This is a genomic window from Thomasclavelia saccharogumia DSM 17460, from assembly GCF_000686665.1.
GTDB classification, from domain to species: Bacteria; Bacillota_I; Bacilli_A; order Erysipelotrichales; family Coprobacillaceae; genus Thomasclavelia; species Thomasclavelia saccharogumia.
In genome coordinates, this window is the sequence record NZ_JMLH01000005.1 from 1 (window position 1) to 57,671 (window position 57,671).

A 57,671-nucleotide genomic window follows, 5' to 3' on the forward strand; every position below is an offset into this window, starting at 1 on the left:
AGAGATTTCAAATTCATTATCATATTCAATGAAGTCAAAAAAGCGAGCTATACCATCCATATAGTTGATGATAGTTCTTTGAGAAAGATTTCTGATAAGAAGTTCATTTTTAACATCGGTTAAAATAGGATATTGTGCAATTTTGTCATTTATAGATTTAGTATTCATAGTTAATCAGTCCTTTCTGTATAAAATGACAACTAAATTATAAATAAAAAAAGCCATCATAAGAAAGATGGCAAACAAAAAAATATAGAAAATATAAAGAAAGAATTGAACTAACGCGTAGCGTTTTAGTACAATGAGTATAAGAAAAGTAATAAAATTTAATAATATAAATAAAAAAATTTTTAGAGGAGGAGCGGTTATGAAAAAGAATAATATTTTAAAATTTGATAATTTTTTTTCAAAAATAGCCTTTATTTATATTATATTAATTCCTTTTTTCTTTCAGGAAAGAAATAGAATAATATTTATTTGTTTTGGCTTATTATTTTTTGTAGAAAAATTGTTTTATGTATGGTATATGAAAGATGATTTTTCAAAGGGAAAAAAGATAATTTATTTATTAGTTGCTATACTTTATATTATTTGCTCAATATATGGAATTATTCAGTTATTTGGTTTGATTTAAAAGAAAAATTAATATAAAAATAAAAGCAGATATTTTATGAAGCTCTTATTCGATAATGGGTAACTAAAAATAAGGGAGAATTAAAATTACAGAATTTATCTATGATTTTAATTCTTCCTTTTATATTTTTACCCTAAAATTAGAAAAGAACTTTTATGATTATCTGCTCTATTTTTATTAATATATTATTTTATATCCTTTTCACAGCCAAAGATAATATTTGCACTTTCACGGGCTTTGGTTAGTACGTCCATTACAATTCTAGAATGTTCAAGCATCTTATGACATATATCATAATTTTTATTATCTATGTAACCAGCCATTTCTTTAAACTCTTCATACATACGATGATATTTACTTGAATCAATAATTTTTCTTTCACCATTATTTTTGATTATTTGAACATCACTTAAAGTACTTGTGGGACCTTCTATTTTAATGCATCCTAAATCACCTTGAATTGTTGAAGTAATAGGAGCACCACAATCTTTAGCACCAATACAAATTGCTTTAAAAGTTGGATATTCTAAACATACAATACCTGATGTATCAATGCCCTTTTCAATATTAGCTAAATATTGGACTCTATCTGGTTTTCCAAATAAACCAATTGTAAAATGAATGTTATAAACATTTAAATCCATTAAAGCTCCACCAGATTGATTAATGTCAAATACAGGTAAAATTTCACCACGTTTAAAAGCATCATAGCGTGAAGAATATTGCGAATAATTACATGAAATAATACTAATTTTTCCGATTTCATTTAATCTTTCTTTAATTTCTTTATAAGCTGGTAAATATTGATTAGTAATTGCTTCAAAGAGAAGACAATTTTGCTTTTTAGATAATTCAATTAATTCATCAAGCTCTTTTACATTTGAAGTAAAAGCCTTTTCACAAATAACGTGTTTATTACATAATAATGCTTTTTTAGTATATTCATAATGAAGATGATTTGGTAAAGCAATATAAATTGTATCAATTTCTTCATCCTTCAATAATTCATCATAATCGTAATAAGATTTTTTAATATGATATTTATTAACTAATGCTTCTATTTTTTTCTTTGATTCTTTACGCCCTAAAATAGCAGTTAATTCAATTTCATCAATAATCTCAATAAAAGATAATAAATCATGGACAATCATGCCACTACCAATAATTCCAAGTTTCATTTAAAATATCCTCCTTATCTAATAGTATTATAACATTGTTTGGGTATATTAATTAATAATAATTTATGATAAAATACAAAAGATAAAGGAAGTGATATTTTGAATGAGGATATAATTGTTGCTGTTGCAACAAGTCGTTTAGAAGCTGCTATTTCAATAATTAGAATAAGTGGGCCTGATTGTATTGCGTTTGTTCAAAATTTTTTTACTGGTAAAATACTTGAAAAACCAAGTCATACAATTAATTATGGTTATATAATTGATGAAGGAAAAAAAATTGATGAAGTGTTAGTCAATATTTATCGTGGAAAGAAAACTTTTACTGGCGAAGAAATGGTGGAGATAAATTGTCATGGTGGTGTATATATTACGTCACGAGTTTTGGAAGTATGTATAAAACAAGGTGCTCGAATGGCAGAGCGTGGTGAGTTTAGTAAAAGAGCTTTTTTAAATGGAAGAATAGATTTATCACAAGCAGAAGCAATTAGTGATATTATTACTGCTAAAAATAGTTATGCTACAGATTTAGCATTAAAAGGAATTACTGGAAATATTAGTAATTTTATTGAAGATTTAAAAGAAGATTTGATTAAAATCATTACACAAATAGAAGTTAACATTGATTATCCTGAATATGATGATGTTGAAGAATTAACTGCGACATCTTTATTACCATTAAGTGAAAATCTTTTAAATAAAATGAATAAAATATTAGATGATTCTAAAAATATTAGTTTGATTAAAGATGGTATTAAAACAGTTATAATTGGTCGACCAAATGTTGGAAAAAGTAGTTTATTAAATGCATTGTTACAAGAAGATAAAGCAATTGTAACTAATATAGCAGGAACAACTCGAGATATTGTTGAAGGAAGTATTAGTATTGATGGAATTGTTTTAAATATGATTGATACAGCTGGTATTCGTGAAACTGATGATCTTATTGAAAGTATGGGTGTAGAAAAATCTAAAGAATTGATTCATCAGGCTGATTTGGTATTATTAGTTATTGATGGGTCTATGGCATTAACTGATGATGATTATAAATTATTAGATTTGACAGAAAAAGAAAATAGAATTGTTGTTATTAATAAAACTGACCAAGAAATCAAGGTTGATATAGAAGGAGTAGCTATTAGTGCTAAGAATAATGATATCAATAAACTAATAATGCAAATAAAAAAGATGTTTGAACTAGGAAAAATCATTGATAATAATGATCATATCTTAACTAATGCTCGTCAAACAATGCTATTACAAAGAGCTAGTCAAGCATTGAAACAAGCTGTAGAAGCAATGAATTTGCTGGTTCCAACTGATTTGATCGTAACAGATTTATATGAATGCTGGAATAATTTAAAAGAAATATTAGGAGAAAAAGCGAAAGAAGATTTATTAGATGAATTATTTAAACGCTTTTGTATAGGTAAATAAAATGGATAAAAATCAAATAATATCAACAAAATTTTTAAATATTTCTAAATATTTTGGAATCATAGCAGCAATAGCATTTGTTATATTTTTAGTTGTTAATGCATTTAATATAGGTAATAAAATATTATTCTGGTTTAGTTATATATTATTAATAATTGCAATAATTGGAGCAATACAATCGATATGTTTATATTTTATTGGAAAATATTTTAAATCAAAATCTAAGTAGGTGATGAGATGGAAAAAATTTATAAACAGATAGATAGTTTATTTGTTAATGGATTAATTAATAGTGTTATTAGTATTTTATTATTAATAGTTGCTGTTGTAATTATTAATAAGATCATAAATAAAATTATGAAAAAGAAAATAACTGATCCTTTAAAATTAGTTTTTCCAATGCGTGTAAAAAAAGTTATTTTAGTGACAATTGTTGTAGCAACGATCATGAGTGAAATTACAGCAATGCAGTCAATTATCAGGGCTCTTCTTGCTAGTGGAGGAATAATAGCAGTTGTTGTTGGATTAGCATCACAAGAAGCTGCTAGTAATATGATCAATGGTTTTATGATCCTTACATATAAGCCTTATAAAATAGGTGATTTTGTAAATGTTCAAGAATATAATGTTAAGGGAACAGTAATTGATATATCAATGAGACAAAGTATTATTGAAACAATTGAAAGAACTCAGGTTATTATACCTAATACAATTATGAATAAAGCAATTATTGAAAATATTTCAAATGTAAAAGCCCAAAAAGCCAATCATTTATTTATTGAAGTATCGTATGAATGTGATTTACAAAGAGCAATTGCTATAATTCAAGAAGAAGGTGCTAAACATCCTTTATGTTTAGATGGAAGAACAAAAGCGCAAAAGAAAAAACATGAGCCAATTGTTAATGTACATTGTGTTGAATTCAATGAAAGTGGAATTCAGTTAAGAGCAACATTATTATCAAAAGATAATATTTCCGGCTTTCAGTTATTATCAGATCTAAGATTAAGTATTAAAGCTCGTTTTGATGAAGAAGGAATTGAGATTCCATATCCTCATCGAGTATTTATAATGGAAAATAATAATCAATTGACAAATGAAAAAGATGGAGAAGAAAAAACCGGAGACTAATCATCTTGATTAGCTTCCGGTACTTTTTTATCTATCAATAACTTAATTTTTGTAATACGATTATTTTTTACACCAGTAATCTTAAATGTAAGATTTTTATATGTTACAGTACGTTCTTGATTATCACTAGGTATTTCACCTAATAAATGAATAACAAAACCACTGATTGTATCATGATTAATATTATTTAATTTTAAATCTAATTGATCATCAAGATCTTCAATCAAATAATTACCATCTATAATATAATTATAATCATCAATTTTTTGTAATTTAGGTTCATCATCAAGATCATACTCATCTTCAATTTCTCCCATAATTTCTTCAATTAAATCCTCAACTGTAACAATTCCAGAAAAGCCTCCATATTCATCAACTAAAATAGCAATATGCTGATGATCCTCTTGTAATTCTTTAAATAAATCATCAGTATTTTTTGTTTCTAAAACAAAATATGGTTTTCTTAATATTTTTTTAATATCAACATTATCAAATCCAGCTTTTCGAGCTTCTATTGAAAAATCTTTCATATTTAAAATTCCAATAATATTATCAATCGAATCATCATAAACAGGAATTCGTGTATACTGCATTGTCATCATTTGATCGATATTCTCACTTAAAGGATCGTTAATATCAATACAATATACTTCAGTACGTGGTGTCATTATATTTAAAGCAAGACTTTCATCAAATTCAAAAATATTATTAATCATATCAGTTTCAATTTCATTAATAACACCAGTTTCTTGACCACTTTCAACCATTGAACGAATTTCTTCACGTGATAATGATTCTTCAACATTTTCATCACTCATACCAAATAATTTTAGAATAAATTTAGTAGACCATGATAATATTTTGATAAATGGACTAGCAATTTTACTAATAATTAAAATTGGTTTAGCACAAAACATTGAATACCATTCAGCCTTTTGTAAAGCAATTCTTTTTGGTACTAATTCACCAAAAATTAAAGTAATAAAAGAAATTAAAATAGTTATTAAAACTACTGCAATAGTATCAGAATAAGGAATTGACCAATTTTTTAAAATATTCGCTAGACTGACAGAAATACCAGTAGCAGCACTTGCTGAATTAAAAAATCCTGCTAATGTAATTGCTACTTGAATGGTTGATAAAAAATTAGTCGGTTGATCAAGCAATTTTTCAACTAACTTGGCCTTTTTATTTCCTTCTTCACTTAAACGACGAATTTTATTTTTGTTTACTGAAACAATAGCCATTTCACCAGCAGCAAAAAAAGCATTAATTAAAGTAAGTAAAACGATTAAAACTACTTGTAATGTGATTGAAGACTCGGGGCCTGCATCCATAATTTAAAACACTCCTTTATTAATTAAAATTTTATAGAAGATATTCTATCAAATACATATTAACTTGTAAATATAGACTAATTGTTAAGATTGTTAAGATTTGATTAATAAATGATAAAATGTTGATATAATTTATAATATTATATTTTGTCTTGTTTAAATTAATTAGATGGCCTAGAAATTTAAGCCTGAAAATAAAATCTAACACCATTTTCAATATTTTCGACACCGTATTTAAAATGATGTAAATCTAAAATAGCTTTACATATAGCTAAACCTAAGCCGGTACCATCTCGATCATCTTTAATAAAGCTAAGCCAAATATTTTCTAATTTATCTTCACTAATGTGTTTACCCATATTTTCGACATACAATGTTTTATTTTTAATAATAACTTTAATAATTCCATGATTATTTGTATGTTTAATGGCATTAGTTAGATAATTTTTTACAACCATCTCAATTTTAAATTTATCAGCTGTTATTGTAGAATCATCACTATAAAAATCAACTTTAATATTTTTGATTTTCAATAAATATGTTAGATTATCTATAATTGTAGTAACTAACTCATTTAAATTAAATTCTTCTAAGTCTAATTTGATATGATTTGACTCCAATTTTGATAGTTCCAGCATTGCGAGAACTAGCTGATTTATTTTTTCCGTTTGTTCATTTATAATAGATAGATATCGTTCTTTTTTCGTATTATCATCACAGTCTTCGATTAATTCACTATAGCCATTAATAATTGATAATGGTGTTTTTATTTCATGGGTGAAATTAGCAATAAATTCTTTTCGAATATTTTCTAATTTTTTTATTTTAATAATATTTTTATTTAGATCATCAATGTTATTTTTTATTGTATTATTCATTATATTTATATTATGAGCTAATGAGCCTAGTTCATCTTTTGAATTAATCTTTAAATAATGATCAAAATTCCCTTTAGTTATTTCTTTAGTAGACTGTTCAATTAACTTGATTGGTTTAGTAATAATTTTTGAAGCAACGACACTTATCAAAATTACAAATAAAACAGATAATAAGTAACTATAGATATTATCGTTTAAATAGTCTATAAATACATTTTTATTTAAATCAGGATACAGACCAACTTTTAAGATATAACCAAAAGGTTGATAATTGTTATCTTCGATTGCTGCATATGAATAGACAACAGTTGTATTATCTTGTTCATAACTTCCTTCTTCATAAGTATTAGTAACTTTTGAAGCTACCTTTTTTTCAAAAAAAGGATATGAGTAAAGAAAATAATTATCAATAGGCTTATTTTTTTCCAATTTATAGAAAAATGAACTAATATGATCAATAAAAATAGTTTCGATATCTTTATACGCACCATCAATAATTACTTCATTACCTATTTTCAAATAAGCTGGATTATCAATAATTCTTATATTATCATTTGTCATTTCAAAATTAGTAGTAGATACTTTTACATTTAATCCATTATCCCAATTATCACTGATCGTCTTAACAATTCTAGGAATATCTTTAGCATTAATATTGACATAAATATCATTATTATCATTTAAAAGACCAATATAATCAAGATCATGAATAAAGAAAATATCAGACATTCCAGAAGCATTAATTAAATTGCCATCTTTATCAGCAATTAAAATATACTGTTCTTTAGTATTATTACGATATTCCTCTAATTCATCTTCATCATAATCTTTATAAAGAGCATAAAAACTTTTTGATTCTTCATTAGTATCATTTATGATTTCGTTTTTTAATTGATCAATCGTAAGATCTTTATGATCAATAGCTGCATTATAAATAGCATTTTTAATAACATCAACATATTCATTGTCAATTAATTTTTCTTTAATAGCAGCATTTTTATAACGATTATAACCCTGGTATGCTTCAAAACTTAAAATTACTAAAAAACTGATTAGAACAATAGCAGTAATTTTAAATGTTAAACTAAATTTTTTCATATCTTTCACCTACTTTCGTTTATAATTATAGCTTTAATATGTGTAGGTCAAGTGTTGTTTATGTGTAATTTAGGTGAAACTTTAAATAGTATTAATAATTATTTGATAATTATTAATATCTAATTTTTTCTGATAATTAAAATCATGGGCTTCAAGTATTTCAAATATATCATCTAATTCTTCCAACTCTTTATTTGTAATAGAGTGATCGTTATTGATAAAATAAATAGTTTTATTTTCAATTTTAATTGTTAAAGTATCATTTGGATGACTGTGATTAATAATAAAATAATATGTATCATTGATTACTTTAGTCAATTCATTTTTATTACCAAGAACAACTAAATCATTAGGTAAATAATTTAGATTTAATTTTTTAAACACTAATAAATTTTTGCTATTATTATATAATTGTGTAAGTTGTTTTTCTAAGTCAACAGATTCTTTATTAAAAACTTCTCTTTTAGGCTTAGAAGGAATAATATTTTCTTCTTTTTCCACGATAATCGTATTATTTTCATGATTGATTTTTTTAATAACAAAATAACTAACAATTATAATTAATAAAGAGATAAGATAATTAAAATAATGATCTGATAAATAATTTACAAATGTATAACTATTACCATCCCTTTCATAATCATACCATACTATATATCCACTATCAGGATGATAGGAACCATAAAGTTTCTCTTCTGTTTGTTCATCTGTATAATAAGCACCATATTTATAATCTAATATTTGAAAACAAATTTTTACATCAGCTTTAATATGCTGATCATTTTCATCATAATAATCGATAGGATGAATATAATCATTAACTGGATTTATAACTTCATAATAGCCATTATCATCAAATTTTTTTGATGCTACTACATCATTTAAACTATCGGCCAAATAATTATAAATATTATAATCATAATCATTTATATAAATATTATCATTTTCGTCAATACCATAATCACCAAATGGGGTACTTAAAAAAGTAATTTCTTTACTGATTAAATTATCAAAGTTTCCATTATAAAAAACAGTTCCATTTATTTCAAAATAAAGTATTTCCTTTATAACGATCGTACCATCATCTTTAATTGCATCATAATTGAATGTAGCAACAACTTTTTCTTTTTTATCAACAGAATCATGCAGTAAAGTATAAATATTTTTTAATGTTTGTAGATCAAAATGTTTTAAACTAATCAAATTTTCAGATATATTTTCTGTTTTATAAGAAAAACCAATATCATTAAAATTATTATTATAAATCAAGTTAAGTGAATCATCAAAAGCCATAAAGTTTAAAAAATAATTTCGATTAATATTATTTTTTACAATATCCTCAAAAGATCCAAATCTTAAACTTAAATCATCATTTATATTTTTTACAATATTTAAAGAAGAAGAAATATGCTCAGGTTTATTTTTTTCATTTTGATAATCTTGATAAGTATATAGAGCATTAATGGTAATGATACTTAAAATACAAAAAAGTAATAATTTTACATTTTTATTAAATTTTATTTTTTTCATTCTAACTATCCACCTTTGAAAAAATATAACCACTTTTACGAATAGTCTTTATATAATTTAATGGAGATATTAATTTACGAACTTTTTTTACATAAGTATCGACAGCTCTACCATCACCATAATAATCATATCCCCATAGATCATTTAGCAACTGTTCTCTAGTTAATAAACGATCATGATGTTTAATAAAATAAGCCAGCATAGCATATTCTTTTGGCGCAAATTTTATTTTTTGATTTGCAATCATAACTTGATGAAAATTACAATCAAGAGTGATTTCACCAAATTTAATGATATCATCAGTATCTTTATGATAAGTACGTTTAATTATCGCTAAACATTTAGCATATAAAATGGATGGTTTAAAAGGTTTAGTAATATAATCATCTGCTCCTAACTCATAGGCTAATAGCTGATTGTCATCTAATGACAAAGCACTGATAAAAATAATTGGGAGATTTGAAGAATTTCTAATTTGCTTACAAACCTCATAACCATCTATACCAGGCATCATGATGTCTAATAAAATTAAACTAATATCTTCATTAATTAAATTCAATGCTTCATAACCATTTGTTGCTTCAATAACTTTAATTTCACGTTTATTAAAATATTCTGATATAAAATCACGAACTAGTTTTTCATCTTCTACTAATAAAATTTGATACATAATATTTCCCTCCTGTTATTATTGTACCATTAATTAGTGTAAATAAAGTGAATGATAGTAAATTAATTAATATAAAAACCCCGATAGGGGTTATTTATAATTTACATTAAATCTTTTAGATAAAGAATTATTGTTTTTAAGAGCGTCAATGAAATCATATATGCTTGTTATCGATTCATCAATACTTTTATTAAATAAGTCTTCAAGATAATTAATATAAGGAATAATTTTTTTATTAGCTCGATAATTAACAATAAATCCTTGAAATCTTTTATAAGTAAAAGAAATAAGCAAAACAAAATAAATCAAACCTCTTTTATATAGTTGCGGAGCAACTAATAGACGATCATAAAATTTCATTCCTTTAAGAGACTTTTTTAAATCTTTTTTTGAAGCTTCAAAAAAAGGTTCAATCGTATCAAGAATACGATCATTGATTAAAATATGATCAGTAAGATGGGTTCTTAAAGGATCGAGACCATCTTTTAACATAAAATCACGATCTAGTTCTGTTTCAATTTCAAAATGAGTTAATTTTGTTTCCTCCATAACTATATTGATATAACCATGGCAATTGCTATCCAAAATAAAATGACAAATAAAACCGCACAAATACGCAAATTGGGCTTCATTTTGTGATTTCTTTAATATTGATAGAGCGCGATTAAAAAAAATATAAGCTTTTTCTTGGTGCATAGCACTTCCTAAGCGATTTATTTTACTATGAATGTAGGGTCGATTGTAAAAAAGAATATCAGGACCATGTAAGCCTAAATCAAATAAATCACGATTATCAAGAATAATTTTTTTTAAAGGATATTTTAATTGGCTAATAACTTTTTTACCTAAACGATAATGACTATAAGCAGCTGGCATTATTTCAACATATCATATTCAGCCGGTTTAAAACCAACTAAAACTTTATCTGAAGATTCAACGATTGGTCTTTTAACTAACATACCGTCACTTGCTAGTAAAGAAAGCTGCTCATCTTCACTCATTTTTGATAATTTATCTTTTAAATTCAATTCTCGATATTTTAGACCAGATGTATTAAAAAAACGTTTAAGCGGTAAACCGCTTTTTTTATATAATGCTAAAAGTTCGTCTTTACTTAATTTCTCTTCAACAATATGACGATCAGTATGTGCTAAGTTAAGATTATCAAGATATTTTTTTGCTTTTTTGCAAGTACTGCATTTTGGATATTCTATAAATTTTAACATTTTATCACCTCATTTATAGTTTAACTCATTTAACTATATGATAACAACAATTAAGCTAAATTAATTCTTGATTTATCATAGATAATGAAAAAAATTTGTCAAGTTGCATAGTTTAGAAATAGATGATAACATATAAATACGTTTTTTGTTTAAAAGATATTAATAAATTCTAATGTTTAAATAAAAAGAGGAGGTAATTATATGTGGGGAATTATTGCCACATGGAAAATGGCACTGGATGGAGTCGAAAAAGCAACGGAAATGTTAAAGAATAGTGGTGATGCTGGCGATGCAATAGAAACTGCTGTTAAAGAAGTAGAAGATTTTCCATATTATAAATCAGTAGGTTTTGGCGGTTTGCCAAACGAAGAAATGGAAGTTGAATTAGATGCTGCTTATATGGATGGAGATACGTTAGATATTGGAGCCGTAGCAGCTATTAAAGATTATGCCAATCCAGTTGCTATTGCAAGACGTTTATCAAAAGAAAAAGTAAATAATCTATTAGTTGGTCAAGGAGGCGAAAAATATGCTCATAAAGCCGGTTTTGAACGAAAAAACATGTTAACTGAGCGAGCTAAAATTCATTATCATAATCGTATCAAAGAAGTTCGAGAGCAAGAAATAAAGCCTTATACAGGTCATGATACAGTGGGAATGGTATGTTTAGATATGCAAGGGAAAATGACCTCAGCTACTTCAACAAGTGGTTTGTTTATGAAAAAGGCGGGACGCGTTGGAGATTCTCCGCTTGCAGGGTCTGGTTTTTACGTTGATAGTAAAGTTGGCGGAGCAAGTGCTACTGGCTTAGGTGAAGATATTATGAAAGGTTGTATGTCATATGAAATTGTTCGCTTAATGAAAGAAGGGATGCATCCCCAAGAAGCCTGTGAAAAAGCAGTTGATATGTTTGATCAAGAGTTAAGAGAACGTCGCGGTCAAGCAGGTGATATTTCAGTGATTGCCATGAATAATCAAGGACAATGGGGTGCTGCAACTAATATTGAAGGTTTTTCGTTTGTTGTTGCAACAGCAAAACAAAAACCGATAGTTTACTTAACTAAGAAAATTGATGGTAAATATATTCACGAAGCTGCCAGTCAAGAATGGTTAGATAATTATATGACAGCGAGAATGGCACCATTAGTTAAAAAATAATGAGATGTAAGAAAAGATATAACTTGATTTATATCTTTTTTTATATTTCGTAGATTTAATAAAAATTACGCTATTAATATAAAATATATGATAAAATGACAAAAAGAAGTAATAAAAGCATTTAATTATTCCTAAAATGGAGGAAACATATGAATAATAAAATAAATAAAGAAGAGTTAAAGAAAATCTTATTAAGTGACGATATTGAAAAAATAAAGAAAATAATTGCTAATATTCATCCTGCAGATATTTTAGATATTCTTCATGAAGATGAAAATAGTATAAAAAAGTTAATGGATAATTTACCTAATAGTGTTGTAGCTAGTGTTATTGAAGAAGAAGATGATGAAGATGATCAATATGAATTACTAAAATTATTTTCAGATTTCAAACAACGTAAAATATTAGACGAAATGGCTAATGATGAAATTACTGATTTAGTTGGCGAGTTAGAAGAAAAAGAAAAGCAGGATATTTTAAACAAAATGGATAAAGACGATAAAGAAGATGTTGAACGTCTATTGACATTTGAACCAGATACTGCTGGTGGTATAATGACTACGGAATATATAAGTATTCGAGCTTTAAATACAGTTGAAAAAACTCTTAAATATTTACAAGAAAATATAGAACAAGATGCGGCTTATTATTTATATGTAGTTGATTTCCAAAATATCTTAAAAGGAGTTGTTTCACTTCGAGATATCGTTACTAACTCTTTTGATACTAAAATAATCGATATTACTAATCCTAATGTGAAAACGATCATGTATAATGAAGATCAAGAAGAAGTAGCGAAAAAATTTCAAAAATATGGCTTTATTTTAATGCCGGTAGTTGATGAAATGGATCATTTATTAGGAGTAATTGAATTTGATGATATTATCGATGTAATTCAAGAAGAAAATACAGAAGATATTAATTTATTAGGTGGTGTTGATTCTGAAGAACGTTTAGATTCAACTGTTAGTGAATCATTTAAAAGTCGGATACCGTGGTTAATAGTTAATTTATTTACAGCTGTTTTAGCAGCTTCGGTAGTTAGCTTTTTTGAAGGAACAATTGCTCAAGTAGTTACGTTGGCAACTGTTATGCCTATTGTTACGGGAATGGGCGGTAATGCAGGAACTCAATCTTTAACAATTGTTGTTAGAGGATTATCATTAGGTGAACTAACAAAAGAAAATGCAATTAAAATCATGCTTAAAGAAATTGCAGTTGGATTTATTAGTGGGATAGTTATTGGAATTTTAGTTGCTTTAGGCTCAATGGTTTTTGAAGGTAATCCTATATTTGGTGTTGTTACTGGATTAGCGATGTTTTTAAATATGATTTTAGCAAATATCGCAGGTTATTTTATTCCTGTAATTTTAGAAAAATTACATATTGATCCCGCTCTTGCAAGTGGGGTCTTTGTAACAACAGTTACCGATGTCCTTGGTTTTTTCTTTTTTCTTGGGCTAGCAACAATATTTTTACCTTATTTAATTTAATATGAAGAGGAGAAAAACTACTATGGAAGAAAAATTAGATGAAATAATAGTATTATTAAAGAATATCGATTCTAAATTAGATGTTTTAGTTAGTGATAAACAGGCACAAATGTTAAAACCTAGTAATGAGGCTATCTTAAAACAATTTGAAGAAACAGAAAAACTGTTTAATAAAGTTATGAATAAAGGAAAATAATATTTTAATTCTTTCAATTTTGTAAGTTTACAATAATATTGAATAAAATATAGTACAATATATATGGGTGATTTAATGAAAATATTAATAATTGAAGATGATTTAGAATTACGGGAAGAATTAAAAATATTATTAGATAATAATGGTTATCATGGAATAATTTTACAAAGACTCGATAATGCTTTAGAAGAAATAATTAAAATAGCTCCTGATTTAATTTTATTGGACATTAAGTTACCATATTTAAATGGACAACAACTGTTAAAGCAGTTAAGAAAAAAATCTAGTATTCCTGTAATCATGGTTACAAGTAAAGATAGTGAGATGGATGAAATTTTAGCGATGAGTTATGGAGCAGATGATTATATTACAAAACCGTATAATCCAACGATTTTATTATTGCATATCGAAGCTGTTTTTAAGAGATTGCAAAATAAAGAAACTAAATTATATTATCAAGGTGTTAATGTTGATTTGTCAAAAAGCGTTTTAGAGAAGAATGATCACGAATTATTACTGAGTAAAAATGAAATGAGTATTTTTTATTTTTTGTTAGTTAATCAAGGAAAAATCGTAAGTCGCGATGAAATTATGAATTATTTATGGGGAACTAATAAATTTATTGATGATAACACTTTGACAGTTAATATGACAAGATTGAAGAAAAAACTTGTAAAGATTGGCTTAATTGATGTAATTGAAACAAGAAGAGACCAAGGATATATTTTAATATGAAAATACGAAGTTATATAAAAGATAAATTTGTTGATTTTATTTTATGGTTTTTGATGATTTTAATAATTGAATTATTTTTGATTATGTTTAAAGTGGTAAATAGTTTGATTATTGTTATTTCAATAACTTTGATAATATTTATGGTCATTATTTATAGTTATGATTATTATCGAAAAAAAGAGTTTTATCAGGACTTTAATACTAAATTAAAACAGTTAGATAATAAATGTTTGATTACTGAATTAATCAAAAAACCAGATTTTTTAGAAGGACAAATATTATGTGATTCATTATATGAAATTGATAAATCAATGTATGAAGAAATTGAAACTTATTTTCAAAATATAAAAGATTTTAAAGAATATATCGAATTATGGATTCATGAAGTAAAACTGCCTATTGCTAGTAGTAAGTTAATGATTCATAATCATGAAACTAATGAAAGAAAATTAAAAGAACAAATTAATAGAATTGAAAATTATGTTGAACAAGTATTATACTATACGCGATTAGAAAATAGTGAACAAGATTATTTATTAAAAAAATGTAATTTAAAAGATATTATAAATAATGTAATAAAAAGAAATCAAGATAGTTTTTTGTATCAAAAAATTAGGATAAAAATAGGTGATATTAATAAAACTGTTTTAAGTGATAGTAAGTGGCTTGAATTTATTATTAATCAGATCGTTAGTAATAGTATTAAATATCGTGGAAAAGAGAATTGTAAAATTAGTTTTAATGTAATCAAAAAAGAAAATATTATTTTAGAAATCATTGATAATGGAATAGGTATTGATCAAACAGATATAAAATATATCTTTGATAAATCTTTTACGGGGAATAATGGTCGTTTAGTATCTAGTTCAACAGGTATGGGCCTTTATATTTCAAAATCATTATGCGATAAATTAGGACATAAGATCATGATCGAATCAAAGGTTCAACAATATACCAAAGTGAGTATTTGTTTTGAAGATGAAGAGTATTACAGAATCGTAAGGTAATTGTAAGATACATCGATGTTACTACAATTACTTTTTTTCTATAATAAAAGCAAGGAGGATGAAATATGGAAAATGTATTAGTAATTGAAAATATTAGTAAATATTATGGTAATAAAAGTAATCTTACCAAAGCTTTAAGTAATATTTCATTGAATATTGCTAAAGGTGATTTTATTGCGATTATGGGAGCGAGTGGTTCTGGCAAAACGACTTTACTTAATGTGATTTCTACAATTGATAGAGTAACAGCTGGCCATATATATCTTGAAAAAAAGGATATTACAAGATTGAAAGGAAATGAACTAGATAAATTTAGAAGAGAAGAACTAGGATTTATTTTTCAAGATTTTAATTTATTAGATACTTTGACGGCATATGAAAATATTGCTCTAGCTTTACAGATTCTAAAAGTTAAAGCAAAAGAAATAGATATTAGAGTCAATGATGCTGCAAAAAAACTAAATATTAGTGATATCTTAAACAAATATCCCTATGAAATATCAGGTGGACAAAAGCAAAGAGTTGCGTGTGCTAGAGCAATAGTGACTAATCCTAAACTAATTTTAGCAGATGAACCAACAGGAGCATTAGATTCGAAAAGTTCTAAAATGTTATTAGAAAGTTTTCAACAATTAAATAATGATTATCATACAACTATTTTGATGGTAACTCATGATGTTTTTAGTGCTAGTTATGCTTCTAGAGTTATTTTTATAAAAGATGGAAAAATTTTTAATGAGCTTGATCGGGGAAATGATGAGCGAAAGATATTTTTTGAAAGAATTATTGATGTTGTCTCAATTTTAGGAGGCGATGTAAACGATGTTATTTAATTTGGTTTTAAAAAATATTAGAAAAAGTTTTAAAGATTATGCAATATATTTTTTTACATTAGTATTAGGAGTAGCAATTTTTTATATTTTTAATTCACTTGAAAGCCAAACTGTAATGTTATCTTTAACTAAATCTACAAAAGATATAATTGAATTAATGACAAAAATAATATCTGGACTTAGTGTTTTTGTATCATTTGTATTAGGTTTTTTAATTATTTATGCTAATCAATTTTTAATCAAACGACGAAAAAAAGAATTTGGTATATATATGACATTAGGAATGTCAAAAAGACAAATCTCTAAAATATTATTAGGGGAAACAATTTGTATTGGTCTTATTTCTCTTATTATTGGATTATTTATCGGAATTATCTTATCGCAGGTAATGTCGATTATCGTAGGTGGTATGTTTGATGCTGATATGGATAAATTTGTATTTGTTTTTTCAAATAGTACATGTATTAAAACAATTATATATTTTGGAATAATGTATCTGCTGGTAATGCTTTTTAATACTATTCAAATTAGTAAATGCAAATTAATCGATTTATTAGCTGCAGACAAAAAAAGTGAAGAAATAAAATTAAAAAATACGTTTTTTTGCAGTCTAGTTTTTATCTTTTCAATATGTTTATTGATTTATGCATATTATAATGTAACAGCTGGTGCCAGTAATTTAGATACAACATTTTCAGTTTTGTTACAAATGTTGTATGGTTTTATAGCAACGTTTTTAATTTTTTGGTCGTTATCAGGACTATTAATAAAAGTAGTAACTTCATTAAAAGGAGTATATTTTAAGAATCTTAATAGTTTTACACTAAAAGAAATCAGTAGTAAAATAAATACTACAGTATTTTCTACAACGATTATTTGTTTAATGCTATTTGTTACAATTTGTATTTTTTCCACGGCTTTTACTTTGAATAATAATACTAAAAATGTGATGAATGAATTAGTACCTGCTGATATACAAATTAGTACAAATACCCATAATTCAATTAAACAAGAACTATTGAATAATAAAATAAATGTAACAGAAGATTTTAAAGAAGTTCTAGAATTTAATGTTTATCAAAGTAATCAATTAACACTGAGAGATACCTATGGTAATGAATTTACAGATGCAACAGAAAAATATTTAAATACTTCTGAAGAAATTGTAAAATTGAGTGATTATAATAAATTAGCAAAACTCTATAATCTTCCAACATATAATTTAAAAGATGAATATGTGGTTGTTTGTAATTATGAAAATACCGAATATGTTAGAAATAATCTTTTACAAAATAAACCAGATATTTATCTGAATGGAAAACAGTATCGTAGTAAATTTAATCAATGTCAAGATGGTTTTTTAATAATGTCATCTAGTCATATGAATGGTGGTTTTTATGTAGTACCAGATGAAGCTGTTGAAAATATGGAAGTAAGCAGCAGCTATTTAGTGGCTAATTATAATGTCAGTAGTAAAAAAGAATATGATAAAATTATTGTCAATAAAATTCCTAAACTTAGTGATAATGGCTTATTAGTAAATACACGCTTAGATATTTATAGTACAACAATTGGTATGGGAGCAATGGTTATTTTTGTTGGTTTATATCTTGGAATAGTTTTCTTGATTTCCAGTGCTGCAATTATCGCTTTGAAAGAATTATCACAAAGTATTGATAACAAAAGGAAATATCAAACGCTTAAAAAAATAGGAGTTAGTAATAAAATGATGAATAAATCATTATTTAGACAGATAGCTGTTTATTTCAGTTTTCCATTGATTTTGGCTATTATTCACTCTATTTTTGGGATTCAAGTATGTAGAATAATGATTAGTTCTACTACAGTATCGTTTGATAGTTTGATTAATAGTATTCTAATAACAGCATTTATATTAATTTTAATTTATGGTGGCTATTTTTTAGTTACATATTGGTGTAGTAAAAATATTATTAATGATGAATAAATTTTTAGTCTTAAAAATATTCGAAAAAGAAAATAGAAAAGACAGGAGACTATTAATTGTATTAATTGAATCTAAAGAGTAGTGGTAACACTGCTCTTTAATTTTTGAAAAATATTAAAAAGGATTAAATAGTTATATAATATTTTAAGTAAAATTATAAACTAAATTATATATAACTTGACAAATTTTTTAATATATTATAATCTATTAACATACTATTAATATAGGAAAAGAGGTAAAAGTTATGAACTTTGTGTTAGAACTACAATTACGAAATAATTTTAGAATAGGACGATGTTGTTGCTGTTTTTTTAATAAAGAGTAACAATTTAATTATATTGTGCTCTTTATTCTAATATACATTAAAGAGAAAAGGGGACAATTAAATGAATAAAAATATTTTAGAATTAGGAGCTTTAGTGCTTGCTGTTATATTTTTTATATTAATTTATTTTCTTAAAAAGAAAAAAGTTGATTTTAGTGTGCTAACTATTTTAGCAGTAGGTTTAGGAATAATAGTTGGTTTAATTTTTAAGGAAAATTATCTTTATTTAGAAGCTATAGGAACGATATATGCTAATCTTATTTCTGCAATCGTTGTACCACTGTTATTATTCAGTATTATTTCCAGTATTACTAATTTACAAGCTTCTATTAAATTAAAAAAAGTAAGTTTGAAAACAATAATTTACTTATTATTAAATACATTTACTGCTAGTTTAATTACATTGATTCTTGCAGTAATAACAAGAATAGGTAGTGGATTTAATTATGAACTTTCTACAAATTATAAGGCAACGGAAGTTCCTTCATTTGTAGATACAATTATTGGGTTATTTCCCAAAAATCTTATTAATAGCTGGTTAAATGGGGAAGTAGTACCAATAGTAATTTTTGCTATTATTGTAGCTATTGCATATAATAGAATAGTTAATAAAGATCCTAAGAAAGTAAAACCATTTAAACAATTTATTGATGCAGGTAATCGAGTATTAGGTGAAGTAGTTAATTTTGTAATAGGTTTTACACCATATGCAGTCTTAGCTTTGATTGCCCGAGCAGTAAGTAAAAGTACTATTGATGATATTATTCCATTACTAAGTATTTTGGGATTAGCATACTTATTGAGCATAATTCAAATATTTGGGGTTGAAAGCATATTGTTAAAAGTAATTGGAAAACTAGATCCTATTAATTTTTTTAAAGGAATATGGCCAGCTGGAGTAGTAGCTTTTACATCTCAAAGCAGTATTGGTACGATTCCGGTAACGATTCGTCAATTAGTCAATAAAATTGGTGTAAATGAAGATATTGCATCATTTACAGCTAGTTTAGGGGCTAATTTAGGTATGCCAGGATGTGCAGGTATATGGCCAACATTATTAGCAGTGTTTGCAATTAATGTTTTAAATATAGATTATACAATAGGACAATATCTATTTTTAGTAGTCTTGGCAGTAGTTGTATCTATAGGAACAGTTGGAGTTCCTGGAACAGCAACGATTACTGCAACAGCAGTATTTGCAGCAGCTGGTTTACCAATTGAAATAATTGTATTGTTGGCACCAATTTCAAGTATTGTAGATATGGCTAGAACTGCAACAAATGTTATTGGAGCAGCAACAGTAGCTACATTAGTAGCAAAATCTGAAAAAGAGTTAAATATGGATATTTATAATGGAATATAATATATTAATTAGTTCGTAGCTAAGATTTAATAGTTACGAATTTTTAATATATAAGAAATAAATCATAATAAAATAGAGATATTCATATATTAAGATATAAAGCCAAAATATATATATAAACATTGCATAATGCGGTATAATTGGTCTTGTAATATAATATCTATTGTGATATATTGTAAGAAAGTTATAGGATAGAGGCGCGAATAGTTATGAAGTTTTTATTGGATGATGCAAACTAGATAAAAATAGGGGAGCTTTCGCCGAAGGGGTAAATGATTGCATGCATTTATACTCTGGTCTTATAGAGAATATCTATAAGACTGTCATTATCGAATGATAATGGTGAGCTATCATTGTTCATACGCGTTTATGTTGCAATGATACTCATTGCAATTTTTTTGTAAAGGAGAGCAATGATGGAAAAAATTATTGAAGCGGTAAGTTATGAAGAAAATATTATTCAGTTAAAATTGACAAATGTACCGAAACATCCAATGGTAATTGCCAAAATTTTTACGATTTTAAGTGATTGTGATGTTAATATTGATATGATTTCTCAAGTAATGATTGAAGATGCAATGCAGATAGAAATAACATTAGATGAAAAATATCAAAAAAATTTAAATGAAGCAATAATGTGTTTAAAAAAAGAAGTCAAACAATTAGAGATTGCGACTAATCGAAAATATTTTAAAATTGCTGTTGGTGGAAAGTTGATTGAAGTCACACCAGGAGCCGCGGCAAAAGTATTTACTATTTTAGGTGAAAATAATATACATTTTTATCAAGTAACTACGTCAAAACGAACAATTTCATTTATTGTTGATAAAAAAGACAAAGATTTAGCAATGAAAAAATTAGATGAAGCATTTGGCTTAAATATATAGGAGGAAATTATGGCTATTTTTGAAGGAAGTGCAGTTGCACTAGTATTACCAATGCATGAAGATGGAAGTATTGATTATGATGGATTTAAAAGACAAGTACAAAGAATGATCGATGGAGGTGTTAAAGCTTTATTAGTTAATGGAACAACTGGTGAAACAGCGACAATTCATATTGATGATGAATTTAAATTACTAGATATTACATTAGAAATGGCTCAAGGAACTGGTATAAAAGTTATTGCCGGAGCAGGATCTAATGATACAGCAACAGCATTAAAAAAAGCAAAATACGCTAAAGAAAAAGGTGCTGATGCTATTTTAGTTGTTACACCATACTATAATAAAACAAGTCAACGAGGATTGATTGCTCATTATACTACTATTGCTGATGCTGTTGATATTCCAATGATTCTTTATAATGTTCCAGGAAGAACAGGTGTAAAAATAAAGGTAGAGACAGTTGTAGAATTAGCAAAACACAAAAATATTGTTGCTATGAAAGACGCAACTGATGATATAGCTTATGCAATGGAAGTTCTAGCAAAAACTCAAGGTATGGATTTTGATATGTATTCAGGATGTGATGATAATATTCTGCCATTTATTTGTGCTGGGGGAAAAGGGGTAATTTCAGTATTATCAAACATCTATCCTCGCCAAACAGAATTATTAACACAGTTAGCACTAAAAGGCGATTTACCAAGAGCTCAAGAGCTTGCATATGCATTAGAACCAGTTAGTCGTTACTTATTTGCTGATATTAATCCAATTATGCCTAAAGCAGCATTAGCTAAAATGGGTGTTTGTAATGCAACATTAAGATTACCATTAATTGAAACAACAGAAGAAAATAAAAAACTATTATTTGATGCTATGGATGCATTTGAAAAATTGGGGTTTTAAAATGAAAGTAATAGTATATGGTTATGGATTAATGGGTAAAAAAGTTGCTAATAAAGTAAGAAGTCAAAATGATATGGATCTAGTGGCTGTTGTAAGTTATGAGTTTGATGAAAAAGTTCCTGAAAAAAGCTACAATTCTTTAAAACAGTGTGAAGAAAAAGCCGATGTCATCATCGACTTTTCTCACCCTAATAATTTAGATGACATATTATCTTATGCTTTGACAAATAAAACAAAGTTAGTGCTTGCAACAACGGGCTATAATGATGAACAGCTAACAAAAATTAAAGAAGCTGCAAAACAGATCCCGATTTTTCAATCATATAACACATCATATGGAGTACAAATGGTAACCAAAATATTACGTCAAGTAGCTAAAGAATTTTATCAGGCAGGATATGATATTGAAATTCTTGAAAAACATCATAATCAAAAAATAGATGCACCATCAGGAACAGCTAAGTTACTATATGAGGTGATGGAAGAAGAAATTGGTGAAACTACTGCTGTGACTGATCGAAGTTCTTTGCATGAAAAAAGAAAGCATGAACAAATCGGTATTCAAGCAATGCGTGGGGGAACGATTTTTGGTGAGCATACAGTAATGTTTGCTGGAATCGATGAAATAATTGAAATAAAGCACACAGCCTTATCAAAAGAAGTATTTGTCCAAGGAGCAATCAGTGCTGCCTATGCATTAATTGATAAAGATAGCGGTCTTTATACATTAAAGTCATTGTATTAATTAGGGGGATAGTATGGTATTACAAACAAAGTTTGCACAAATAAAAAATAATAATCTATACATAGACGATGTTAAAGCAACTGATTTAGTTAATAAATATGGAACACCACTTTATGTCATGAGTGAGGGACATATTAGACATCAATTTAATGAACTTAAAACAAAAATGATAGATAAATATGAAAATACTTTACCGCTATTTGCTTCAAAATCATTTTCGTGTTTAGCTATTTATAAAGTTGCAAAAGAATATGGGGTAGGTATTGATTGTGTTTCAGCTGGTGAAATATCTGTTGCTTTAAAAGCAGGATTTGATCCAAAGAAAATCTATTTTCATGGAAATAATAAACTTCCTTCAGAAATAGAGTACGCTTTAAGTAATGGGGTAGAAAATTTAATTATAGATAATTTTCACGAAATTGAAATTGTACAAGAAATAGCACAAAGACTAAATGTTGTTGTTAATGGTGTTGTAAGAATAACGCCAGGAGTATACGCAGGAGGTCATGACTATATTCGAGTTGGTGCAAAAGATACTAAATTTGGATTTAGTAGTCATGACAATACATATTTAAAAGCTATAAAAAAAGTTATTGATGCTCCAAATATTAATTTTGATGGCATCCATTGCCATGTTGGAAGCCAAATCGAGGATATTCAAGCTTATATATTAGCGATGAATAAATTTGTTGACATTTCATATGAAATTTATGATATATTTGGAATAGTTATAAATAAATTAAATGCCGGTGGAGGTTTTGGGATAGCTTATACAAAGGCAGACAAACCTTTAGAATTTGAAACGGTTGTTGATACGATCATGGATATTATAACTAAAGGGTTTGAGGCTCGAGGATTAAAAAGACCAATGGTTTTAGTAGAACCAGGACGGTATTGTGTTGGAAACGCAGGAATAACTTTGTATACTGTTGGTTCATCTAAGTATATAAAAGATATTCGAGATTATATTAGTGTAGATGGTGGAATGAATGATAATATTCGCTCTAGTTTATATGCGGCAAAATATGATGCAATTATTGCAAATAAAGCAGAGATGCCCGCAAATCACTTAATTACAGTTGCAGGAAAAAATTGTGAATCTGGAGATATTTTAATTAAGGATATTATGTTGCAAGATCCAGAACCAGGAGATATTCTGGCGATGTTTTCTACGGGAGCTTATCATTATTCAATGTCATCTAATTATAATCAGTTGCCAAAACCAGCTGTAGTATTTACATACAAAGGTAAATCTCGAGAAGTGATCCGTCGACAAACCTTCGATGATTTAGTATATTATGATGTTGATTCAACATACTAATAAAGCGGCATGGGCCGCTTTTAATGCTTAATGGAAAAGTGTGCATGATATAGAATAAATATTTCAATGTTATTAAAAGGAGGGGAATAATATGAAAGTATTAATTATAGATGATGATCTTATTTTTGGTAAAATGTTAGGAGATCTTATTAATGAAAAGTTTAGTAATGAGAAAAATGAAATCGTAATTAAGATCAAAGTATCTAACATAGATATAAAGCAAAAATTTGATTATTATTTTATAGATATTATGCTGGCAGGTGAAAATGGTATTAATTGTGGTAAAATGATTCTTGATAAGAATTATTTTGCTAAAATAATATATATGTCTTCTGAAGAAAGTTTAGTTTATGACACGTTTGCAAGTAAAGTTTATTTTTTCTTAAGAAAAGAAAATTTAAAACATGATCTAGAAAGATTATGGATAAAAATAAATCAAGATAAAGTAAAGAATACTGATTATATTGAAATTATCTCTGATCGTAAAAGACAAATGATTTTAAAGAAAGAGATTATTTATATTGAATCTAATAGAAATAAATGTCAGATTTATATGATAAAAGATCAATATGAAGTATATAGAACATTAAAATCATTTTTAAATGAATTAGATTCCAATCAATATTTTCGATTAAATAGTTATACAATTATAAATTTAGAACATGTAAAAAGTGTAAGTGGTAAAGAAGTAATTTTAATAAATGGCGAATCATTTATTTTAAAAAGAAATTATAATGATTTTATTAATGCATATCATAATAATTATATGAAGAGGTTTAAAGAATGATAATAAATATTATAGAATCGTTAATAGCTGCCTATTTCTTTACTAATTATTTCGATTTAAAAATAAATAAGCAAATTTACTATATATTAAATTTTTTAACAATTACTACTATAATCAATATTTTTGATTATTTTGGTGATTTTAGTATAACTTTGCCATTAGTTGTTGTCTTGGTTGCTACATTAATAGCTTATTTTGGAACAAATAACAATCTTTGGGAAATACTATTTATTACATTTTTTGATGAATTAATAGTAGGGTTATCAATAACAATTTCATTACTTGCAGAGGATTTTATCAATTCTGAATTAAGAGCTTTTATTGCAAAGATATTATATTTTTTAATGGTATATCTTGTTATATATGTATGTAAATTAAAAGAGATAAAATTAAATTCTATATATTGGAAATTATTATCGATTGTAGCTATTGTATTTTACATTGGATATAATGTTATTCTACAATTTTATTTAGGAATGAAATTAAGTGATGCAATGATATTTACCACTTTAATATCTTTTGGTTTATCTGTAATAGGAATAGCTGTAATCGTTTATTATATTTCTAAATTAGAATGTGAAAAGCAGGAAACTCAGTTTTCATTACAAAAGTTAGAAATGGAACAGAGTAATTATAAACAGTTAAATGAAGTTTCAAAAGAAATAAAGATAATGCGCCATGATTTAAAACATGATTATTTATTGATTGAAAATTATTTAGAAGAAAATAAATATTCTGAAATAAAAGAAATGATAGACTCAAGAATATATGATTTAGAAGATGTAACGCATACGGTCAACAGTGAAAATAAATTGATAAATACAATTATTAATTACAAAAAGATGATAGCACAAAGTAAAAATATCAAAATAAACTATAAAATAAATGTCAGTGATCAACTGTATATGAAAGATTATCATTTAAATGAATTATTATCTAATTTATTAGATAATGCGATTGAGAATTGTTCTAAAAATGATCCTCTAATTGATATCGTTATTGAAGAAGATGTAGTTTTATATATAGAAGTTGTTAATCAGATAGATAAATCAGTTTTAGAAAATAATCCTAATTTACATACTAATAAAGTCAGCAAGGACCATGGTCATGGAATTCGAAGTATTCGAAGAATTGTAAATGAATATGGTGGTAGTATTAAATTTTTTGAAAAAGACTTAGAATTTCATGTTTCAATAATAATTCCGATAAATCGTACTCGTTAAAATGCGTTTCGTCCCATGTTTATTTAAATTTGTCGAAAAATGGTTTATTATGGTTGTCGAGGAGGTGAAATGATTGGTACAAGGTATATCAAAATGGTTGTTGAAGATATATAAAAATAAAGCTGTTTTGAATTATGATGATGAGATATTTTTATATGGGATTGAAGTAATCGCTGCATCTTTACTTAATGTATTATTGTTGTTATTTATTGGGATAATAAGTGGGACATTTTATCAAGCTTTGGTTTATTTCGTGTCCTATGCGACTCTACGAAAATTTATTGGTGGATATCATTGCAATACTAATTTTAAATGCATTACGTTTAATGTTTCCAAATATATATTCTTTATATGGCTTTACCCACATGTAGAGATTAATAAACTACTGATGATATCTATAATTATAATAACACTGATATTAATAATATGGGGAGCGCCTTTTGAACACAAAAATAGACCAATAAGCGAAAGCGAACGTTTTAAGTATAAAAAATATTCTTTTATTATTACTTCAATTTATGTGGTGTTTATTTTATTGTCTAGTGAATTTTATCATGTTCTATTATATGTTTTAATCGTAATTGACTTGTCATCAATACCTTGTATTATAGAAAGTAATGGAAAAAGTTTTAAAAATGTTTAGTAAACTAGTTCTAGTGGCTTCTACTGGTGCCGTAAGTGGTGCATCTCGGTGGGGAGATTATCAACCAAAAGAATCAGAAGCTTTAAAGAAATTAAAGAAATTTTAAAAATTTAAATTGGGAGAACTTTCTAAAATCATTTGTTTTCTCAAATGTAATGTTAAAAACTAAAATTATTGAATATTTATAATAAACAGTATAAGATGTAGCGCAATGATTTTGGTTATGAAGTAAAGAAGTTAGATGCATACTTGTTTAATCTAGTTAATAAGTGCAGCTAACTTTTTTATTATATTATTTTATAAATCAAGGAAGATTAAAAATCTTCCTTTTTATGTATTGTATCTTTTTTTGGTTTATTAAGTTCCTCATGAATTCCCTGCATTTTATAATCTAAATGGGATATCGTTTTAGCACAATCAATCAACTCATCACGTACGCCATCAGGAACCTCATTATCAGATTTGTATCGTAGGTGATGTTCTAAACTAGCCCAAAAGTCCATCGCAATAGTTCTGATCTGAATTTCTACAGGAATAGGTTGAACTTTTTCAGCTAAAAATATTGGTACTTCAACAACTAAATGTAAACTTCGATAACCATTTTCTTTGGGGTGTTTTATATAATCCTTTTTCTTAATAAGTTTAATATCATTTTGCTTAATAAGTAAATCAGCAATTTTATAAACATCACTAACATAATTACAAATTACTCTAACACCAGCTATATCTGTTAAATTAATTACAATTGATTCTAGAGAAATTTCTAGCCCTCTTTTTTCTAGTTTACCAAGAATGCTTTTTACCGATTTTAATCGATATTCCATATGATGAATAGGATTATGATCATGTTTGACTCTAAATTCATCATCAAGAATTTCCAATTTAGTTCTTATCTCTTTAATACCAGCATCATAAATCTGTTGTAATGATAAAAAACCTTCAAGTGTACCTGTTATTTCTTCATCAATACTTATCGATGAAAAAGGATCACTAATTATTTCTTTTTGCATGATTCTTTCTGTCATAAAAATACCTCTTATAAATTATTTTTTGTATACTTTAATCATAATTGGTAATAATGAACTTGAGGTGAACTGATATGAAAAAAATAATTATCACAGTATTAATTTTAATGAATGTAGTAACTGTCAATGCTTCAAGTAATGATCCCAAATATAAAATAATAGCTAATAGTAATAGTGAAAGAGATATTAAAGAAATGTATAAAATAAAAGATAGTTTAATAAGTGATTATCGTAGGTGGATCAAAGGCGTAGATGATATTGACCAGGTATTAGCTGATCATCAAAAAGATTATGAAGCTAGTTATTATAATGGTGAATATAAAATCATTATTGGTAAAGGCAAAGGAAAATCTCTTACTGGTACATTAAAAGCAAGTTATTGTACTAGCAGCAAAGAGATAAAAAAGAAATCTTTTTTTGCAGAACTTTTTTCATGAGAGACAGCTTATTGTCTCTTTTATTATATGTAAATATAAATCATCTTATATGAGATGGTTTTATGTTTAAAATAAAGTGATTCGTTAATAATTTAAAGTGTTAAACATATAATAAAATTAGAGGTGAACCATGTTAACAAAATTTGATGAACAAGCCCAAAAAGCAATTGTTGTAGGTGAAAGTATTGCTTTTGATTTAGGTCATAATAATGTTGGAAGTGAGCATTTATTATTGTCATTATTAAAAATCAGTGATTCAAAATTAAAGGATCTGGTAAAGAAATATAATGTTGATGATAAAAGTATATATGAGGATATAAAAAGGTTGTTTGGGACAAATAATGATCAACCTTTTTATATGGAATATAGTGATGCTGTTAAAAATATTTTAGAAACAGCAGTCAACATTACAAATGAACAAAATAAAAGTAAAGTCACTTTAAATATTTTAACTATAGCATTATTGAAAAGTGAAGAAAGCGTTGCTTACGAACTGTTAAAAAAATATAAAGTGGATTTTGAAGATATTATTTATCAATTAAATGAAAGTGGTGAATTAGAAACAAAATTAGATCAAATTCAATCATTGATCAACCTCAACAAAAAGGTAAAGAAGGGCGAAAATTTAGTTGTTGGAAGACAAAAAGAATTAGAAAAACTTTGTATGATTTTAAGTAAAAGGGAAAAAAATAATGCTCTTATTATTGGTGAAGCAGGGGTCGGGAAATCAGCATTAGTTGAAAAATTAGCGTATTTGATTAATGAAAAACAAGTAAATGACGGATTAAAGAAAAAAATTATTTATGAACTAAGTTTATCTAGTATTGTTGCTGGAACTAAATATCGTGGTGAATTTGAAGAAAAATTAAGAAAAATAATTGATAAAGTAAAAGAAATGGATAATGTTATTATTTTTATAGATGAAATTCATAACATAATTGGTGCCGGTGGAGCTGAGGGGGCAATAGATGCAGCTAATATTTTAAAACCATATTTAGCTAGAAAAGATCTAACGATTATTGGCGCAACTACTACAGAAGAATATTATCAGCACTTTGAAAAAGACCAGGCAATGAATCGACGCTTTAGTATAATTACATTAAAAGAAAACACTAAAGAAGAAACATTTGATATTTTAAAAGAAACAAAATTATTTTATGAACAGTTTCATAAAATTGAAATTGATGATGAAGTTTTAAGATATTTAGTTGACAATGTCGATCACTATATTAAAAACAGAACATTTCCTGATAAAGCAATTGATATTTTTGATTTAGCATGTGTAAAAACAAGATTTAGACAACAGCATATTATTACAAAACAAATAGTAAAAGATGTAATAGAGGAATATACCTCTATTAAAATTAGTGATAATTATGATTATGATGAAATTAAAGTAAAATTAAATAATCAGGTAATTGGTCAAAATGAAGCAATTGAGCAAATAATCAGTCAACTAAAAATCAATAAACCTTCAAATCAGCCTACAGCTATAATGCTATTTACTGGTAGTAGTGGGGTAGGTAAAAGTGAAATGGCTAAACAGCTGGCAAAATATTTATCACGAAATTTAATTCGTTTAGATATGAGCGAATATAAAGACAGTTCAAGCGTTCAAAAAATCATAGGTGCTGCACCAGGATATGTTGGTTATGATAAACCTAGTTTATTATTAGGACAATTACAAACATATCCCAAGAGTATAATTTTATTAGACGAAATTGATAAAGCATGTCAGGATGTTATTAATTTGTTTATGCAAGTATTTGATGAAGGTTATTTAGAAGACAGTCATAAAAGAAAAGTCTATTTTAATAACACGATCATTATTATGACTTCAAATCAAGGTAGTACTAAAAATAAATTAGGATTTAAAAAGAATATAGTAGATAAAAAATGTAATTATGGATTTAGTGATGAATTATTGAGTAGGATAGATGAAATAATTAATTTCAAAAACCTCACAAAAACAGATTTAAAGATGATCATTAGAAAAAATATGCCACATGAAGTTAAAGAAGAAGATATTCAAAATATATTGAAAGATTATGATATGAAGCTACAAGGTCGTGGAATTATAAAGAAAGCAAATAAATATTTTCAAAGTAAAGCTAAAGCATAAAAACTTAGACATCTGCCTAAGTTTTTTTATCTTTTACTTTCTTAAAAACGATAATAATTAAAAATAGGATACTAATAATCAAAGCATACTGCTTAATATATTCATGAATATTGATCCAGTTATTTCCTAATAGTATTCCTAAATATACTAGGATACTATTCCAAATAATTATTCCTAGTAAAGTATAAAAAGAGAAACAAAAAAAGTTCATTTTTGTTATTCCTGCTGGTAATGATATTATAGAACGGACAATGGGAATTAAACGTCCCGCAAAAATGGAAAGTTTGCCATATCGTTTAAACCATCTTAGGGAGTTTTCGAGAGAATTAGGCTTAAAATGAAAATAAACTAAGATTTGTTCTAGTTTGTTGACTTTAATTAAATAACCCATAAAATATAAGATAACAGATCCTAAATACGAACCTAAAGTAGCAACAATTACAACACCAGCGGGTTGTAATGAGGTTATTGTAGTTAAAAAGCCTCCAAAGGTTAAAATTATTTCACAAGGAATGGGTGGAAAGATGTTTTCTAAAGTGATTAAAATAAAAATAGCTTTATAGCCATAACTGTTAATTAAGGCGAGAATACTTGCCAGCATTATATGTCTCCTTTCTAGATAAAGGAAGTATTTTGTAAGCTAAATGAATTAACATATTATCAAATGGTAATAAGATAATAGTTGAAATTATATTAAAAAATGTATGCATATATGCTATTTGCATCATATGATTTGGAGTTAATGAGTGTATGAAGTCAATAAATGGAATAAAATATGATGCCATAAAGAAAATAATCGTTCCAATTATATTTATTAATATATGAATAATAGTAAGACGTTTAGAATTAGGATCACCATTTATAGAAGCTAATAAAGCAGTTATACAAGTGCCAATATTTTGTCCGTAAATAACATTTGTTGCCATAGTAAAATTAATTAGACCCTTTTGATATATTGTTTGTAAGACCCCTACAGATGCAGTTGAACTCTGAATAATTGCAGTAAAAATAGTTCCCACGATTATAGCTGTAATAGGATTATTTAATTTTGCAAACAGCTCAATAAAATAAGATGAACTTTGAAGCGGAATAAGGGCAACTGCCATTGTTTCCATAGCCAAAAAAATCAATCCTAAAGCCATGATCACCCGTCCTATATACATTAGTTTATTTTTAAATAGCATCAAAATTAAACCTATAACACAAAAATAAATTGCTGATTGTCCTAGATCTAATGCAATCAACAGTCCTGTAACAGTAGTACCAATATTTGCTCCAAGAATGATCCAGGTGGCTTGATTCAAAGTAATAAGATGACTATTTAATAAGCCAATCAAAACCACAGTAGTAGCTGAGGAACTGTGAATAACGGCGGTAATCGCAGTTCCAATCAATACACCAAGATATTTATTAGAAGTAGATTTATAAAGAATATTTCTTAATTTATCATTTGCTAAGATATCTAAACTTGAAGACATTAGGTGCATCCCGTATAAAAAAACGATAAGACTTAAAATAAATCCAACAATATTTTTAATAATAAGATCACATCCTTATTTAAGTATATTATTAAATATGTAAATAATGTTTATTTTCAAGATAATGATTAAATGCTACAATAAGAGAAAAGAGGAAGTGAGGTAATGAATTATAGTGCAATTGTATTATGTGCTGGTAAAGGCAGTAGGAGTGGCTTGAGTTATAATAAAATGTTATATCGTTTTAAAGATAAAACGGTCTATGAAATGACGATGAAAATATTTTTAAATGATGATAGATGTAAACAAATTGTTGTTGTAACTAAAGAAGATGAAATTAGCGATTTAAAAAAACTCATTTCATCTAGTAAAATAGATTATACTTTTGGGGGAAAAGAGCGGCAGGATAGTGTTTATAACGGCTTACAAATTGTAAATCAGGACTATGTTTTGATTCATGATGGGGCTAGGCCATATTTAAAAAATAAAAACGTAGATGATTTATTGCTTTGTTTAAATAATAATGATGCTTGTTTACTGATGGTTCCTGTAAAAGATACTATAAAAATGTGTAAAGGTGAAAATGTTATAGAAACGTTACCTAGAGAAACATTGATGCAGGCGCAAACACCTCAAGCTTTTAAAACAAGCCTAATTAAAGATTGTTACAAACTGGGAAAAATTAATAATTTTGCAGCTACTGATGATGCTTCATTGGTAGAACACTTTAAAATGGCTCCTGTAAAAGTTGTAATGGGAAGTTACGAAAATATTAAGATAACGACACCAGATGATTTATAAGATACCAAATTAGGTATCTTTATTTTTTACAAAAAATTATTTTTACTTATTGACGAAATTATTAGTATATGTTAATATACTAAACATAGTAATCCTATATATTAAGTAGGATTAGAAAGGAGATACGAAAATGAACACAACAAATAAGATTAACCAAAATATGATGTGTATGTGTAGCTGTATACAAATGTATAGAGTATATTTTCGTGTACGCAAATATTCTTAATCTTTTATTTTATTAAATTCAAGAAGGAGGATGTTCGCAATGAACATCCTTTTTTTAACATAGGGGGAAGAAAAATGAAAAAAGATTTATTACAAATTGAATTAGAAACCCAATTTAAATGGTTTCACGCTCATCCAGAATTATCTTATCAAGAATATGAAACAACTTTACGAATAAAAAAACTGCTGAAAGAGCATGATATTGAAATTTTAGATCTGCCATTAAATACAGGTTTGGTAGCAATAATTAGGGGAAAATATCCTGGACCAGTAATTGCGCTAAGAAGTGATATTGATGCTTTACCAGTTGATGAAGAAACTGATTTACAGTGGCGTTCTAAATCTGAGGGGAAAATGCATGCCTGTGGTCATGATTTTCATCTTACGACTATTTATGGAACTGCATTATTATTAAAGAAACAGCAAGAAAATATTCACGGAACAGTAAAATTAATTTTTCAACCAGCAGAAGAATCTTCACTAGGAGCTTTGAAAATTATTGAATCAAAAGCACTTGATGATGTAGAAGCAATTTTTGGGATTCATAGTTCATCGGTGTTTCCAGTTGGAACATTGGGTATAAAAACAGGAAGTATTACTGCTGCAGTAGATCGGTTTGAAATTAAATTAAAAGGATTTGGTACTCATGCAGCACATCCACAGCAAGGAAAAGATCCAATTGTAGCTTTAGGAGCTTTGATAAATGCTATACAAACGATAGTTAGTCGTAATACTGATCCGTTATCAAGTGGTGTTGTTAGTATTACTCATGTTGAAGCAGGGAAGACATGGAATGTAATCCCTGAAACAGCATTTTTAGAAGGGACAATTAGAACATTAGAATTAAATGACCGAAAACTTTATGAAGAACGTTTAAGAGAAATAGTAGAGTATATAGGCAAAGCATATCAAATTGATACAGAAGTTAAATGGATAGCAGGACCAGGGGCTGTAATCAATGATAAAGAGTGGAGTGATTTTGCAAAAAATGTAGCTAAGGAAGATGACATTAATGTAGCTTCAAGTGCAGTTTCTCTTGGTGGTGAGGATTTTGCTTTTTACCTGGAGAAAATCAAAGGAACATTTATTCAAATTGGAACAGGTAAGACATATCCTAATCACCATCCAAAATTTCAAGTTGATCCTAAAGCTTTATCATTTGCAGCTAAATATATGAGTCGATTAGCTGTTAAAGCCTTACTAAAAATAGAAGCAGAGGAGGAATATTGATGATTGAAATAGAACATGTTTCTAAAACTTTTCATACTCGTTTTGAAGAGGTTCATGCGTTACAGGATGTTTCTATCAAAGTAGAAAAAGGGGATATATTTGGTGTAATTGGTTATTCTGGAGCTGGGAAGTCAACATTAATTAGAATGGTAAATCTATTAGAAAAACCTGATCAAGGAAATGTTTTTATTGAAGGTAAAAATATCACGAATTATTCATCAAAAAAATTAAATAGATTAAGAAAAGAAATCGGGATGGTTTTTCAACAATTTAACCTATTAGATAGTCAAACAGTTTTTCAAAATATTGCTATTCCTTTGATTTTAGCAAAATATAATAAACAAGATATAAAGAAAAGAGTATACGAACTATTAGATTTCGTAGGTCTAAAGGATAAAAGTGATGTTTATGTTTCACAATTATCTGGAGGTCAAAAACAGAGAATCGGAATAGCACGAGCTTTAGCTACTAATCCTAAAATTTTGTTATGTGATGAGGCAACTAGTGCATTAGATCCAGAAACGACAGAATCAATCTTGTTATTGTTAAAAAAAATAAATATTGAATTAAATATTACTATTTTATTGATTACCCATGAAATGAATGTTATTAAGAAAATTTGTAATAAAGTAGCTGTAATGGAAAATGGAAAAATCTGTGAACAGGGGGATACAATAAAACTTTTTAGCAATCCGCAACAGGAAATAACTAAAAAGTTTGTTAAAACTGTAATCAACAGTTCGATACCAGAAACAATTCTAAGAAACTTAGATTATGCTGATCCAATTGTCAAATTAACTTTTTTTGGAAAAAATTCACAGGATTCTGTAGTTTCACAAATTAATAAACAGTTTAATGTTACAACGACTATTTTGTTTGCATCAGTTAATGAAATTCAAAATACGGTTTTAGGAATCTTGATTTTACAATTACAAGGAGATAAAAACGAAATTGATAAAGCAGAAAAATATGTAATTAAAAGGGGAATTGCGATTGAAAGGGTGGTGACTACAAATGAGCGATAATCTATTAAATGTTGGATCAGATAAACTAATAGATTGTGCAGTTCAGACGATCTATATGTTGGGCTGGGCTTTGTTTTTTGGAACAATAATTGGAATACCATTAGCCTTAGTTTTAGTTTTAACACGTAAAGATGGACTAAGGAGTAATCGGATAATCTATGGGATCGTCAATGGTATTGTAAATTTAGTTCGTTCAGTACCATTTGTTATTTTATTAGTATTTATTACTCCTTTAACCAAATCGTTAGTAGGAACAAGAATAGGAACTAAAGCTGCTATCGTTCCATTAGTTTTCTATATTGCACCATATTTAGCACGATTAATCGAAAGTTCGATACTTGAAGTTAAGCCAGGAATTTTAGAAGCAGCTACAGCATTAGGAGCAAATACTTTCGAAATAATTTGGTACTTTTTGTTACCAGAGGCTAAGGCTTCACTTGTTCTTGCGATAACTACCGGTACTATTGGATTACTTGGGGCTACAGCAATGGCTGGTACTATTGGTGGTGGAGGTATAGGTGATTTAGCACTAACCTATGGTTATCAACGTTTTAATAATGAATTAATGGTTGTGACAGTAATCATATTGATTATATTTGTGCAATTGATTCAAACATTAGGAAATTATATATCAAAAAAATTAAGAACACATAAATAAATTTAGGGGGAAGAAAAATGTTAAAGAAAATAATTTCAGTTTTTACAGTATTAGTTTTAGGATTTGTTTTTACTGCTTGTGGTTCAAATCAAACAAGTAACGATGAAAACAAAACAACGATTCGCTATGGTAAAGCAGCCGGACCGTATACAGTTTTATTCGAAGATGCGATAATTCCAATTTTAGAAAAACAAGGATATAAGTTTGAAGTAGTCGAGTTTTCAGACTTATTACAAAATGATATTGCATTAAATGAAGGTGAAATCGATGTTAATGTTGAACAGCATACAGCATATATGAATAATTTTAATGAGTCACAAAATGGAGAATTAGTTGCTTTGGGCGCTATTCCAACTGTTCCAGCGGGAATTTTTTCCCAAACACATAAAGATTTAAATGAAATCGAAAAAGGAGCTAAAATAGCGGTGCCAAATGATGCAGCCAATACAGCTCGTGCTTATGCTTTACTACAAAAAGCAGGATGGATAGAATTGGATCCAAGTAAAGATATTTCTACAGTAACGCAAAATGATATAACAAAAAATTTATATGATATAAAATTTACTGAAATGGATTCTACAATGATTCCACAATCATTAGATGAATTTGCTTATGCTGTAATCACTGGATCAATCGTCTATAATGCTAAAATCGATCCATCAACTGCATTGTTACAAGAAGATATCTTAGATCACTTGTTACTTCAAGTTGTAGTAAGAAAAGATAATAAAGATAGTAAATGGGCAAAAGATATTGTAAAAGCATATCAATCTGATGAATTTAAAGAGTATTTAGATAAAAATAATGATGGTTTATGGTATGTTCCAGAATATAATTAATGTTGGAGGCACGATATATGTATAAAATAGAAACAAAGTGTATTCATGGAAAGGAATCTGATTGTTTAACTAAATCATATGGAGCTGTTGCTGTTCCTATTTATCAAACCGCAATGTTTTCTCATCCAGGAATTGGTCAAAATCAAGGATATGATTATTCAAGAGAAAGTAATCCTACTAGAAGTTATTTAGAAGAGATTATAAAAACACTAGAAGGCGCTGTAGATACAGTTGCCTGTTCTAGTGGGATGTCAGCAATTTCTATCTGTTTATCATTGTTTGATCCTGGTGATCATATTATTTGTGGTGATGATTTATATGGTGGATCAGTAAGAATGTTTAATTTTTATAATCATTTTGGTTTAGAATTTTCATATGTAAATACAGCAGATACTAATGCAATTGAAAAAACAATTAAGCCGCAAACTCGTGCTATATATATTGAAACTCCAAGTAATCCTTTAATGAAAATTAGTGATTTAAGAAAAATCGGACAAATAGCTAAACAAAATAATTTACTTTTAATTGTTGATAATACATTTTTATCACCTTATTTACAAACACCATTAGAGCTGGGAGCAGATATAGTAATTCATAGTGGTACAAAATTTTTAAGTGGTCATAATGATGTTATTGCTGGGGTGATTTCTACTTCTAGTGATAAACTTGCAAAAAAAATAAGAGAAATATACAAAACTAAAGGATGTTGTTTATCACCATTTGATAGTTATTTATTAATTAGAGGTATAAAAACACTGGCAATTCGTCAAGATTGCCAACAAGAAAATGCTGTTAAAATTGCTGACTGGTTATCTCGCCAAAAAAAGATTACACAAGTTTATTACCCAGGACTAAAAACACATCCAGGATATGAGATAAATAAATCACAGGCTAGAGGAGCAGGAAGTATGATTTCATTTAGAGTTGATTCATCAAGCACTGCCCGTAGAATTTTAGAAAATGTAAAAGTTATTACCTATGCTGAAAGCTTAGGAGGAGTAGAAACTTTGATAACTTATCCGATGATTCAAACACATAGCGATGTTCCTGAAGAAATAAGGCAAGAGTTGGGAATAACAGATGACTTTTTAAGATTATCAGTAGGAATTGAAAATATTGATGATTTACTTGCAGATTTATCTCAAGCAATAGGGAAATAGTGATGGTTTATAATTTTGATCAAGTAATTGAAAGAAAAAATACATTATCTTTAAAATATGATTTTTCAAAAGAACGTGGAAAACCAGAAGACATTTTACCTCTTTGGGTGGCTGACATGGATTTTATGACGACAAATGAAGTAATTAGTGAGTTAAAAAAATATGTAGAATTAGGTGTTTATGGTTATAGTGAAAGTAAAGAAGATTATTTTAAAGTTATTCAAAATTGGTATCAAAGATATTTTCAATGGTATTTAAAACCTTCCTGGCTAATCAAAACTCCAGGAGTCGTATTTGCGATTTCAGCAGCTATTAGAGCTTATACTAAAGAAAATGATAGCATCATTATTCAAACACCAGTATATTATCCTTTTTATGAAGTTATATTAGATAATAAACGTAATTTAGTAACCAATCCATTATTATTGAAGAATGATCATTATGAAATTGATTTTATAGATTTTGAAAGAAAGATTATTGAAAATAATGTAAAATTGTTTATTTTGTGCAGTCCTCATAATCCAGTTGGAAGAGTATGGCGTAAAGATGAATTGATTAATTTAGGTAATATATGTTTAAAGCATAATGTAAAAGTAATAAGTGACGAGATTCATTGTGATTTTACTTATCCAGGGCATAAACACTATGTATTTGCTTCATTAGATCCACAATTTTTAATGAACACAGTAACATGTACTTCTCCAAGCAAAACATTTAATCTTGCTGGATTGCAAGTTTCTAATATATTTATTCCAAATTTAAAAATGAAAAAAGATTTTGAAAAAGCTGTTGTACAAACAGGATATAGTCAATTAAATTTATTTGGTATAGTTGCCTGTAAAGCTGCATATGAATTTGGAGATATTTGGCTTGAGGAATTAAAAGTGTATTTAATTCGAAATCTTAAATATATTAGGAACTTTTTGAAAAATGAGTTACCATTAGTAAGTTTAATTGAACCTGAAGGAACTTATTTAGTTTGGCTTGATTTTCGTAAATTAAATTTATCAGAAGAAGAATTAGAAAAATTAATTGTTGAAAAAGCTGGATTATGGTTAGATAGTGGTAAAATGTTTGGTATTGAAGGAGTTGGTTTTCAGCGGATAAATATAGCATGTCCGCTATCAATTTTAGAAAAAGCATTGTTTAATTTAAAAAAGGCGTTGTCAAAATAACAAGTTGAATATAAAAAAAGAAAATAGAATAATGAAAGAAGTAGTTATCATTTAAATTTTAAATAATTTTGTAGTAATGATAAAACAAAAACTAATAGAATCATTATATATCTTAATTCTAGTTTCATTTTACAATACAGGGCATGCAAAATAACAAAACTCAAAATAAAAATTTATTGCCTTAAATCAATTAATGTGTTATTATGAATGAGCATGTAAAATATTTTATTTACTGCCTGCTTATTTTATAAAATAAGCCAATAGACCATAGGAGGTATAAAAATGAACAAGTATGAAATTATGTTTATTGTAAAACCCGATGTTGAAGAAGACGCAAGAAACAAATTAATCGAAAGCTTTAAAGGAATCTTAACAGCTAACGGTGGAACTGTTGATAACGTTGACGAATGGGGATTACGTGATTTAGCTTATGAAATCCAAGATTTTAAAAAAGGATATTATGTAGTTGTTGATACAACATGTACAGCTGCGGATATTGCTGAATTTGAACGTTTATCAAATATTAATTCATCTATGTTACGTCATTTAACTCTTCGTAAATAATAGGAGGTTACTAAATGATAAATAGAGTAGTCTTAGTTGGTCGGATGACTAGAGATCCAGAACTTAGGAGAACTGGTCAGGGTGATGCAGTTACGTCATTTACATTAGCAGTAAATCGTAACTATACATCAAGAGACGGTCAGCAACAAGCTGATTTTATTAATTGTGTTGTTTGGCGTAAGCCAGCTGAGAATGTAGAAAGATATTGTTCTAAAGGTAGTTTAGTTGGTGTTGAAGGAAGAATCCAAACGCGGAGCTATGATAATGCTCAAGGACAAAGAGTATATGTTGTAGAAGTTGTATGTGATAGTGTTCAATTTTTAGAGACAAAAGCAGCACGAGAAAGAGTACAATCTCAAGTTCAAATGCAACAGCCGCAAAGTAATGATAATTTTTATGATATGAAAACGGTTGAATTGGAGAAAGAATTTGATAACTCACTAAACACATATGATATTATGGAAGATGATATTCAGTTTTGATGAAAGGAGTTAAAAATATGGCATTTAGAAAACAAAGAATGGGTAGAAAAAAAGTTTGTTATTTTACAAAAAATAATATTACTTATATTGATTATAAAGATGTTGAATTATTAAAAAGATTTGTTTCAGCTAATGGAAAGATTATTCCAAGACGTGTAACAGGAACTAGCGCTAAATATCAAAGAATGTTAGCAACTGCTATTAAACGCGCCCGTCAAATGGCTTTATTACCATACGTTGGTGATTAATTGATACTAAAAATCCTTGATAAAATCAAGGATTTTTCTTTTCTTGAGGTGTCGTTGACATCATTTTGACATCACTTGTTAAATTATCTAATTTTTGAATTAATTCATTTTTCTTTGTTGGATATAAATGACTATAAATTTTCATAACTGTTCTACATTATCACCAAGCCTATCTGCAACAAGTAAAGGATTATATCCCATATTGATTAATAATGAGGCATGACAGTGTCTAAAGCTATGAACTGTAATTTCAGGAAGATTTGCTTTCTTTTGAGCTTTTTTTAATCTATCTCTTAGTTTTACATAATGGTGCATAAAAATATAGGTATCATCAGATACATCGTATAATGTATCTATATAATCTTTAAGAATTTGAATAAGAAATTTAGATATTTCAATTTTTCTTATACTTTTTGGTGTTTTAGGTGATGTAATGACATCTTTTGCTTGAAGTCTTTGATATGACTTATCAATATTGATAATACCTTTATCAAGGTCTATATCCTTTCTAGTTAAGGCAAAAAGCTCACCTTTTCTCATACCTGTATAATAAAGTGTTGTAAAAATAGCAACATCTGCTTGATCATCAAAACATTGTATGAGTTTATTAAATTCTTCTAAAGTGTAAACCTGCATTTCTTTGCTTTTATGACTACCAATACATCTGCTGTTTTTGGAAAAAAGGAAGGTAGGACTGCAATCCAATGATCCTTTCTTTTTGTATGCCGATCTCCTTAAACATAATAATAAAACAGTTGAGATAATTTGCATATTAATTTATCAAATTATTTCAGCTGTTTTTTTTATATTTATTAATTTAATTTGATTTGTTCCTGTCTTTTTTTGTTTATATAATGTGCTAATCAACAGCTTATGTTAAAGGGAATAATTTTTCTACTATAGATAATGTAAAACGTCAGATTATCAATCTTTATGAGGAAGATTTTAAAAAAATAGATTCCTCTGGTAAAATATCTGCATTATATCATTCAATTCCTGCACAGTTGGCAAGGGATCAAAAAAAATATCGTATTTCATCTGCACTAGGGAAGAGAGTTACCGTTAGAGAAGAAGAATTATTATTTGATTTAATTGATTCAAAAACTGTATTACCCTGCTATAATTCTACAGATCCTAGAGTAAGTCTATCATTAACTAAAGATATGGACAGTTATAAACTTTATTTGTCTGATACAGGATTATTTGTAACACTTATGTTTATAGATAGACCTATTGTAGAAAATGAAATATATGCTAAACTTCTTTCTGATAAATTGCCAGCGAATCTAGGATATTTATATGAAAACTTAATGGCACAATTATTAGTATCAATGGATAGAGAATTATATTATCATACATGGGAAAAAGAGGGAAGTACCCATTATTATGAGGTGGATTTCTTAATTTCAGAAGGAACTAAGATTTCTGCTATAGAAGTCAAATCATCAGGAATGGGAAAATATGAATCAATTCAAGAATTTGCAAAAAAATATTCAAAACATATCAATAAGTGTTATGTTTTTTCGCAAAAAGATTATCAGCAAGAAAAAAATATACAGTTTATGCCTATATACTTAGCACCATTTATATAAAAAATTATATTAAATTAAAAAGAGTTGCAAATAGAAAATTTCACAGGTAAATTATCACAATTTATTAAACATTATAATGAGAATTGACTGATAGTATACAAAATATCTATCTTTAAAAAAATAGTTTAAGTGATCCTGTTATGGTACTAAAAAATTTATTAAATAAAAATAATAGCTATAAATTCACAAAAAAATGTAATACATAGACTAAAAATCAATGAAAATAATGCTTATAAAATAAAGGTTATTATACGTTGGTTATTAATTAAAATCAGGCTAAATAAAGGGAGTAGAAAGATTCATAAATATTAGAAAAATTTAGTTTTAAATGGTAAGTAGCATATAATTGCTGCTTTTTATTATTTTGTATTTAATGAAAACAGTTAGTAAATTTTAATTACATCATATAATCATTAATTTGAAATGTCTGATAAAAAGATAAATCAGCATATACATCTTGTTATCATGAATTTAATTAATTATTTGAATACAAATAGAATACAGATGGTTAGATACTAATATTTAAAAATCAATCATAATAGTAAAATTTCAGTAGTTAAATTTAAAATTATTAAATATGATAGATGAAATGGTAGAATAATTAATTAAACAAACTTGTATAGCTGTATTATATATATTATAAAAATGAGTAGAAATTCAATCTGCATTGTAAAATCGGTTTAATGAAACATATTAAAAACGACATACTCAATTCTTTTAGTGTTATAATATAAATGAAATAATGGAGGTTGGATAAATGAACGATAAAGAATTAATTAAAAAAATTGGAAAAGAAGTTACAGATAGTTTAGTTAGTCTTTATGGAAAAAAGATAAAAAGCATCATTCTTTATGGCTCTTATGCTAGAGATGATAATGACGAACAATCAGATATGGATATTATGGTTCTATTTGATTGTCCTTATGAAGAAACTCTTAATTTTAGTGATGATATAAGTGAAATAGCTAGTGAAATTGGGCTAGAAAATGATATATTTGTGTCTATTCTTTTTAGAGATATAAATTCATTTAAATATCGATGTAATGTACTTCCTTTTTATCAAAATATAGTTAGAGAGGGTCAAACACTTTATAGGGCAAATTAGAATAGATTTATCTAGGTACTGTTTAGAAAAAATTATTCTAACGTATTAAATTAGTAAAAAGCTCAGCTAATTGTCTTATTATTTGATATTCTGTGTTGTATTAGATGGTGTAAATTTCAAAAAAAGATTTTGCTGTAAGCTCATATTTTAGAAAAATTATAATAAAAACTTACCTACTTTTTTCTATTGAATCTATAGCAAGAGCAATTTCATTTAATATGGCTATTAATAATGTTTTTTCATAGGGCAAGAGATTTTCATCTTGTTCTATTTCAATACCTATTACAGCATAAACGATATTATTTTTTCTAATAGCTAAATATAATGCTTGAGCATCTGATAATGTACCAGTTGATGCGCCGGCATTTTTATTGTTTGAAAATACCCATTTAGCAACAGCTGTTTCTTTGGAAGATAGCAATCTTTTTTTCAAGTTTTCTGTTATATGTTGAGGGTAAATAATAGGTTTTTGCAATTCTTGATTTTTTACTGGATAAAATATAATTGTACGATTAAGCATCTTGTTTAATTGATAATATGTTTCTCTCATAATTTCTTCATAGCTATTTGCTAATTGAAGTTTTTTGCTTGTTTGTAAAAGAATTTCTAAACTATGAGAACGAAGAGATGCTAGGATATTTTCTTTTTTTAACCGGCTCCCCATTGTACTAATAGATAATGATACAACGATCATAACTAAAAAAATAATAAGATATTCTTTAGAAAATATAATAAGAGAAAAGCGTGGTTCAATAAATAAAACATCTATGAGAATAATACTAATAAATGTTCCTATTAAATTATAAATAGGATAGTAAGTTATCATTCCAATAAAACAGGAAGCTAATATATAAAATAAAATAATATTCGTTATATTTAAGTTAAGATGATAAATGATAAAAGCTAATACAGTTGTTATAGTAAGTGTAGTAATAGTAATAAATGTTTCACGCAAAGAAAATTTAAAAAAGTTATTTAAATCAAGATGTTTTTTTTGAGCAGCTGATTGAACATCGGGAATAATAAAAATTTCAAGATCGGGTGCTAATTTTGTTAATTGATCTACAATTGTAATATTTTTAAATATTGATGGCTTTTGATAAGAACGACCTAATACTAACTTAGATACATTACTTGTTTTAGCATATTGACTAATTTGATAAGCAATATCATCCCCATAAGTAGATATAATATCTGCTTTTAAATGATGTGCAAGTAATAAATTTGATTGTAATTGCTGTGATGACTTTTTTGACATATTATTACTTTTTGATGTTTCAACATATAGTGCTGTAAGATCTGCATGAAATGCTTTAGCCATTCTTGCTGCTGTTCGAATGACTTTTTGATTAGTAGGAGAAGTTCCTAAACACACCATAATATGTTCTTTTGAAAAGGGTTTATTTTGATTAGAGTTAATAAGATTGATTCGATCTGCGCATCGTCTTAAAGCAATCTCTCTTAAAGCTATTAAATTGTTTTTTATAAAAAAGTTTTCTAGAGCCTTTTTTGCTTGGTTATGACTATAAATTTTTCCCTTTTTTAGACGTTCGATCAAGTCTTCAACCTCAATATCAATAAGTTTTATATCATCTGCATCATCAAAAATATAATCTGGGATTCGTTCATTAACTTTGATATGTGTGATACTTTCTACAATATCATGAAGACTTTCTAAATGTTGAACATTAACTGTAGTATAAACATCGATTCCTGATTTTAAAAGTTCTTCAATATCACTATATCTTTTTTTATGCCTTGAACCATTTATATTAGTATGGGCAAGTTCATCAACAAGAATAAGTTCTGGTCTTCTTTTTAAGGCTGCATCTAAATCAAATTCATAAAATAAATGATTTTTATACATGATAGGCCTTTTATCTAGTTGTTCTAAACCATAAATGAGATCAGTAGTTTCTTTTCTATCATGAGGTTCAATATATCCGATTACAACATCAATACCTTGTACTGACTTTTGTTGTGCTTCTTCTAACATGGCATATGTTTTTCCAACACCAGCACAATATCCAAAGAATATTTTTAATTTTCCATATTGTTGATTCAACTTTGACCCTCCCTATATATATTTATATTATTTATTTTACATAAATTATGGTATTCGAAAAGTTTTTTACCATAATTTTAATGTTATTTTAATTTTGATATCATTTCTTTTAATACAGTTTTTATTTTGCCTATGATAGTATCAAGATATCCTATAGAAGTCTAAGAAGAAGGATAAATTGTAAAGTAATTATTTACATACATTATTTTCTCTTTTTACTTAGAAAAATAGCAAATATGGATAGCTAATAGATTGAAATGGAGGGAAATATGAAAGATATTGGAATGATATTTATTATTGTTTTTTTATTTTATATGATGAAGCTTTTCGCTGATTGGATTGATAATTTTATTAGTAAAAAGTAGAGGAGGATTAAAAATGTTATTATTAGTAATTTTAATTATATTATTATTTTGTTACTTGATTTATGCATTGATCAATCCTGAAAAATTTTAGGATGGAGGAATTTTTATGTTACAGGTGATATGCACATTACTCATTTTTTTAGTCATTATGTTTCCAATAGGGAGATATCTATACCATATAACAACACATAAAAAAACATTTGCTGATCCTGTCTTTGATTTAGTAGACAACACTTTATATAAAATATTGAAAATCGATATATCACAGATGGAATGGAAAAAATATGCTTTGACCCTATTATTAGTCAATACTTGTTTAGTATTTGTAGGATATTTAATTTTAAGAATACAGTCTATAGGAATCTTCAATCCAAATGGAATTAGTTCAATGGAAGAATCTTTATCTTTCAACACAATTATTTCATTTATGACAAATACTAATCTTCAACATTATTCAGGTGAATCTAGTTTATCTTATTTATCGCAGATGTTTGTTATTATTATGATGATGTTCACTTCTGCTGCATCAGGATATGCTGCTTGTGTAGCGATGGTTAGAGGGATTTTAGGTAAATCAATGGGAAATTTTTATGTTGATTTTATTCGTATCATTACACGATTTTTATTACCATTATCTTTAATAGTTGGATTATTTTTAGTATCACAAGGGGTACCACAAAATTTAGATTCGAATATTACTTTGACAACGATTGAAGGGAAACTTCAAGATATTGCTTCTGGACCAATCGTAGCACTAGAATCAATAAAACATTTAGGAACAAACGGCGGGGGCTTTTTAGGTGCTAATTCTTCAACACCATTAGAAAATCCAAATATTCTCACTAATATCGTAGAACTATATTCTATGATGTTATTACCAGGTTCTTGTGTTTTTGTATTTGGACATATGGTTTATGATAAGTTTCAAGAAAAAAATTTAACGAAATTAGTTACAATTAAAAAGAATAAATTACAAAATTTATGTCATAAGATGAGCTTTGGTAAAGAAGGACGTACAATTTTTGTTAGTATGTCAATATTATTCGTAATTGGACTAAGTTTATGCTTTTATAGTGAAAGCCAGGGAAATGCAGCTGTAGAAAATCAGGGTATTATTCAAACACTAGGAAATATGGAAGGTAAAGAGGTACGTTTTGGCATTGCTCAATCTTCATTGTTTACAACTGTGACTACTTCATTTACAACAGGGACAGTTAATAATATGCACGATACGTTAACCCCTTTAGGAGGGTTAGTGCCACTATTGCATATGATGTTGAATGTTGTTTTTGGTGGGGCTGGTGTTGGTTTAATGAATATGCTTATCTATGTTATTCTTGCTGTTTTCATATGTGGATTAATGATTGGTAGAACACCAGAGTATCTAGGAAAGAAAATAGAAGGTAAAGAGATGAAAATGGTAGCCTTATGCATTATTATTCATCCATTGCTTATTTTAGGATTTAGTGCTATGGCTATCTCGATACAATCAGGATTAGAGGGTATTATCAATCCTGGCTATCATGGTTTAACTCAGGTTTTATATGAGTTTTCCTCAGCAGCAGCAAACAATGGATCTGGATTTGAGGGATTAGCTGATAATTCATTTTTTTGGAATATAACTACTGGACTTGCTATGTTTTTTGGAAGATATTTATCGATCATTATTCAGCTTGGTATTGCTGGAAGCTTAATGAATAAGATGGATATTAATGAAACAGTAGGAACATTAAAAACTAATACAGTTTCATTTGCAATTATTTTAGTTTTTATTGTTTACATTTTTGCAGCATTAACATTTTTACCATCATTGGCTTTAGGACCACTATCAGAGTTTTTAACTTTATAAAGTGAAAGGAGATAATGATATGAGTTATCGGACTAAATCAAAGTTTATAACACACGAAATACTTTGGTCATCAATTAAAGGAGCTTTTGTAAAACTTAATCCCATGTATATGATAAAAAATCCAGTTATGTTTGTTGTGGAAGTAGGTTTTGTTGTGTGTGTCATTCTGACGTTTTTTCCACATATTTTTAATGATGAAGGAAGTAATTTAAGTTTATATAATGGAATTGTTGCATTTGTATTATTTATTACGTTACTGTTTGCTAATTTCGCAGAATCGGTTGCTGAAGGACGTGGAAAAGCACAAGCAGAAACATTAAAAAAGACAAAAAAAGATACTAAGGCAAGAATTATTTTAGAAGATGATACAGAAAAAATAATTTCTTCTAATGATTTAAATAAAGGAGATATTATTTTGGTTAAAGCAGGGGAACTGATTCCTAGTGATGGAGAAATTGTCGAAGGGATTGCGAGTATTGATGAATCAGCTATTACTGGTGAATCGGCACCAGTAACAAAAGAAAGTGGTGGTGATTTTGCTTCTGTTACAGGTGGAACAACAGTGGTTTCTGATTGGCTTAAAATTGAAATTACAGCTGAACCTGGTCATTCGTTTCTTGATAAAATGATTTCTTTAGTTGAAGGTGCTTCTAGGCAAAAAACACCCAATGAAATAGCTTTAAATACATTACTTGTTTCTTTGACTATTATTTTTTTGATTGTTATTGTTACCTTATATCCAATGGCATCTTATTTAAATGTAAAAATTTCAATTTCGACCCTTATTGCTTTAACTGTTTGTTTGATTCCTACAACGATCGGAGCATTATTAAGTGCTATTGGAATTGCGGGAATGGATCGTGTTACTCGCTTTAATGTTATTGCTATGTCAGGAAAAGCGGTTGAGGCTTGTGGTGATGTGGATACAATGATTTTAGATAAAACTGGAACAATAACTTATGGAAATAGATTAGCAAGTGATTTTATACCTGTTGATAATGTTGATAAAAAGGAACTCATTGATGTTGCCTGCATTGCTTCATTAGATGATGAAACTCCAGAAGGGAAATCAACAGTCAAATTAGCAAGAAATTTAGGATCAAAAATAAAAAATGAAGATTATCAAGATGGTCAACTTATTGAATTTACTGCTGCGAGTAAAATGAGTGGGATAGATACTAGTGATGGGCATAAAATTCGTAAAGGAGCTGGAGATGCCATTATTAAATATGTTAAAGAAAATAATGGATCTGTACCTAAAGACCTGTCTCAAAAAGTGGATCAAATATCTCAGTTAGGTGGTACACCGTTAGTTGTTTGTATAGATTATAAAATTTTAGGTGTTATTTATTTAAAAGATACCGTTAAACCAGGATTAGTTGAGCGTTTTGAACGTTTAAGAAAAATTGGGATAAAAACAATTATGTGTACAGGTGATAATCCTTTAACAGCTGCGACTATTGCAGCGGAAGCAGGAGTAGATGGTTATATTGCTGAATGTAAACCGGAGGATAAAATTGAAGCTATAAAAAAAGAACAAAATGAAGGCAAACTTGTTGCGATGACAGGTGATGGAACCAATGATGCACCAGCTCTTGCACAGGCAGATGTTGGAATTGCTATGAATAGTGGAACTTCAGCTGCTAAAGAAGCAGCAAATATGGTTGATCTTGATTCAGATCCAACTAAAATATTAGAAGTTGTTGAAATTGGTAAACAATTATTAATTACAAGAGGTTCATTAACAACTTTTTCTATTGCTAATGATATTGCAAAATATTTTGCAATTATACCTGCTATATTTACTGTAGCAATTCCTCAAATGAATGTATTGAATATTATGAGGCTTTCTTCTCCATCAAGCGCAGTTCTTTCAGCTCTTATCTTTAATGCTGTAATTATTCCATGCCTTATTCCTTTAGCTATGAAAGGTGTTAAATATAAACCAATGAGTGCATCACGGATGTTAGGAAGAAATATGCTTATTTATGGATTGGGTGGGGTAATTTGTCCTTTTTTAGGAATAAAAACTATAGATGTTATTATTTCACCATTATTATCACTGTTAGGATTGTAGGAGGAAGATCATGAAAAAATTTTTAAAACATTTTAAAACAGCACTGGTTGTTTCTATTGCAATGTTTATCATTTGCGGTTTTATTTATCCAATGGTTTTAACAGGAATATCACAAGTTATTTTTTCTGATCAAGCTAATGGAAGTTTAATAGAAAATGAATCTGGTAAAGTAGTTGGCTCATCTCTTGTAGGACAAGATTTTACAGATGAAAGATTGTTTCATTGTCGCCCATCAGCATATAATTACAATACTTATACTGAAGAAGATAAAGAAAATGGTGATTATAATGGTGTGTCTTCAGGAAGTGATAACTATTCATCAAGCAACCCCGAATTGGAAAAACGTATAAGTGAAGATATTGATGAGTTTTTAAAAGAAAATCCAACGGTTAAAAAAGAAGATATCCCTTCAGATATAGTTACAGCTTCAGGATCAGGATTAGATCCACATATTTCTGTAGAGGCTGCAACAGTACAAATTGATCGAATTGCAACAAATACAGGATTATCTAAAGAAAAATTAAAGAAATTAATTGAAGAAAATACAGAAGATAAGTTTTTAAAAATCTTTGGAGAAAAAAAGGTTAATGTTTTAAAACTTAACTTATCTTTATGGGAAGAAATTTCATAGATTGAAAAATAAAGGTCAATTTTATTTTAATTAAATTGACCTTTCAAAATAATATAAATAACTTGCAAAGTTTATAGATTTATTTAATAATATTTAAAAAATTTTAATAAATAATATTTGATATAGAGGTGAATGACAAATGAGCCAAGAAATTAAGATACTTATTGTAGAAGATGATGGACCAATCCGTAATCTTATTTCAACAGCATTACAAACAAATCAATATAAATATGATCTTTCTGTAAATGGTACGACCGCATTATTAGCATTATCGACCCATCATTATGATATTGTATTACTTGATTTAGGATTACCAGATAAAGATGGAGTTGAAATAATTAAGCAATTCCGTACGTTTTCAATAACACCTATAATTGTAATAAGTGCAAGATCCAGCGCTGAAGATAAAATACAGGTTTTAGATGCTGGTGCGGATGATTATCTTACAAAACCATTTAGTGTTGAAGAGTTATTGGCAAGAGTACGTTCAACATTAAGACGTTCACAATATTTAGAAATGCAAAAAGGAATACAAGACGATATTGTTTTTGTCAATGGTGATCTTAAAATTGATTATCCTTCAAGAACGGTTTATTTTCAAAATAAAGAAATTCATTTAATGCCTATTGAATATGAATTATTATGTTTACTTTCTCGAAATGTTGGTAAAGTTTTAACTCATCAATATATACTAGATAAAGTTTGGACTAATACCATAGAATCAGATTTGTCATCACTAAGGGTATATATGACAACATTGAGAAAAAAGATTGAGAAGAAAAGTGATAAAAAATATATACAAACGTATATTGGTGTTGGTTATAAAATGATAAAAATGAATGATGATAAAGGAAATGAGAAATGACAAAAGAAAAATTGGGATCATTAACGATATTTTTAGGATGTAATGATACTGTTATGGAAAGTATGATGTTTCAAGGTAAACTTTTAAAAGATAAGGGGTATCGTGTATATATTGGATGTCTTGAAAAATTAAAACAGTCAAGCTATAGTGAGTTTCAATCACATATTGATTCGACCATTCATTTCGAACATATTTATCAAAATAATCCCCAAATTGTCTTGATAGATAATTTTTATTTAGAAGTTGATCAACAAATAAAAATCTATGGAGATATAAGAACTTTATTAGAAAAAGGATATGATGTCTATACTTGCATTAATGCAGAAATATTTCAAATACAAAATATTCAAAATAAAATATTTGAAAATTTACTTATTAGCGCAGATCATGTTATTTTTTTAGATGAAGATAAAGAAAATGAACGATTATATAAGCTTGCTAAAAGTAAGTATTTAGAATGGGTAAAGCAAAAAGATTTATTGGTATATCGAGATGAGAGGCCTTTTCAAGAACATATATTAGTATGTATATCTCCGTCTCCATCATGTCGAAAAGTCATATTTAAAGCATTAGATTTAGCTCTATGTTCTCATTCTCGGATAACTGCATTGTATGTCTCAACTTTAAATAGGAATGAGATGAATGAAGATGATCAAAAACAATTACAAAATAATATTGATTTAGCAGAAAATCTTGGCATAAAAGTAAAAATTGTTTATGCTGAAGATGAGGTTAAGCAGATCATAGAATTTGCTCAATTAACAGGTGTTTCTAAAATAGTTATTGAAAAGAGTATTAGAAGTAAAGGGAGATTATTAAAAAGTCAGTTGATCAGTAATCAATTGGCTTCTAAATTAAATAGTATTGAAATTTATATTGTTCCAGTATATGAAAGTTATCATTTTAAAATGAAAAGAGAAAATTTTCATTTTATTAAAAAAGATTTTATTTTAAGTATTATTATTTTAGCGATATGTACGATCATAGGATTTATTTTTTTTAAGTTTGGATTTAATGATTCAAATATAATTATGTTTTATATATTAGGAGTATTTCTTATAGCAATTTTAACTGCAAGTAAAATATATAGTATTATTTTTTCTTTGATCAGTGTTTTAGTTTTTAATTTTTTCTTTACATTTCCTAGATTAAGTTTATCTGTATATGAAACAGGGTATCCGATAACATTTTTAATTATGTTTATTGTTGCATTTATGACAAGTCATTTAGCAGCACGTATTCAGCGAAATGCTAAATTTTCATCTAATATTGCAGAAAGAACAAAAATATTGTTAGAAACAAATCAAATGTTACAAAAAGAAATATCAAAGGAAGGTATCATTAAGAAAAGTTGTGAGCAGTTGCATAAATTACTTAATCGGGATATTATTTTTTATTCAGTTAATAATGATGAATTAGGTGAATTATTTGTTTTACCCAATCAAAATCAGAGTCATATAGATGAATGTTTTTCATCAAATGAAATAGGTGTAGCAAAATGGGTTATTACCCATAATAAACATGGTGGAGCATCGACACGATATTTACCGTCAGGGAAATATTTATATCTAGCGGTTCAGATAAACAAAAAAGTATATGGTGTTGTTGGTATTTATTTGAATAAGGATAGGTTAGACTCGTTTGAAAATGATATGTTGTTGGCTATACTTGGAGAGATCGCATTTGCTTTAGAAATTGAAAAGGTAATATATGAAAAAAATAAAGCTGATTTAAAAGCAAAAAATGAACAATTGCGAGCAGATTTATTACGATCAATTTCTCATGACTTAAGAACACCATTAACTTCTATTTCTGGGAATGCAGACATTTTGATGGCAAATGATAATCTTTTATCGAAGGAAAATAAACAAAAATTATATGCTGATATATATGATGATTCATTATGGTTGATCAATTTAGTTGAAAATTTATTATCTATAACAAGAATAGAGGATAAAACGATTCAGCTAAAAATAGAACCGCAGGTTATAGAGGAAATCATTTTAGAAGCATTAGAACATGTTAGTCGTAAAAAATCAGAGCATCATATTCATTTACAATTAGATGATGAATTATTAATAGCTGATATAGATGCACGTCTTATTATTCAGGTGATTATTAATATTGTTGATAATGCAATTAAATATACACCGAAGGAATCAAATATTACAATTCATTCATATTATAAAAGAAGCATGGTATATGTTGAAATTTGGGATGATGGTCCTGGTATACCTGATGATGAGAAACAAAAAGTATTTGATAAATTTTATAGTAGAAATAATAATATTGTTGATGGTAAAAGAAGTATGGGGTTAGGATTAGCACTATGTAAATCTATTATAAATGCACATGGCGGATCTATCGATATTTTTGATTGTAATCCACATGGATCTTTATTTAGATTCACATTACCTGCAACTAAAATAAATTATATGTAATTTTTTATTCAAATTATGAGGTTGGGGTTCCGACCTTTTAATATTTTAAAAAATATATGTGATTTTTCAATACATTGATAATTTAACGTTTTTATTTCTTTTTGATTTAAATTATAAAATTTCTCACAAGAATCTCACACTAAATAGATAAATCTCACACCCTTTTCACAGTACTTTTATTACAATAAAAGTATAGAGGAGGGTTATCATGAAACCAAATGAAAGTGAAGAGTATTTAGAACTTGAACAACAGAGTTTAAAGATTAAAGAAGTTTTGAAATTCAATCAAGAAAAAGGATATAAAATGATTATGGAATTATTATGCTATTATCCGCATGCTCCACAACCTCAGAATTTGTTAGGAATCTATGCTGAAAAACATGGTGACATCCTTTTAGCTATGAAGCATTATCGTGCAGGCTGGGATTTATCGCCGTGGTATCGTCCATCACGTTTTAATATAGAGCGAATTGCAGAAGAGAAAAAGCAATATCCATATTTTTGTGATCAGGATGTAGAGGTTTTTCAACAACAGAAAAAGAAAAAAATTTAGGAGGAGATTAAGGATGTTAAGTTTATTTCAAAAAAGTGGAATACACAAAATAGTCATTATCGGGTGTGGTCGTTTAGGGGCGAGTCTTGCTAATTCATTATATGAGCAAGGCAGGCAGGTGATCATAATTGATAAAAATGAAGATGCTTTTAGAAAGTTGAATTCGTCTTTTGGCGGATTGACACTTGTTGGAGATGCAACTAATCTAGATGTTTTTAAGCAGCTGGAAGTAGATAAGAATACTATTTTTATTGTTGTTACAAATAACGATAATATTAATATTATGGTTTCTCAAATGGCTAGAGAACTTTATTGTCTAGATAATATTATTTGTCGTTTGTATGATCCACAAAGAGAATGTGTTTATGATGAATTTCATATCAATACGATTTGTCCAACATATTTATCAGTCCATGAAATTCAATCAATATTAAATCAAAAAGGAGTTTGATTAAAATGAAAAAAAAAGTTTTACTTGTTGGAGGATTCCATAAAGCTATTTCATTAACACAGTTACTTTTAAAAAAAGGATATGATGTTACGGTTATTAATAATCAGTATGATAATTGTCGTATTCTTGCTGAAAATGAAAATATAGAAGTTATTTATGGAGATGGGACAAAACCATTTGTTTTAGAAGAGGCTGAAACTGCAACTATGAATATTGTTGTAGCTTTAACACCAAAAGATGCTGATAATTTAGTTATATGTGAATTGGCTAAGAAAAAGTTTCATGTAAAAAAAACAGTATCTTTAGTTGCTGATCCGTTAAAAACAAAATTTTTTTATCAAATGGGAATTGATTCAGTTGTTTGTGCAATAAGTGTGGTTACGGGGATTATAGAACAACAAGCTTTTGTTGATAAAATATCAAAAGTTATAGCAGTCGAAGAAGGGAAGGTTAATCTTATTGAATTAAGAATAACCCCAAATATGTCTGTTTGTCATCAGAAGATAAAAGAGATCAACATTCCTCAAAATACAATTATAGCTTATATTTTAAGAGATGAAAATGGTATCGTTCCACATGGAAATACAATAATTTTACCAAATGATAAATTGATTATGATTTGTGAAACTATAACTCAAGATAAAGTCATAAGGGAGTTGACAGGCAATGAAACGTATTTTAAAAAGTAATAATTATTATGGACAATTTCTTATTTTAATTGGGATGCTATTATTGGTACCCTTAGTAACATTATTATTTTACCCTGAAGATATTTCTTTAAGTTATGCATTTATTATTCCTGCGATGGCAAGCATTTTACTAGGATTAGGGATTTGTTATTGGCATAATCAAAAAAAAGTATCAATGCATTGGCGATCCTCTATTCATGAGGGAAGTTTAACTGTTTTGTATGCCTGGTTTATTGGGATTATATTAGGAGCTTTACCATTTGTAATAAGTAAACAATTAACATTGATTCAAGCATTATTTGAAGCTGTAAGCGGTTGGACAACAACTGGATTATCTATTGTCGATGTGACAAAAATCAATCATCTTTTTCAATTTCATCGTTGTTTTATGCAGTTTTGCGGGGGCTTAGGATTTATTATGATGATTTTATTTTTTGTTCAAGAGAATCAATCAGCAAATTTATATGATGCAGAAGGGCATCCAGATCGCTTAGAGCCACGGTTAATTAATACGGTACATATGATTTTTTCAATTTATTTTATATCACTAATGATAGGAACAATACTCTATCGCATATTTGGTATGAATTGGTTTGATAGTTTATTTCATGCAATGTGTTCATTATCAACAGGAGGATTTTCTACACAAGTTGATAGTATTGGTGCATATCATAGTTTAGCAATTGAATGGGTGACAATTTTATTGATGATCGTAGGAACGACTAATTTTGCAGTTTTATTATTAATGGTTAAAGGGAAATGGAGAAAGGTAAAAAAAGTTAGTGAACTAAGATTATTTGCTTTTTTGATTAGCTTTTTTACAATTATTGTAACAATATCTTTAAGTTATTCTTTATATATGTCAATAGGTGAAAGTTTTAGATCTGCCATTTTTAATGTTGTTTCTGCTTTATCAACAACAGGATATTCAACAACATCATACCAACAATGGCCAGCTTTAGCAGTTCTATCATTAATTATTTTGATGTTAGTTGGAGGCGGTTATGGATCAACTGCAGGTGGAATGAAATTAACTAGAGTCTATATAGCATTAAAGATATTCAAAAAAACGTTTTTTCAAAAAATTTCTTCAAAACGTAGTGTATGTAAGATTTATCATTATCGTGCTCAAGGGAAGACAGAAATTACACCCTCATTAATACAAGATACAGTGAGCTATATTTTGATTTATTTAATATTATTTATTTTAGGAACAGGATTATTATCTTTTTTTGCTAATTGTGATTTACAAAGTGCAATGTTTGAGTTTGCTTCAGCATTGGGAACAGTAGGATTATCTATTGGAATAACCTCACCAACTGCATCAAATATCATTTTAATAATAGAGATGATTGGTATGCTTTTAGGTAGATTAGAAATTTTTGTTGTGTTTATTGGAATACATGCAGGCATTTATAAAGTAAGAGATTTATTTTTCCGTTCAAGGATTCTTCGTTGATGAGTTTTTTAGACTGTGTTAAAATAACCTCAATAGAAAGCAAAGGTGATATAATGCAGAATAGAAAGCATTTGGATAGTTTTATTAAAATGTTTTTTTTATTGATTATAGCCTGTATATTAGGAATGTTTATACAGAGATTGAATAGTTCAGATACGAATATTGTTCTTATATTTTTATTAGCTGTATTTATGACGGCTCGTGTGAGTGAAGGATATGGGTATGGTTTATTGGCATCTATCATAGCAACTTTTTTATTTAATTATTTTTTTACAGCACCGTACTATACGCTATCAGTTTATGATTCAAGATATATCATTACATTTATTGTAATGACAGTAGTTTCAATTATTACAAGTGCTTCAACAACACGTATTCAAAAGGCAACATTAGTAGCGAAGGAAAATGTTTATCATATGACAGTATTGTATCATTTAACAAGTGAACTTTCTGATGTTTTAGATTTAAAATCATTAGTAGAAACAGTTATTAACAGGCTTTCTGATTTTTTTCATTGTTCTATAGGTTTAGCATATTTTAATAATGAGAAGACTGTTGTATTTTATGGTAATCATCAACAGATATCTGAAAAGAAGGATTGGGATGTTTATCGATATCAACAACAGTTAGTTCAAGAGAATGTTTTAAAAGTGAGTGATCAGCAACATGATTATTATGCATTAAAAGGAAGCAATCAGCTTTTAGGAATTTTGATTTTTTCTCAAACTGATATTTTTTTAGATGAAAATAAGCAAAAGGTTTTACTTTCTATGATTGAAAGTATATCTTTAACTTTGAATCGTATTTATGCTGTTAATGAACAATTACGTTTAAAAGAAGTGACAGTAAAAGAAAGATATCGTGGTAATTTATTGCGAGCTATTTCACATGATCTGAGAACACCTTTATCAGGAATTATAGGAACCTCAGAAATGATTATGGGAATAAATTCAGAAAATAAGGAGACTTATAATTTAGCAAAAGGTATTTATGAAGAAGCAGATTGGTTGTCTTTGCTAGTAGAAAATATTTTAAGTTTGACAAAGGTTCAGGAAGGAAAATTAGAAATTCATAAACAACTAGAAGCTATTGAAGAAGTTATTGGAAGTGCAGTGCATCATGTGTCAAAAAATGATAAAAATTATGAAATTAATGTTCATGTTCCTGATAAGGTGTTAATGGTGCCTCTTGATGCGCAACTAATTCAACAAGTTATGATCAACTTATTAGATAATGCTATGAAAAATACGCAAAATATAAAGCAGATTGATATTTCTGCTTTTAGAAAAGATGATTTAGCATATGTAATCATAGAAGATTACGGCAAAGGATTTGAACAGAATTTAGAAAAAATATTTG

General features: G+C 27.4%; 57 protein-coding genes and 1 riboswitch (1 of these 58 running past the window's edge). Of the genes, 45 read left to right on the top strand and 12 right to left on the bottom strand.

The genetic code is table 11. The features are described from left to right. The first annotated feature begins 367 nt into the window (after positions 1 to 367). The gene (locus BR82_RS0102330; protein ID WP_027088855.1) at positions 368 to 634 is read left to right on the top strand and encodes a hypothetical protein; all 267 of its coding nucleotides are present in this window, start codon (positions 368 to 370) and stop codon (positions 632 to 634) included. A gap of 185 nt (positions 635 to 819) precedes the next feature. Here the strand turns inward: BR82_RS0102330 and BR82_RS0102335 are convergent, their stop codons facing one another. Then, a complete protein-coding gene (locus BR82_RS0102335; protein ID WP_027088856.1) occupies positions 820 to 1,812 on the bottom strand; it encodes a Gfo/Idh/MocA family protein in 993 nt (330 codons plus the stop codon). Positions 1,813 to 1,911: 99 nt separating this feature from the next. Here BR82_RS0102335 and mnmE point away from each other — a divergent pair, with 99 nt between their 5' ends. From mnmE to BR82_RS0102350, 3 genes are read left to right on the top strand one after another with little or no spacing between them, the layout of a single operon-like run. Beyond that, positions 1,912 to 3,246 (top strand): tRNA uridine-5-carboxymethylaminomethyl(34) synthesis GTPase MnmE, encoded by a 1,335-nt coding sequence (gene mnmE, locus BR82_RS0102340; protein ID WP_027088857.1) that lies wholly within the window; start codon positions 1,912 to 1,914, stop codon positions 3,244 to 3,246. 1 nt (position 3,247) lies between these two features. Beyond that, a complete protein-coding gene (locus BR82_RS0102345) occupies positions 3,248 to 3,475 on the top strand; it encodes a hypothetical protein (RefSeq protein ID WP_027088858.1) in 228 nt (75 codons plus the stop codon). Between the two features lie 8 nt (positions 3,476 to 3,483). Continuing rightward, positions 3,484 to 4,377, top strand: coding sequence for a mechanosensitive ion channel family protein (locus BR82_RS0102350; protein ID WP_027088859.1), 894 nt, complete (start codon positions 3,484 to 3,486; stop codon positions 4,375 to 4,377). On the opposite strand, the gene BR82_RS0102355 is transcribed toward BR82_RS0102350, so the two are convergent. The 6 genes from BR82_RS0102355 to BR82_RS0102380 all read right to left on the bottom strand — a co-directional run bounded on the left by BR82_RS0102355 (position 4,374) and on the right by BR82_RS0102380 (position 11,116). Further along, the gene (locus tag BR82_RS0102355; RefSeq protein ID WP_027088860.1) at positions 4,374 to 5,714 is read right to left on the bottom strand and encodes a hemolysin family protein; all 1,341 of its coding nucleotides are present in this window, start codon (positions 5,712 to 5,714) and stop codon (positions 4,374 to 4,376) included. The genes BR82_RS0102350 and BR82_RS0102355 overlap by 4 nt on opposite strands. A 182-nt stretch (positions 5,715 to 5,896) precedes the next feature. Then, complete coding sequence (locus BR82_RS0102360) at positions 5,897 to 7,690, bottom strand: sensor histidine kinase (protein WP_027088861.1); 1,794 nt, start codon at positions 7,688 to 7,690, stop codon at positions 5,897 to 5,899. Positions 7,691 to 7,771: 81 nt separating this feature from the next. Next, positions 7,772 to 9,220 carry a hypothetical protein gene (locus BR82_RS0102365; RefSeq protein WP_027088862.1) on the bottom strand — a complete coding sequence of 483 codons (1,449 nt, stop codon included), beginning with the start codon at positions 9,218 to 9,220 and terminating at the stop codon, positions 7,772 to 7,774. A 1-nt stretch (position 9,221) separates the two neighbouring features. Then, the gene (locus BR82_RS0102370) at positions 9,222 to 9,890 is read right to left on the bottom strand and encodes a response regulator (RefSeq protein ID WP_034863977.1); all 669 of its coding nucleotides are present in this window, start codon (positions 9,888 to 9,890) and stop codon (positions 9,222 to 9,224) included. A 90-nt stretch (positions 9,891 to 9,980) separates the two neighbouring features. After that, complete coding sequence (locus BR82_RS0102375) at positions 9,981 to 10,766, bottom strand: zinc dependent phospholipase C family protein (protein WP_027088864.1); 786 nt, start codon at positions 10,764 to 10,766, stop codon at positions 9,981 to 9,983. After that, positions 10,766 to 11,116, bottom strand: coding sequence for an arsenate reductase family protein (locus tag BR82_RS0102380; protein WP_027088865.1), 351 nt, complete (start codon positions 11,114 to 11,116; stop codon positions 10,766 to 10,768). Before BR82_RS0102380 ends, BR82_RS0102375 begins: the two co-directional genes overlap by 1 nt. A 201-nt stretch (positions 11,117 to 11,317) precedes the next feature. On the opposite strand from BR82_RS0102380, the gene BR82_RS0102385 reads away from it, so the two are divergent. The 16 genes from BR82_RS0102385 to BR82_RS16585 all read left to right on the top strand — a co-directional run bounded on the left by BR82_RS0102385 (position 11,318) and on the right by BR82_RS16585 (position 26,807). After that, positions 11,318 to 12,274, top strand: a complete 957-nt coding sequence (locus BR82_RS0102385; protein WP_027088866.1) for a glycosylasparaginase — start codon at positions 11,318 to 11,320, stop codon at positions 12,272 to 12,274. A gap of 149 nt (positions 12,275 to 12,423) precedes the next feature. Beyond that, the gene (gene mgtE, locus BR82_RS0102390) at positions 12,424 to 13,767 is read left to right on the top strand and encodes a magnesium transporter (RefSeq protein WP_027088867.1); all 1,344 of its coding nucleotides are present in this window, start codon (positions 12,424 to 12,426) and stop codon (positions 13,765 to 13,767) included. Between the two features lie 22 nt (positions 13,768 to 13,789). Beyond that, positions 13,790 to 13,963 carry a hypothetical protein gene (locus BR82_RS17330; RefSeq protein ID WP_162832135.1) on the top strand — a complete coding sequence of 58 codons (174 nt, stop codon included), beginning with the start codon at positions 13,790 to 13,792 and terminating at the stop codon, positions 13,961 to 13,963. Between the two features lie 75 nt (positions 13,964 to 14,038). Next, positions 14,039 to 14,698, top strand: a complete 660-nt coding sequence (locus BR82_RS0102400) for a response regulator transcription factor (RefSeq protein WP_027088868.1) — start codon at positions 14,039 to 14,041, stop codon at positions 14,696 to 14,698. Beyond that, the gene (locus tag BR82_RS0102405; RefSeq protein ID WP_027088869.1) at positions 14,695 to 15,705 is read left to right on the top strand and encodes an ATP-binding protein; all 1,011 of its coding nucleotides are present in this window, start codon (positions 14,695 to 14,697) and stop codon (positions 15,703 to 15,705) included. The genes BR82_RS0102400 and BR82_RS0102405 overlap by 4 nt, the downstream gene beginning before the upstream one ends. Positions 15,706 to 15,770: 65 nt before the next feature. Then, a complete protein-coding gene (locus BR82_RS0102410) occupies positions 15,771 to 16,538 on the top strand; it encodes an ABC transporter ATP-binding protein (protein ID WP_027088870.1) in 768 nt (255 codons plus the stop codon). Further along, positions 16,528 to 18,504 carry an FtsX-like permease family protein gene (locus BR82_RS0102415; RefSeq protein WP_027088871.1) on the top strand — a complete coding sequence of 659 codons (1,977 nt, stop codon included), beginning with the start codon at positions 16,528 to 16,530 and terminating at the stop codon, positions 18,502 to 18,504. The genes BR82_RS0102410 and BR82_RS0102415 overlap by 11 nt, the downstream gene beginning before the upstream one ends. Before the next feature lie 386 nt (positions 18,505 to 18,890). Then, complete coding sequence (locus BR82_RS0102420; protein ID WP_027088872.1) at positions 18,891 to 20,192, top strand: dicarboxylate/amino acid:cation symporter; 1,302 nt, start codon at positions 18,891 to 18,893, stop codon at positions 20,190 to 20,192. 184 nt (positions 20,193 to 20,376) lie between these two features. Next, positions 20,377 to 20,550: riboswitch (Lysine riboswitch) on the top strand. Between the two features lie 58 nt (positions 20,551 to 20,608). Then, on the top strand, positions 20,609 to 21,079 hold the full coding sequence (locus tag BR82_RS0102425) for an ACT domain-containing protein (RefSeq protein ID WP_027088873.1): 471 nt from the start codon (positions 20,609 to 20,611) through the stop codon (positions 21,077 to 21,079). Positions 21,080 to 21,088: 9 nt separating this feature from the next. Next, positions 21,089 to 21,982, top strand: a complete 894-nt coding sequence (gene dapA, locus BR82_RS0102430) for a 4-hydroxy-tetrahydrodipicolinate synthase (RefSeq protein ID WP_027088874.1) — start codon at positions 21,089 to 21,091, stop codon at positions 21,980 to 21,982. A 1-nt stretch (position 21,983) separates the two neighbouring features. Next, positions 21,984 to 22,727: a 4-hydroxy-tetrahydrodipicolinate reductase gene (dapB, locus tag BR82_RS0102435; RefSeq protein ID WP_027088875.1), complete on the top strand. Its 744-nt coding sequence runs from the start codon at positions 21,984 to 21,986 to the stop codon at positions 22,725 to 22,727. 13 nt (positions 22,728 to 22,740) lie between these two features. After that, entirely contained in the window at positions 22,741 to 24,048 is a 1,308-nt protein-coding gene (gene lysA / locus BR82_RS0102440; RefSeq protein WP_027088876.1) for a diaminopimelate decarboxylase, read from the top strand. 91 nt (positions 24,049 to 24,139) lie between these two features. Next, a complete protein-coding gene (locus BR82_RS0102445; RefSeq protein ID WP_027088877.1) occupies positions 24,140 to 24,835 on the top strand; it encodes a LytR/AlgR family response regulator transcription factor in 696 nt (231 codons plus the stop codon). Beyond that, entirely contained in the window at positions 24,832 to 26,058 is a 1,227-nt protein-coding gene (locus BR82_RS0102450) for a sensor histidine kinase (protein WP_027088878.1), read from the top strand. Before BR82_RS0102445 ends, BR82_RS0102450 begins: the two co-directional genes overlap by 4 nt. Positions 26,059 to 26,131: 73 nt before the next feature. After that, on the top strand, positions 26,132 to 26,701 hold the full coding sequence (locus tag BR82_RS0102455; RefSeq protein WP_027088879.1) for an accessory gene regulator B family protein: 570 nt from the start codon (positions 26,132 to 26,134) through the stop codon (positions 26,699 to 26,701). Next, positions 26,694 to 26,807: an AgrD family cyclic lactone autoinducer peptide gene (locus BR82_RS16585; protein ID WP_161635116.1), complete on the top strand. Its 114-nt coding sequence runs from the start codon at positions 26,694 to 26,696 to the stop codon at positions 26,805 to 26,807. Before BR82_RS0102455 ends, BR82_RS16585 begins: the two co-directional genes overlap by 8 nt. Positions 26,808 to 27,015: 208 nt before the next feature. On the opposite strand, the gene BR82_RS0102465 is transcribed toward BR82_RS16585, so the two are convergent. Then, a complete protein-coding gene (locus BR82_RS0102465) occupies positions 27,016 to 27,726 on the bottom strand; it encodes a GTP pyrophosphokinase (RefSeq protein ID WP_027088880.1) in 711 nt (236 codons plus the stop codon). A gap of 74 nt (positions 27,727 to 27,800) precedes the next feature. On the opposite strand from BR82_RS0102465, the gene BR82_RS0102470 reads away from it, so the two are divergent. Continuing rightward, positions 27,801 to 28,163 carry a hypothetical protein gene (locus BR82_RS0102470; protein ID WP_027088881.1) on the top strand — a complete coding sequence of 121 codons (363 nt, stop codon included), beginning with the start codon at positions 27,801 to 27,803 and terminating at the stop codon, positions 28,161 to 28,163. Positions 28,164 to 28,293: 130 nt separating this feature from the next. Beyond that, entirely contained in the window at positions 28,294 to 30,285 is a 1,992-nt protein-coding gene (locus tag BR82_RS0102475; protein WP_027088882.1) for an AAA family ATPase, read from the top strand. Between the two features lie 16 nt (positions 30,286 to 30,301). Here BR82_RS0102475 and BR82_RS0102480 read toward each other — a convergent pair whose 3' ends face one another. Both BR82_RS0102480 and BR82_RS15025 read right to left on the bottom strand, forming a co-directional pair. After that, positions 30,302 to 30,886 carry a DedA family protein gene (locus BR82_RS0102480; RefSeq protein ID WP_027088883.1) on the bottom strand — a complete coding sequence of 195 codons (585 nt, stop codon included), beginning with the start codon at positions 30,884 to 30,886 and terminating at the stop codon, positions 30,302 to 30,304. Next, a complete protein-coding gene (locus tag BR82_RS15025; protein WP_335324199.1) occupies positions 30,858 to 31,826 on the bottom strand; it encodes a Na/Pi cotransporter family protein in 969 nt (322 codons plus the stop codon). Before BR82_RS15025 ends, BR82_RS0102480 begins: the two co-directional genes overlap by 29 nt. Positions 31,827 to 31,928: 102 nt before the next feature. On the opposite strand from BR82_RS15025, the gene ispD reads away from it, so the two are divergent. From ispD to rpsR, 10 genes are all read left to right on the top strand, one after another. After that, a complete protein-coding gene (gene ispD, locus BR82_RS0102490; RefSeq protein WP_027088884.1) occupies positions 31,929 to 32,564 on the top strand; it encodes a 2-C-methyl-D-erythritol 4-phosphate cytidylyltransferase in 636 nt (211 codons plus the stop codon). A gap of 300 nt (positions 32,565 to 32,864) precedes the next feature. Continuing rightward, entirely contained in the window at positions 32,865 to 34,019 is a 1,155-nt protein-coding gene (locus tag BR82_RS0102495; protein ID WP_027088885.1) for an amidohydrolase, read from the top strand. Then, positions 34,019 to 35,044 (top strand): methionine ABC transporter ATP-binding protein, encoded by a 1,026-nt coding sequence (locus BR82_RS0102500; protein ID WP_027088886.1) that lies wholly within the window; start codon positions 34,019 to 34,021, stop codon positions 35,042 to 35,044. The genes BR82_RS0102495 and BR82_RS0102500 overlap by 1 nt, the downstream gene beginning before the upstream one ends. Continuing rightward, positions 35,034 to 35,702 carry a methionine ABC transporter permease gene (locus tag BR82_RS0102505; protein WP_027088887.1) on the top strand — a complete coding sequence of 223 codons (669 nt, stop codon included), beginning with the start codon at positions 35,034 to 35,036 and terminating at the stop codon, positions 35,700 to 35,702. Before BR82_RS0102500 ends, BR82_RS0102505 begins: the two co-directional genes overlap by 11 nt. 17 nt (positions 35,703 to 35,719) lie before the next feature. Beyond that, complete coding sequence (locus tag BR82_RS0102510; RefSeq protein WP_027088888.1) at positions 35,720 to 36,541, top strand: MetQ/NlpA family ABC transporter substrate-binding protein; 822 nt, start codon at positions 35,720 to 35,722, stop codon at positions 36,539 to 36,541. A gap of 17 nt (positions 36,542 to 36,558) precedes the next feature. Further along, the gene (locus BR82_RS0102515) at positions 36,559 to 37,701 is read left to right on the top strand and encodes a trans-sulfuration enzyme family protein (protein WP_034863981.1); all 1,143 of its coding nucleotides are present in this window, start codon (positions 36,559 to 36,561) and stop codon (positions 37,699 to 37,701) included. Positions 37,702 to 37,703: 2 nt separating this feature from the next. After that, entirely contained in the window at positions 37,704 to 38,876 is a 1,173-nt protein-coding gene (locus tag BR82_RS0102520; RefSeq protein ID WP_027088890.1) for a MalY/PatB family protein, read from the top strand. 282 nt (positions 38,877 to 39,158) lie between these two features. After that, positions 39,159 to 39,440 (top strand): 30S ribosomal protein S6, encoded by a 282-nt coding sequence (gene rpsF / locus BR82_RS0102525; protein WP_027088891.1) that lies wholly within the window; start codon positions 39,159 to 39,161, stop codon positions 39,438 to 39,440. A 14-nt stretch (positions 39,441 to 39,454) separates the two neighbouring features. After that, positions 39,455 to 39,922 (top strand): single-stranded DNA-binding protein, encoded by a 468-nt coding sequence (ssb, locus tag BR82_RS0102530; RefSeq protein ID WP_027088892.1) that lies wholly within the window; start codon positions 39,455 to 39,457, stop codon positions 39,920 to 39,922. Positions 39,923 to 39,939: 17 nt separating this feature from the next. Then, positions 39,940 to 40,170, top strand: a complete 231-nt coding sequence (rpsR, locus tag BR82_RS0102535) for a 30S ribosomal protein S18 (RefSeq protein WP_004610903.1) — start codon at positions 39,940 to 39,942, stop codon at positions 40,168 to 40,170. Between the two features lie 141 nt (positions 40,171 to 40,311). Here rpsR and BR82_RS15030 read toward each other — a convergent pair whose 3' ends face one another. Further along, positions 40,312 to 40,941: a site-specific integrase gene (locus BR82_RS15030; RefSeq protein ID WP_084300668.1), complete on the bottom strand. Its 630-nt coding sequence runs from the start codon at positions 40,939 to 40,941 to the stop codon at positions 40,312 to 40,314. Between the two features lie 182 nt (positions 40,942 to 41,123). On the opposite strand from BR82_RS15030, the gene BR82_RS15035 reads away from it, so the two are divergent. Then, positions 41,124 to 41,762, top strand: coding sequence for a DUF4143 domain-containing protein (locus BR82_RS15035; RefSeq protein WP_418080434.1), 639 nt, complete (start codon positions 41,124 to 41,126; stop codon positions 41,760 to 41,762). A 757-nt stretch (positions 41,763 to 42,519) separates the two neighbouring features. Then, positions 42,520 to 42,867 carry a nucleotidyltransferase family protein gene (locus tag BR82_RS0102550; protein WP_034863987.1) on the top strand — a complete coding sequence of 116 codons (348 nt, stop codon included), beginning with the start codon at positions 42,520 to 42,522 and terminating at the stop codon, positions 42,865 to 42,867. A gap of 169 nt (positions 42,868 to 43,036) precedes the next feature. On the opposite strand, the gene BR82_RS0102555 is transcribed toward BR82_RS0102550, so the two are convergent. Beyond that, positions 43,037 to 44,932 (bottom strand): DUF4118 domain-containing protein, encoded by a 1,896-nt coding sequence (locus BR82_RS0102555; protein ID WP_027088894.1) that lies wholly within the window; start codon positions 44,930 to 44,932, stop codon positions 43,037 to 43,039. A gap of 378 nt (positions 44,933 to 45,310) precedes the next feature. On the opposite strand from BR82_RS0102555, the gene kdpF reads away from it, so the two are divergent. The 11 genes from kdpF to BR82_RS0102610 form a co-directional block, all read left to right on the top strand. Continuing rightward, the gene (gene kdpF, locus BR82_RS17905; RefSeq protein WP_418080435.1) at positions 45,311 to 45,388 is read left to right on the top strand and encodes a K(+)-transporting ATPase subunit F; all 78 of its coding nucleotides are present in this window, start codon (positions 45,311 to 45,313) and stop codon (positions 45,386 to 45,388) included. 15 nt (positions 45,389 to 45,403) lie between these two features. Next, positions 45,404 to 47,146 carry a potassium-transporting ATPase subunit KdpA gene (locus BR82_RS0102565; protein ID WP_027088895.1) on the top strand — a complete coding sequence of 581 codons (1,743 nt, stop codon included), beginning with the start codon at positions 45,404 to 45,406 and terminating at the stop codon, positions 47,144 to 47,146. 19 nt (positions 47,147 to 47,165) lie between these two features. After that, positions 47,166 to 49,223, top strand: coding sequence for a potassium-transporting ATPase subunit KdpB (gene kdpB / locus BR82_RS0102570; RefSeq protein ID WP_027088896.1), 2,058 nt, complete (start codon positions 47,166 to 47,168; stop codon positions 49,221 to 49,223). Positions 49,224 to 49,233: 10 nt separating this feature from the next. Beyond that, positions 49,234 to 49,854, top strand: a complete 621-nt coding sequence (gene kdpC, locus BR82_RS0102575; protein WP_027088897.1) for a potassium-transporting ATPase subunit KdpC — start codon at positions 49,234 to 49,236, stop codon at positions 49,852 to 49,854. Positions 49,855 to 49,993: 139 nt separating this feature from the next. Continuing rightward, positions 49,994 to 50,719: a response regulator transcription factor gene (locus BR82_RS0102580; protein ID WP_027088898.1), complete on the top strand. Its 726-nt coding sequence runs from the start codon at positions 49,994 to 49,996 to the stop codon at positions 50,717 to 50,719. Then, positions 50,716 to 53,160 (top strand): ATP-binding protein, encoded by a 2,445-nt coding sequence (locus BR82_RS16595; protein ID WP_147590199.1) that lies wholly within the window; start codon positions 50,716 to 50,718, stop codon positions 53,158 to 53,160. Before BR82_RS0102580 ends, BR82_RS16595 begins: the two co-directional genes overlap by 4 nt. Before the next feature lie 208 nt (positions 53,161 to 53,368). Continuing rightward, positions 53,369 to 53,713 carry a hypothetical protein gene (locus tag BR82_RS0102590; protein ID WP_051592719.1) on the top strand — a complete coding sequence of 115 codons (345 nt, stop codon included), beginning with the start codon at positions 53,369 to 53,371 and terminating at the stop codon, positions 53,711 to 53,713. 13 nt (positions 53,714 to 53,726) lie between these two features. Next, complete coding sequence (locus tag BR82_RS0102595) at positions 53,727 to 54,164, top strand: potassium channel family protein (protein WP_051592720.1); 438 nt, start codon at positions 53,727 to 53,729, stop codon at positions 54,162 to 54,164. Positions 54,165 to 54,169: 5 nt separating this feature from the next. Continuing rightward, on the top strand, positions 54,170 to 54,853 hold the full coding sequence (locus tag BR82_RS0102600; RefSeq protein WP_027088901.1) for a potassium channel family protein: 684 nt from the start codon (positions 54,170 to 54,172) through the stop codon (positions 54,851 to 54,853). Then, the gene (locus tag BR82_RS0102605; RefSeq protein ID WP_027088902.1) at positions 54,831 to 56,312 is read left to right on the top strand and encodes a TrkH family potassium uptake protein; all 1,482 of its coding nucleotides are present in this window, start codon (positions 54,831 to 54,833) and stop codon (positions 56,310 to 56,312) included. Before BR82_RS0102600 ends, BR82_RS0102605 begins: the two co-directional genes overlap by 23 nt. A 53-nt stretch (positions 56,313 to 56,365) precedes the next feature. After that, positions 56,366 to 57,671, top strand: partial view of a DUF4118 domain-containing protein gene (locus BR82_RS0102610; RefSeq protein WP_034864005.1) — the 5' portion only. The gene runs 179 nt beyond the window's last position; 1,306 of the gene's 1,485 nt are visible here — the first part of the coding sequence; the start codon lies at positions 56,366 to 56,368; the stop codon falls past the right edge of the window.

Coding starts and splice junctions, on each gene's coding strand:
- BR82_RS0102330 (WP_027088855.1), top strand. CDS start 368: ATGAAAAAGAATAATATTTTAAAATTTGATAATTTTTTTTCAAAAATA.
- BR82_RS0102335 (WP_027088856.1), bottom strand. CDS start 1,812: ATGAAACTTGGAATTATTGGTAGTGGCATGATTGTCCATGATTTATTA.
- BR82_RS0102345 (WP_027088858.1), top strand. CDS start 3,248: ATGGATAAAAATCAAATAATATCAACAAAATTTTTAAATATTTCTAAA.
- BR82_RS0102350 (WP_027088859.1), top strand. CDS start 3,484: ATGGAAAAAATTTATAAACAGATAGATAGTTTATTTGTTAATGGATTA.
- BR82_RS0102355 (WP_027088860.1), bottom strand. CDS start 5,714: ATGGATGCAGGCCCCGAGTCTTCAATCACATTACAAGTAGTTTTAATC.
- BR82_RS0102360 (WP_027088861.1), bottom strand. CDS start 7,690: ATGAAAAAATTTAGTTTAACATTTAAAATTACTGCTATTGTTCTAATC.
- BR82_RS0102365 (WP_027088862.1), bottom strand. CDS start 9,220: ATGAAAAAAATAAAATTTAATAAAAATGTAAAATTATTACTTTTTTGT.
- BR82_RS0102370 (WP_034863977.1), bottom strand. CDS start 9,890: ATGTATCAAATTTTATTAGTAGAAGATGAAAAACTAGTTCGTGATTTT.
- BR82_RS0102375 (WP_027088864.1), bottom strand. CDS start 10,766: ATGCCAGCTGCTTATAGTCATTATCGTTTAGGTAAAAAAGTTATTAGC.
- BR82_RS0102380 (WP_027088865.1), bottom strand. CDS start 11,116: ATGTTAAAATTTATAGAATATCCAAAATGCAGTACTTGCAAAAAAGCA.
- BR82_RS0102385 (WP_027088866.1), top strand. CDS start 11,318: ATGTGGGGAATTATTGCCACATGGAAAATGGCACTGGATGGAGTCGAA.
- mgtE (WP_027088867.1), top strand. CDS start 12,424: ATGAATAATAAAATAAATAAAGAAGAGTTAAAGAAAATCTTATTAAGT.
- BR82_RS17330 (WP_162832135.1), top strand. CDS start 13,790: ATGGAAGAAAAATTAGATGAAATAATAGTATTATTAAAGAATATCGAT.
- BR82_RS0102400 (WP_027088868.1), top strand. CDS start 14,039: ATGAAAATATTAATAATTGAAGATGATTTAGAATTACGGGAAGAATTA.
- BR82_RS0102405 (WP_027088869.1), top strand. CDS start 14,695: ATGAAAATACGAAGTTATATAAAAGATAAATTTGTTGATTTTATTTTA.
- BR82_RS0102410 (WP_027088870.1), top strand. CDS start 15,771: ATGGAAAATGTATTAGTAATTGAAAATATTAGTAAATATTATGGTAAT.
- BR82_RS0102415 (WP_027088871.1), top strand. CDS start 16,528: ATGTTATTTAATTTGGTTTTAAAAAATATTAGAAAAAGTTTTAAAGAT.
- BR82_RS0102420 (WP_027088872.1), top strand. CDS start 18,891: ATGAATAAAAATATTTTAGAATTAGGAGCTTTAGTGCTTGCTGTTATA.
- BR82_RS0102425 (WP_027088873.1), top strand. CDS start 20,609: ATGGAAAAAATTATTGAAGCGGTAAGTTATGAAGAAAATATTATTCAG.
- dapA (WP_027088874.1), top strand. CDS start 21,089: ATGGCTATTTTTGAAGGAAGTGCAGTTGCACTAGTATTACCAATGCAT.
- dapB (WP_027088875.1), top strand. CDS start 21,984: ATGAAAGTAATAGTATATGGTTATGGATTAATGGGTAAAAAAGTTGCT.
- lysA (WP_027088876.1), top strand. CDS start 22,741: ATGGTATTACAAACAAAGTTTGCACAAATAAAAAATAATAATCTATAC.
- BR82_RS0102445 (WP_027088877.1), top strand. CDS start 24,140: ATGAAAGTATTAATTATAGATGATGATCTTATTTTTGGTAAAATGTTA.
- BR82_RS0102450 (WP_027088878.1), top strand. CDS start 24,832: ATGATAATAAATATTATAGAATCGTTAATAGCTGCCTATTTCTTTACT.
- BR82_RS16585 (WP_161635116.1), top strand. CDS start 26,694: ATGTTTAGTAAACTAGTTCTAGTGGCTTCTACTGGTGCCGTAAGTGGT.
- BR82_RS0102465 (WP_027088880.1), bottom strand. CDS start 27,726: ATGACAGAAAGAATCATGCAAAAAGAAATAATTAGTGATCCTTTTTCA.
- BR82_RS0102470 (WP_027088881.1), top strand. CDS start 27,801: ATGAAAAAAATAATTATCACAGTATTAATTTTAATGAATGTAGTAACT.
- BR82_RS0102475 (WP_027088882.1), top strand. CDS start 28,294: ATGTTAACAAAATTTGATGAACAAGCCCAAAAAGCAATTGTTGTAGGT.
- BR82_RS0102480 (WP_027088883.1), bottom strand. CDS start 30,886: ATGCTGGCAAGTATTCTCGCCTTAATTAACAGTTATGGCTATAAAGCT.
- ispD (WP_027088884.1), top strand. CDS start 31,929: ATGAATTATAGTGCAATTGTATTATGTGCTGGTAAAGGCAGTAGGAGT.
- BR82_RS0102495 (WP_027088885.1), top strand. CDS start 32,865: ATGAAAAAAGATTTATTACAAATTGAATTAGAAACCCAATTTAAATGG.
- BR82_RS0102500 (WP_027088886.1), top strand. CDS start 34,019: ATGATTGAAATAGAACATGTTTCTAAAACTTTTCATACTCGTTTTGAA.
- BR82_RS0102505 (WP_027088887.1), top strand. CDS start 35,034: ATGAGCGATAATCTATTAAATGTTGGATCAGATAAACTAATAGATTGT.
- BR82_RS0102510 (WP_027088888.1), top strand. CDS start 35,720: ATGTTAAAGAAAATAATTTCAGTTTTTACAGTATTAGTTTTAGGATTT.
- BR82_RS0102515 (WP_034863981.1), top strand. CDS start 36,559: ATGTATAAAATAGAAACAAAGTGTATTCATGGAAAGGAATCTGATTGT.
- BR82_RS0102520 (WP_027088890.1), top strand. CDS start 37,704: ATGGTTTATAATTTTGATCAAGTAATTGAAAGAAAAAATACATTATCT.
- rpsF (WP_027088891.1), top strand. CDS start 39,159: ATGAACAAGTATGAAATTATGTTTATTGTAAAACCCGATGTTGAAGAA.
- ssb (WP_027088892.1), top strand. CDS start 39,455: ATGATAAATAGAGTAGTCTTAGTTGGTCGGATGACTAGAGATCCAGAA.
- rpsR (WP_004610903.1), top strand. CDS start 39,940: ATGGCATTTAGAAAACAAAGAATGGGTAGAAAAAAAGTTTGTTATTTT.
- BR82_RS15030 (WP_084300668.1), bottom strand. CDS start 40,941: ATGCAAATTATCTCAACTGTTTTATTATTATGTTTAAGGAGATCGGCA.
- BR82_RS0102550 (WP_034863987.1), top strand. CDS start 42,520: ATGAACGATAAAGAATTAATTAAAAAAATTGGAAAAGAAGTTACAGAT.
- kdpF (WP_418080435.1), top strand. CDS start 45,311: ATGTTATTATTAGTAATTTTAATTATATTATTATTTTGTTACTTGATT.
- BR82_RS0102565 (WP_027088895.1), top strand. CDS start 45,404: ATGTTACAGGTGATATGCACATTACTCATTTTTTTAGTCATTATGTTT.
- kdpB (WP_027088896.1), top strand. CDS start 47,166: ATGAGTTATCGGACTAAATCAAAGTTTATAACACACGAAATACTTTGG.
- kdpC (WP_027088897.1), top strand. CDS start 49,234: ATGAAAAAATTTTTAAAACATTTTAAAACAGCACTGGTTGTTTCTATT.
- BR82_RS0102580 (WP_027088898.1), top strand. CDS start 49,994: ATGAGCCAAGAAATTAAGATACTTATTGTAGAAGATGATGGACCAATC.
- BR82_RS16595 (WP_147590199.1), top strand. CDS start 50,716: ATGACAAAAGAAAAATTGGGATCATTAACGATATTTTTAGGATGTAAT.
- BR82_RS0102590 (WP_051592719.1), top strand. CDS start 53,369: ATGAAACCAAATGAAAGTGAAGAGTATTTAGAACTTGAACAACAGAGT.
- BR82_RS0102595 (WP_051592720.1), top strand. CDS start 53,727: ATGTTAAGTTTATTTCAAAAAAGTGGAATACACAAAATAGTCATTATC.
- BR82_RS0102600 (WP_027088901.1), top strand. CDS start 54,170: ATGAAAAAAAAAGTTTTACTTGTTGGAGGATTCCATAAAGCTATTTCA.
- BR82_RS0102605 (WP_027088902.1), top strand. CDS start 54,831: ATGAAACGTATTTTAAAAAGTAATAATTATTATGGACAATTTCTTATT.